The 57,671-nt window shown below is 42.6% G+C and carries 32 protein-coding genes and 3 pseudogenes (1 of these 35 running past the window's edge); 14 read left to right on the top strand and 21 right to left on the bottom strand.

Annotation, left to right across the window (positions count from 1 at the left end; all coding sequences use genetic code 11):
- On the bottom strand, positions 1-1,152 hold the 5' portion of the coding sequence (locus ACM0P2_RS20160) for a radical SAM protein (protein ID WP_173359797.1). Its footprint begins 222 nt before the window's first position; 1,152 of the gene's 1,374 nt are visible here — the first part of the coding sequence; its start codon is at positions 1,150-1,152; its stop codon lies beyond the left edge, outside the window.
- Positions 1,153-1,200: 48 nt separating this feature from the next.
- Between ACM0P2_RS20160 and ACM0P2_RS20155 the strand changes: the two genes are divergently transcribed.
- Positions 1,201-2,202 carry a hypothetical protein gene (locus ACM0P2_RS20155; protein ID WP_159119874.1) on the top strand — a complete coding sequence of 334 codons (1,002 nt, stop codon included), beginning with the start codon at positions 1,201-1,203 and terminating at the stop codon, positions 2,200-2,202.
- 31 nt (positions 2,203-2,233) lie between these two features.
- Positions 2,234-3,178: pseudogene (gene tnpC / locus ACM0P2_RS20150) on the top strand (IS66 family transposase); the annotation flags it as partial.
- A 775-nt stretch (positions 3,179-3,953) separates the two neighbouring features.
- Here tnpC and ACM0P2_RS20145 read toward each other — a convergent pair.
- The 3 genes from ACM0P2_RS20145 to ACM0P2_RS20135 form a co-directional block, all read right to left on the bottom strand.
- Positions 3,954-5,363, bottom strand: a complete 1,410-nt coding sequence (locus ACM0P2_RS20145) for a BNR-4 repeat-containing protein (protein WP_419227768.1) — start codon at positions 5,361-5,363, stop codon at positions 3,954-3,956.
- Positions 5,364-5,478: 115 nt separating this feature from the next.
- On the bottom strand, positions 5,479-9,072 hold the full coding sequence (locus ACM0P2_RS20140; protein ID WP_173359795.1) for a glycosyl hydrolase: 3,594 nt from the start codon (positions 9,070-9,072) through the stop codon (positions 5,479-5,481).
- Positions 9,065-12,268 (bottom strand): glycosyl hydrolase, encoded by a 3,204-nt coding sequence (locus tag ACM0P2_RS20135; protein WP_236547180.1) that lies wholly within the window; start codon positions 12,266-12,268, stop codon positions 9,065-9,067. Before ACM0P2_RS20135 ends, ACM0P2_RS20140 begins: the two co-directional genes overlap by 8 nt.
- Positions 12,269-12,514: 246 nt before the next feature.
- On the opposite strand from ACM0P2_RS20135, the gene ACM0P2_RS20130 reads away from it, so the two are divergent.
- From ACM0P2_RS20130 to ACM0P2_RS20115, 4 genes are all read left to right on the top strand, one after another.
- Positions 12,515-15,052 (top strand): heparin lyase I family protein, encoded by a 2,538-nt coding sequence (locus ACM0P2_RS20130; protein ID WP_419227766.1) that lies wholly within the window; start codon positions 12,515-12,517, stop codon positions 15,050-15,052.
- A gap of 52 nt (positions 15,053-15,104) precedes the next feature.
- Entirely contained in the window at positions 15,105-18,197 is a 3,093-nt protein-coding gene (locus tag ACM0P2_RS20125) for a glycoside hydrolase family 2 TIM barrel-domain containing protein (protein ID WP_236547182.1), read from the top strand.
- 80 nt (positions 18,198-18,277) lie between these two features.
- Positions 18,278-19,744 (top strand): sulfatase, encoded by a 1,467-nt coding sequence (locus ACM0P2_RS20120; protein ID WP_419227765.1) that lies wholly within the window; start codon positions 18,278-18,280, stop codon positions 19,742-19,744.
- 54 nt (positions 19,745-19,798) lie between these two features.
- Positions 19,799-21,340 (top strand): sulfatase-like hydrolase/transferase, encoded by a 1,542-nt coding sequence (locus ACM0P2_RS20115; RefSeq protein WP_173359793.1) that lies wholly within the window; start codon positions 19,799-19,801, stop codon positions 21,338-21,340.
- Positions 21,341-21,680: 340 nt separating this feature from the next.
- Here ACM0P2_RS20115 and ACM0P2_RS20110 read toward each other — a convergent pair whose 3' ends face one another.
- The 4 genes from ACM0P2_RS20110 to ACM0P2_RS20095 form a co-directional block, all read right to left on the bottom strand.
- On the bottom strand, positions 21,681-21,935 hold the full coding sequence (locus tag ACM0P2_RS20110; protein ID WP_419227763.1) for a hypothetical protein: 255 nt from the start codon (positions 21,933-21,935) through the stop codon (positions 21,681-21,683).
- Between the two features lie 906 nt (positions 21,936-22,841).
- Positions 22,842-23,099, bottom strand: coding sequence for a hypothetical protein (locus tag ACM0P2_RS20105; RefSeq protein ID WP_173359792.1), 258 nt, complete (start codon positions 23,097-23,099; stop codon positions 22,842-22,844).
- The gene (locus tag ACM0P2_RS20100) at positions 23,096-23,479 is read right to left on the bottom strand and encodes a hypothetical protein (RefSeq protein ID WP_173359791.1); all 384 of its coding nucleotides are present in this window, start codon (positions 23,477-23,479) and stop codon (positions 23,096-23,098) included. Before ACM0P2_RS20100 ends, ACM0P2_RS20105 begins: the two co-directional genes overlap by 4 nt.
- A 290-nt stretch (positions 23,480-23,769) precedes the next feature.
- Positions 23,770-27,738, bottom strand: a complete 3,969-nt coding sequence (locus tag ACM0P2_RS20095) for a S8 family serine peptidase (protein WP_173359790.1) — start codon at positions 27,736-27,738, stop codon at positions 23,770-23,772.
- Between the two features lie 275 nt (positions 27,739-28,013).
- Between ACM0P2_RS20095 and ACM0P2_RS20090 the strand changes: the two are divergent.
- Positions 28,014-29,336 (top strand): annotated as a pseudogene (locus tag ACM0P2_RS20090) (ISNCY family transposase); the annotation flags it as partial.
- Positions 29,337-29,525: 189 nt separating this feature from the next.
- Positions 29,526-30,329 (top strand): alpha/beta fold hydrolase, encoded by an 804-nt coding sequence (locus tag ACM0P2_RS20085; protein WP_419227762.1) that lies wholly within the window; start codon positions 29,526-29,528, stop codon positions 30,327-30,329.
- A gap of 423 nt (positions 30,330-30,752) precedes the next feature.
- Here the strand turns inward: ACM0P2_RS20085 and ACM0P2_RS20080 are convergent, their stop codons facing one another.
- From ACM0P2_RS20080 to ACM0P2_RS20060, 5 genes are all read right to left on the bottom strand, one after another.
- Positions 30,753-32,213 (bottom strand): tetratricopeptide repeat protein, encoded by a 1,461-nt coding sequence (locus tag ACM0P2_RS20080; RefSeq protein ID WP_419227761.1) that lies wholly within the window; start codon positions 32,211-32,213, stop codon positions 30,753-30,755.
- 49 nt (positions 32,214-32,262) lie between these two features.
- Positions 32,263-33,507 carry an alginate lyase family protein gene (locus tag ACM0P2_RS20075; RefSeq protein ID WP_419227760.1) on the bottom strand — a complete coding sequence of 415 codons (1,245 nt, stop codon included), beginning with the start codon at positions 33,505-33,507 and terminating at the stop codon, positions 32,263-32,265.
- Positions 33,500-36,376 carry a family 78 glycoside hydrolase catalytic domain gene (locus ACM0P2_RS20070; protein ID WP_419227759.1) on the bottom strand — a complete coding sequence of 959 codons (2,877 nt, stop codon included), beginning with the start codon at positions 36,374-36,376 and terminating at the stop codon, positions 33,500-33,502. The genes ACM0P2_RS20075 and ACM0P2_RS20070 overlap by 8 nt, the downstream gene beginning before the upstream one ends.
- A gap of 105 nt (positions 36,377-36,481) precedes the next feature.
- Positions 36,482-37,372, bottom strand: coding sequence for a DUF1961 family protein (locus tag ACM0P2_RS20065; protein ID WP_419227757.1), 891 nt, complete (start codon positions 37,370-37,372; stop codon positions 36,482-36,484).
- Between the two features lie 257 nt (positions 37,373-37,629).
- The gene (locus ACM0P2_RS20060; RefSeq protein ID WP_419227755.1) at positions 37,630-39,216 is read right to left on the bottom strand and encodes a BNR-4 repeat-containing protein; all 1,587 of its coding nucleotides are present in this window, start codon (positions 39,214-39,216) and stop codon (positions 37,630-37,632) included.
- Between the two features lie 184 nt (positions 39,217-39,400).
- Between ACM0P2_RS20060 and ACM0P2_RS20055 the strand changes: the two genes are divergently transcribed.
- From ACM0P2_RS20055 to ACM0P2_RS20035, 5 genes and pseudogenes are all read left to right on the top strand, one after another.
- Positions 39,401-40,885, top strand: a complete 1,485-nt coding sequence (locus ACM0P2_RS20055; RefSeq protein ID WP_419227754.1) for a BNR-4 repeat-containing protein — start codon at positions 39,401-39,403, stop codon at positions 40,883-40,885.
- A gap of 170 nt (positions 40,886-41,055) precedes the next feature.
- Positions 41,056-42,480 carry a cellulase family glycosylhydrolase gene (locus ACM0P2_RS20050; RefSeq protein WP_236547184.1) on the top strand — a complete coding sequence of 475 codons (1,425 nt, stop codon included), beginning with the start codon at positions 41,056-41,058 and terminating at the stop codon, positions 42,478-42,480.
- Positions 42,481-42,992: 512 nt separating this feature from the next.
- Entirely contained in the window at positions 42,993-43,898 is a 906-nt protein-coding gene (locus ACM0P2_RS20045; RefSeq protein ID WP_159119886.1) for a hypothetical protein, read from the top strand.
- A gap of 98 nt (positions 43,899-43,996) precedes the next feature.
- Positions 43,997-45,166: a hypothetical protein gene (locus tag ACM0P2_RS20040; RefSeq protein ID WP_159119887.1), complete on the top strand. Its 1,170-nt coding sequence runs from the start codon at positions 43,997-43,999 to the stop codon at positions 45,164-45,166.
- Positions 45,167-45,305: 139 nt separating this feature from the next.
- Positions 45,306-46,456: pseudogene (locus ACM0P2_RS20035) on the top strand (IS30 family transposase).
- Between the two features lie 603 nt (positions 46,457-47,059).
- On the opposite strand, the gene ACM0P2_RS20030 reads toward ACM0P2_RS20035, so the two are convergent.
- The 6 genes from ACM0P2_RS20030 to ACM0P2_RS20005 form a co-directional block, all read right to left on the bottom strand.
- Positions 47,060-47,353: a hypothetical protein gene (locus ACM0P2_RS20030; protein WP_159119888.1), complete on the bottom strand. Its 294-nt coding sequence runs from the start codon at positions 47,351-47,353 to the stop codon at positions 47,060-47,062.
- A gap of 237 nt (positions 47,354-47,590) precedes the next feature.
- Complete coding sequence (locus tag ACM0P2_RS20025; RefSeq protein ID WP_419227753.1) at positions 47,591-52,222, bottom strand: S8 family serine peptidase; 4,632 nt, start codon at positions 52,220-52,222, stop codon at positions 47,591-47,593.
- A gap of 294 nt (positions 52,223-52,516) precedes the next feature.
- Complete coding sequence (locus tag ACM0P2_RS20020) at positions 52,517-52,765, bottom strand: Lrp/AsnC ligand binding domain-containing protein (RefSeq protein WP_159119890.1); 249 nt, start codon at positions 52,763-52,765, stop codon at positions 52,517-52,519.
- Positions 52,766-52,881: 116 nt separating this feature from the next.
- Positions 52,882-53,331 carry an HlyD family efflux transporter periplasmic adaptor subunit gene (locus tag ACM0P2_RS20015; protein ID WP_159119891.1) on the bottom strand — a complete coding sequence of 150 codons (450 nt, stop codon included), beginning with the start codon at positions 53,329-53,331 and terminating at the stop codon, positions 52,882-52,884.
- A complete protein-coding gene (locus ACM0P2_RS20010; protein WP_236547185.1) occupies positions 53,300-53,842 on the bottom strand; it encodes an efflux RND transporter permease subunit in 543 nt (180 codons plus the stop codon). The genes ACM0P2_RS20015 and ACM0P2_RS20010 overlap by 32 nt, the downstream gene beginning before the upstream one ends.
- 2 nt (positions 53,843-53,844) lie before the next feature.
- On the bottom strand, positions 53,845-54,363 hold the full coding sequence (locus ACM0P2_RS20005) for an efflux RND transporter permease subunit (protein WP_236547186.1): 519 nt from the start codon (positions 54,361-54,363) through the stop codon (positions 53,845-53,847).
- A gap of 398 nt (positions 54,364-54,761) precedes the next feature.
- On the opposite strand from ACM0P2_RS20005, the gene ACM0P2_RS20000 reads away from it, so the two are divergent.
- Complete coding sequence (locus tag ACM0P2_RS20000; RefSeq protein WP_159119892.1) at positions 54,762-55,277, top strand: hypothetical protein; 516 nt, start codon at positions 54,762-54,764, stop codon at positions 55,275-55,277.
- Between the two features lie 176 nt (positions 55,278-55,453).
- Here the strand turns inward: ACM0P2_RS20000 and ACM0P2_RS19995 are convergent, their stop codons facing one another.
- Both ACM0P2_RS19995 and ACM0P2_RS19990 read right to left on the bottom strand, forming a co-directional pair.
- Positions 55,454-55,690, bottom strand: a complete 237-nt coding sequence (locus ACM0P2_RS19995; protein ID WP_159119893.1) for a hypothetical protein — start codon at positions 55,688-55,690, stop codon at positions 55,454-55,456.
- A 721-nt stretch (positions 55,691-56,411) separates the two neighbouring features.
- A complete protein-coding gene (locus ACM0P2_RS19990; protein ID WP_419227752.1) occupies positions 56,412-57,671 on the bottom strand; it encodes a glycoside hydrolase family 88 protein in 1,260 nt (419 codons plus the stop codon).

Below are 57,671 nucleotides of genomic sequence, written 5' to 3'. Positions count from 1 at the left end.
ATTATGCTGACACATTGATACAGGTCCATCTGCGGTCATAACCATAAAAGAACAGGCATCAACGCGTTCCTTAACCAGCCCATTGGCATCCATAAAATTTTGAACAAAAAAAGACAATTTATGCACTTTGCCCGCACTACGTATGAGGCTAGAACGCATTTCAAATAGTTTTTTACACGCAGCTTTTGTCAGGAGACCAATCCACCGCGGTTGCGCCAGCAATGCCTTGGTATAGTCTGCAATGATGCGCCACGTTCCATCCTGTCGAGTCGTTTGAATATGCTTAAAGTCTTCTATAAATTGGGCGAACAATGCAGCATCATCAACCACAGAATACACCGTGTTGTTTGAGACTAACGTGGGCATATAACTATGACAATCACTGTGACCAATGCGTACCTTTTCCCAAGGTAGAGACTTATTAATTGCACTTTCAATTGCGCCTTTAACCGTTAAAGGGTCTACCACATCGTTTCTAGCCCCCCACTCTCCTCGCCCAGTTTCAGCCTGCAACTGAAGTGAAGCAAAACTCACCGTGTCAGCGTGTCTAACGAAGAAGTCCACCAGCATGGGTAATTCTGCAAAGTTGCCGTTGTGAACTGTGGTATTAAAAATGACCATTAAGCCCAACCCTTTCGCGCGGGCAATGTATTCTTCTCTTATGGCATTAAGTGAGCGTTCGTCGTCATACCCCTTTCGCTCTTGCGTGGTGTCGACATGAAATGCAACGTCATTGAGCCCTGCTTTGGCGAGTTTTTTTAACAGCGCTCGAGAGGCTTCAATACCGTTGGTAAATAGCGCCGTATGTAAACCAAGCTTGTTAGCATACGCCACAATATCTATGAGCTCGCTGTGCTTGCGCAACGTAGGGTCGCCACCAGTAATTTGCACACTAGTACCAGGCCCGTAGTGCAAAAGGATATTGTCCAGCCGTTGAAAAACTTCCTGAATGGGAATATCACGAACCGCTTGCGAATGCTCAGACAAATAGCATAAGGTGCAATCTAGATTACACTTTTGTGTGATTTCTACAGCGACGCACCCTATTGTATGTGTGCGCCCAAGTAACTGATTAGGAGTGAAATGTTCACCCATGCGTTGTCTGGTATGAGCCAGTTGTTGTTCTCTTGTTTTAACTGGTGAACACGCCATGACGAAGCGCCTTTAAAAACTGCAACATAATCAAAAAGACCTTTTACTATGAGAAATTCTTTCACTGCTTGGTGTTTTTTTACGCTGCTAATTACGAATTTTCACTGTAGCGCGCTGGAAAATAGCCAGTCTAAAGACGCGCCAGAGCGTTATTATGATCACGTAGTGCGAGAAGTATTTTCAGACCCCTACCCTTTTCCTCCACAGTATGAAGTAAGTCGCGATCTCTTTGACAAAGGCAGAGAAAATATCCTTTTAAAACATGCAAAGCGCACGCTGTCGAGTAACGCTGATTTTGTTGAATTAGAAACCAAACAAAAACTGCTACAAGCCAACGGTATTTGTTTTGCGGGGATTTGGCGTATAGCAAACGATAGTCCTTATTCTGGGCTTTACGCCAGTAGCACCAATATACCGGTTATTGTGCGTGCTTCTGTTAGCTTAAGCGGCACAAAGCAAAAAGATAAAAGAGCCTTTGGCATGGCAATAAAGCTGTTTCCAGGCTCGCATGCAGATGGCATATCGACAGAGAACCTCTTTGTTATGCACTCTCTGGGGGGCACAAAAACAAAGCAAGTTTTGCGTTTAGCCATGACAAATGAACCTGCACTGGGTGAGTTACCGCCATTTAGTCAATTGCTGACAGCTTACCGTTTGGAAAGCGACTTAGAACAAGCCGATCAAGTGTTCAGTAAAGATAGGGCTAACGCGAGGTTTAGACCGGTTTCACACATAGGAAAAGTGGATGTGCGCAATGCACCAGTAAACACTCAAAAGGCTGAAAAGCGCTCTTTTTATGCGCCCCGCTGGCTAAAACTCATCCCCTCACCAGACACGGTGTATGTCGATAAAGACGATTTTCGAGAAGAGCTCAATGTTTTTCATTACCCAAACCATGAAATCAAATGGGAAATACACGCGGCTAATGAAAATGAGGCTGGCGTTGATAGCGCGTTATGGCAGCATATAGGGACGCTTACCGTTACAGCGTCAGTGGTCTCACTCACTTGTGATACTCGTCTGCATTTCAACCACCCAGCAATACCTTAGTGCAAATGAACTAGAACGACGATTTACCGCGCTCTACCGACAAGAAGCGATGTTCAAACAGCACGGTATTGAATTAAGCCGTAAGACGATGGCGGACTGGATAATCCGCTGTGCTGAGTTGTTTAAACCGCTTTACGAGCAGCTTTATCAACACCTATTAAAGCAACCTGTTATAGCGGCGGATGAAACCACGCTAAAAGTGGTTGAGTCTGAAAAAGCGAACAGCTATATGTGGTTGTACGCCAGTGACGCTGATTCACCTAGCGGTAATATCCCCGATACAGCGACATCCAATATCGTGTTGTACGATTATTACAATAGTCGCGCTGGGCAATGCGCAGTAGACTTCCTGCAAGGCTATAGCGGCTACCTACAAGTGGATGGCTATCAAGGCTACGAGCAAACGCAAGCGACCCTTATCGGTTGCTGGGCCCATGCACGTCGTAAGTTTATGGAAGCCAAAAAAGGTGCGGGTAAAAAAGGCAGTGGCGAAGCAGACTGGGCACTCAATCACATCCAAAAACTCTACCGCATCGAAACCCAGCTAAAAGATAAAACGGTGGAGGTGCGCTATCTCACCAGACAAGAAAAGAGCCTACCGTTGCTCAATCAGCTTCACGCATGGCTAATGAAATCAGTTCAAAAAGTGTTACCGAAAACTAAATTAGGTGAAGCGATACAATACTGCTTGAATCAATGGGAAAAGCTAGCGCGTTATACACTCGATGGCCAACTAAATATCGATAATAATCGAGCTGAGCGCGCGATTAAGCCGTTCGTCATAGGCAGAAAGAACTGGCTGTTTAGCCAAACCGCTACAGGTGCAAACGCCAGTGTAATGCTCTACAGCATCATCGAAACGGCAAAGGCCAACGACCTCAATGTGTTCGAGTATGTGATGGCTTGTCTTGATGAACTGAGCAAGCCTAACGTCGGTGTTGAGCAACTGCTACCATGGTTGTTTGCTAAGCGCTAGGTGGGATTACCGGACGCTTACAAAGAACCATAAAAAGCTAAGCTTCTTAATCAGTCAACGCAATATAAAACTAAAAGTGAAACATTTAGATTGATAGTTATTTAGTTTCTGTTGACAGCATTGACTCACACTCAGCAACCTCTAGAGATAAAACAAAAAAGTACTATTCGATGCAAGAGGTATTTTTGCATCCAATGCTCTGTAAACACGCAGTTTTCAACAGCTAGTTTCGGGAAGGAAAGCGGCTGAATCTTTTACGGCTAATTTTGTGAATTCGAGATACTTTCAATCTATCTAATGCGTAATAGATAACCCTAAACGACCGGAATACGCGCGTTTCTGCCGTTTAAATATTAATATTTGAACGGCAGCTATTGGACTTGAGTTCAATCATTTGAATCTGACAGTTCAAGTTGAGGCTGATTCACGTAACAAAACAATCTTTTTAGTTGTTTTGTTACGCTTTTCTACAACTACAGCCACTTTCATTTGCCCAAGATACAAATCGATGTTGCTTGACCTACTATATTGCGCTTAGCGCTCTATATAAAATACATTTCGATTGTATAGATTTTCTATCGATACCAACCTTTCCTCAATACAAGGCTTGTGCGAGCTTTAGGCTGTTTTCGCGTCACGGACACTAGTATTATTTTTACTTAGTTTGGCACTCGAGTTCTCTCATAGACGTTGTTAGTAATTTATATAGCTTACTCTTAACATCTGAGTAATTCGGATCATTCGCAATTTTATTAGCATCATCAGGGGCTTTGTGTTACTGCAGATTTATCACCTGAAGATAGGTGGTGCGTTTATCACCACTTCCCTCGGCGAGAAGATAGTAAAACAACTTACCTTCTGATATATAAACGACGCCTTTTGAAAATTTAGCTGAACGCTTAATACCGCTATACACCCTCGTAAAACCATTCGTTCCGCCTTTAGCCTGTTCAATGAAGGGCTGTCCGTTTTCCAAGCCAATGATGTAAATGTTGTCTCCTGACGTGTAAATATTGTTGGCGCCAACAAAATCTTCAGACGTAATAAATTCTTTAGAACCAACTGGCTTATAATGATGAAGATTGACTACAGTTTTATTTTCTTTGTCTTGAACGCGGCTAATGATGTGAACGTCTCCTTTATCTGTGATGGTCCAATCGAAACCACTCACAATGTGTACGCTGTCTTTTTTCTGTGTTTTAACCCAATCTCCGGTTTCAACAACTAAAGCGGGAGATGCATCAATTAATGGAAGTTGAATGGGTTCGCCTTTGTAATTTTTCCAGTCAGATAAACCCAGTGGATTGTCTGAATACATAAAGTAGACGCCATTTTGATAGCGAAACTTGTCTTCCTTATTATTTAGTCGTCGTTGAAAGGCAAACCCTAACGTATTATTAGCAAACTTCATGTTTCCGTAGTTGCTCCACGTGTAGGGTAATCCATCCTCTTTGACGTTAAGCTTGTTTATGCTCTTAAACGGTGACCAAATACCATTACCTATGTATCGATTGAAAATACCTTTCCCGTCATGCGAAGTCCCCTGCCTGATATAGAAAAACAAGTCACCTTGACCATTTTGAAAAAACTTTGGGTAAGTAAGTTTGGAGAATGCAGCGTGGTCTTCTTCTCCCGTCATCGATATGTGGTTATAGTCACTATCACCTTCACTATGAACACTCGAGTCCTTTACAAATAGGTCAAGACTGAACGCATCGTCTTGCACAGATGCTGCGCCTGGCACACTGTATGAGTATCGAAAATAGTCTTTCTCAAAACTACCGTTACCGCCTGTATCTGAGTGCTTGCTATAAGCATGCACATCAAACACTAAATGAATAGACTCATCTCTAGGACTTATTCCAACAGCAATGGTGTTGTGTGTTTCACCAATCCACCACCGACCGACCAGACCTGTGTGCCTATGAGGAAACTCTATATGCTTGAGTTGACCATTTTTAAGGTTTAGGCGCGATAACATCATGTGCCGGTTGTACTTTCCGCCTTTGTACCACGTCATAAAGACGTAGTGCTTATATGTTTTGATGGCATCGCCATGTGGGGATATCGCCGAGCCATACTGGTAGTTATATCCTCCGTCTCGATTGTTCTCTGTCTCCAAAGATCGGTGCACGTTGCCCATTTTTTTGCCGTCAAAAAATAAGGCGCTATCGGTGATTTTCACTTCTTTTTCTAAAAACACAGTTTGGCTAGGGGCTGATTTATCCTCACGCGTAGAAAGACACCCTTGAAGAAAAAGTAAGATACTTATGATGCATATAAAACTAGCTATTCTCATTTTACAGCTTGACCCTCTTTATTGGTTTTAGCAGCACTGGTCCAATTAACCCTGAGCGCTGAAGCTCTGTTGTCTCGGTTAACCGGGTTTCAAATGTGATTTGGGTATTGAATGCTTTAGGTTTAATTGAGTCAGGGAACGCCTCGGGAAACGTTAAGTCACCTACAAGCCTGTTTAACCAGGTTGTTGCAACCTCGACTTTTATTTCGTTGTCGCCTACACGCAGCGCTTTGGTAATATCGGTGGTGAGAGGCCTACTCCATAGCTCTGCGAAACTTTGGCCATTAACGAACAACCGCGCTATTACCCCTACCTCGCCCAAATCGATAAACCAACGTAAATCTTCATGCAATTGTTCGCTATTCATGGTTATCGTAGTTTGATAGATAACTTCACCAGAATAATGCTGTAGCGCAGTTGGTGAGAGTTCTGTCAGCGAGGTTAAGCGCTCTAGCACTAGCGATGTATCAACATCTCGCTCATCTTCAAAATACACATTCCATGGGCCTTTGACCACTAAAGCAGAGGGTATCGAGCTTATTGACACGTCTTTGACTGAGCCATCTGAAAGTGTTACTTCGTATTTGCCGTTTTTAGGCGATGTAAAAATAAGCGCGCCATCGGCGTCGATAGTGCTGTCTACCCATACAGATGCTGGAACACTGTCATCCATGTCAAAAGAGATTTTTGACTGAACGCTGCTTACATTTTTATTGTTGATACTGCTCTGGCGCTCTGTACTTTTTTCTTTTTCAAAAACGATAAACGCTGAACCTAGCCCCTGAAGGAACAAGGGTACTGTTATTTTATGCTCCCCGGATGTGTACCGTGCAATCTTCACAATTTCACCCGTTATTGGATCCCATAGTTGAGGGGTCACATTTGGGTTATGCAAGCGGAAACTTGGAGAAATCTTTTGTGGCTCGTCCGATTGATTCGCCACAAAGTAAATATCGTGGGTTTTACTACGTCGATGGCTCCAAATCACGGTATCGGGTAAATTCCCCACATCTGGCGGAGAACCTATCTTTGCTAAGATTTGCTTAAATTCAGTCTGCTGAGAATTTTGGTAGAAGACATTACCCAAACCATATTGTCTGTGCGTGATATCTACGCCGTTTATATCCTGCCACAATAGATTTGAATAGTGCTGCACTTCAGTATCAGCATGCGGAAAACTCTCTAGACTTGGTGAACTGCTGGGTTTAGGTCCGTATATGCTGCCTCCAGCTTTAACGAGCTCTGAAATTTTCTTCAACAACTCAGGGCGTATAGTGCTTACGTCAGGAAGTACTAGCAGCTTATAAACACTACCGTTAGGTAACTCGAACTGGCCATTTTCAACGCTGAGCTTGTTTAGAATAATTTCAGCGTTGATGAAATCATAGCTATAACCGGATGGAACTTCTGGCCCAATGGCACCAGTCATTTTCGGTGCATCTTCACCAATAAAATACAGGATATCTGCAACATACTGGCCTTGCTGCAACATATAATTTGAACGTTTAACATAGTCTAGCCAGCTTCCCATGTAGCTAAACCAAGTATTGTTTCGATTAAATTCCGAACCAAACCATGCGTTCACGCCCGGTCTTTTATCCTCGTATGCTTGCTGAATGTAGACATGCAAAAGCGTGTGGTTTACACCTTCGACAAACGACCAATCGCCTCGTTTTTTAAAACTCCATGGGTGGTTTTTAAACGATTCACTTCTTCCAGAGGTAAAGGACTCAGACATGACCGTTCTATGCCCGTAAATGTGAGCGGCTGACGAAGCGGCTTTAAGTTCTATAGCGCCCAGATTGCCAGAAGCCCAAAACTCGCCACTCACAATATCGGCTTGCCCACCGTATTGCAGGAATTCGCCGGGAAAACCCCAGTGTCCATAATTCTCCAGCCATAATTTCAAGCCATGCTCGTGCGCCCGTTCTCTCAAGCCCGCAGCATAAGCATGCGCCACCTTATCAGCAACTAAGCGTCTGACATCCCATAAAAATCTCTCGCTCTGATCAGCGCTGTTAACAATTCTTCCAGTGTAAACAGGTAAAAACGGGGTTGGATCGTAGCCATATTGATGCTTAAACTGATGCTTGAAATCATCTGTCCAGTTTTGCGCCCCTTTTTCGTAACTATCAACCACGACATACTTGAGCGCAATTCGCTTTTCGGGTGGCAAAGCACTTAGTATTTTTCCAACGTAAGCATCGAAATGGTGCTGCGCAAGTTGCTTATTGAGCTTGTCTACTTCAGGGCCTCTTGCTGAATGACTCGAAGGTCCGTTTGTCGCCCCCGTGGGACGCATAAAGTAGTGAACAATTGTCCAATTACCCTCGGGCGCCTCCCAGTTAAGCTTTTTACCGTCAAAGAGCTTTGTAACGTCAATTACGTCACCGGCTTTAATGGTCAATTCTGCATTCTGATTAGGCACCGGCTTTTCCCATACATAGCTATCATGTTTGGGCTGAGGCGTTGGATGAACCTTAGCTAGCTTTTTTTCAACAAAGCGTTCTAACGTATACTGACCGCTTAGCTTTATCTCTTTCAAACCCGGAGACAGCTCAGCAGGGCCTCTTCCGCGCTTTATATTACTAATTAAAATCCGAAACTCTGTTGATTCTACTTCTGCAAAAGAAACAGCTATTGGCGCATCGTGTTCAGGTCCAAGCTCCGGCCTGGATGGTGGTCGCTGCATCGAGAACGTCGAGAGTGTCTCGAATTCGCCGTTTCTATTCATGTACTGTAAGTCAACTTCAGCTGAAAAGGCGTGTTCTGGATAAATTAAAAGCGACGTTACAACCTGACGTTTTTCATGACTTATATCTATTTGCAGTCTGCTGTGCTTGTCTAGCGCATGTTGGGGAAATGACCAGGATGAACTCAAATCATCATCAACAAGCACTGATACATCAGTAGGTATACTTCTCTCTTCTGAAGATAAAGTCGCCGCTGTTGCTAGAAAACCCTTTCCCTTGTGCGACATGAGTTCAGCTTGTGGCGTCTTAAATGCTATTAAACTTACTGTCTGGTGAAACCCTTCAGGAGTAGTTAACTCAAGCGGTTTGTTACTTATGTCACTAAACTGATATTCGTTGCTGTCTAGATAACGCATCGATTTTTCGGGGGCTACCCAAGGCCCTCCAGACTGACTCCAGCCCGGTGAATTAAAGATCCCAACATCAATATTGTACTCAGCGGCTTTTTCGATAGCGAAATAAAGATGCTCCCACCACACATCGCTCAATGCTCTGGTTTTTCCATATTTTCCATTGCTTGGATTTAGATGGATAATGCCGATTAACGCAGTACCAATTCCCGCTTTTTGCATCGCGGCTAAGTCGTTTTCAATACCACTTTTGGTTATGTGATCATTTACCCAATACCAATATACCCATGGCTTAACTGCATCAGGAGGGCTCATAAAATTCTGAGCTAACTCCTTGGCATCAGCATCGTAGAACTCTTCAGGCATGGGCGCATCGGGTATGTGAATCGACTTTGTTTCAGTCTGGGTTTTGTGTGCACAAGCTAGCAGAGGTGTACCCAAAGCTAGAGTTACCAAGAGCAGATTAGCAGACTTAAAAATAAATCTAATCATGCTCTGGTCTACTTGCTTTTTGAATGGTGTAGAGGGTCACAGGGCCTATAAGCCCTGAGGGCTGAAGATTCTTAGGCTGCTTTTCAAAAAAGTTATACCCTGTAAAAGTAACGCGTTCACTAGGCGGAGGGGGAGTATTTTCAGTAATCCACGGAACCGTATCTCCCGTCATTGAATAGCCGCTGGTGTCTGGAAGCGCTTCATCACCTATTAAACGATTAACCCACGTGTTTGTGATGCTCACTTCAAGTTCATTGTGTCCCGCTTTTACATAATCTTGAATATTTAGAACGAAGGGGGGCTTCCACAGCGTGGCGATAGACTTACCGTTTAAAGAAACCTCAGCAATTTGCTGAACGTCTCCAAGGCTAAGGTAGAGGGGCTGCGATTGATTTATAAACGCTTCATCGATAACAAGTGTATTTTTGTACACCGCCTTACCGGAATAATGTTTAATGCCCGATACATCACTCGTCGTCCAATCAATGAGATTTTCGAAACGGACATCACCTGGACCAGCCCATTTCTGATCAAAATGAACTTCCCAAGGGGAGTCAAACTTGCTCAATATGTTATGCTTATTTGCATAAGTATCGACTAGCAGTTGATTCCTTGAACCGTCGTAAGGTGGTTGTTCGTCATCTCTTCTTATCAAAACGAAACGCGATCCAAAAGGTTCCAGTGGGATTGTTGTCACAAGACGCGTTTCATTGCGAACAAAATCTGTTATTTTCTCTATAGTTCCATCATCAGCATGCCAAATTTCTGGTACGCCATCACCTTCTCTAATATCTATTTCAACAGGCTTAAATGATGGTTCGTCATTATAAAAATAATAGAGATCGTTGTTATCTATTCGGCGATGTGCAAATGCATGCGAAGGCTTGCCATCGATAAACAGATCGGGCTCATAACCCAATACTTTTATTGTTTCTTCGAGATCGTAAGTACTTATTGTGCCTTTCCCGTAGTGCAATACCTTACGATCATCTGAAGAAGGCTTGCCCCATAGTTCATCAACAATTGTGTCAAACTCGTGTTTTTCCGGCCACTCACTGAAACCAATGACTTTTTCGGGCCTATCGCCAATAACAGTGGCGCCATCTGACACCAACTCTTTTATTTTACGTAGCGTCTTTAGGTGTAAGTACTGAGTTTTGTAAAGATGTAATGCTCTATATCGCGTGCCCTCCGGTAACACTAAGTGACCATTTTCTACTTGTATTCGGTTAATTAGAACGTCTGTATTGACATAATCGTACCCAAATCCATCTGGTACTGATGTATTGTTTGCGTTACCCACGCGTAGAGGAGCTATATCTCCCAAATGCACAAGAAAATCAGCATCTGGGACACCTTGCTGCAGCAAGTAAGACCCCCTAGCTAAATATTTAAACCATTCAGTACCACCATTACTCCACCACGTTTGTGTTCTATCTATATGGGAGCCAATGGAGTCCATTGTCATGCCTGGTTTTACATGATTATTGGGTTGATGAGCAAAACGGTGAAACATAGTTTCATTAATGCCCCTAGCCCACATTTCATCGCCGTAGTGTTTATAAAAATAGGGATGGCCGTACCAATTGACCGTTCTTATTGAGGTAAAGGATTCTGCTGAAACTACTTTCTTTCCATAGACGTGTGCTGACGAAATAGCCGCCATCACTCTGCCGTTGTACTGTTGATCTCTTACCCAAAACTCTCCCATTAACCGATCTGCCTTTCCACCTGCTGCTAACTCGTCGAAAGGTCCCCAGCCGTAAGGCTCTATATAAGATTCGAGGCCATGTTTATTCGAAAGCTTGGTGAATTCGCCAAAATAGTTTTCTACCATTAAATCAGAAAGATGCTGCCGAAACTCTTGAAGCACAGCACCCGTGTGAGCGGGCGATTCGATAACCCGCCCTGTAAGTAAGGGTAACCATGGAATAAAGTCATACCCAAATTTATCTTTAAAGCTTTTTTCTATTCCTCTTGTCCAGTTCTGGCCTCCGACTTCATAACTGTCTATTTCTGTGGTTTTCAGTGACTTTATGCCTTGCTCATTCACCTTTTTGACCAGCTTACCTACGTAATTATCAAAGTGATGCTCCAGTGCATTAGCGTCGAACTTGTCGATTTCTAATCCCTCGCCCTCAATTGTCGCAGGGACATTAAAGGCACCTGTGCTGGTATAACCAAATCGTAAAATTCGCCAGTCTCCGTCGGGTATTGCTATTCCCTCTGGGGGCATAACTCCACGATGTAGAACTTGAATATCTCTTGATGCGACTATGGCGGCTTCTGCGATAGTCGGCGTCATACTCAGCTTCCCACGCTCCATGGAATTCATGGATAACCAATCATTTATCCTTGGTACTGACCACAGATCAAAACGCTTTATTGTGATAGGTTTGGTAAATGAAATTCTGAAATATTTGGCTGTAAATCCATCTTGGCTTTCATTAACAAGTTGCGGACTAAACGCCCACATTCTCGCACCGGTTCTGGGCCGACGTAGGTTTTCAACCACTGTTTCAAAGTTAATACCGTCATTTGAAATAAGTAGTGCGGCGTCCCCATGCCGGTCTGGTGTTTCTATTTGCAAACTTCTCAACGTAGCAACATCATCAAGCTCAACTTGCACCCAATATTCATCGTTTTCATTTTTCTCGAAAATAAATTCTGTATCCCAGTCTCTGTCTGACAAAACTTCAGCATTTAATGTCGAATCTGATGAGCTTATTCTTCCGGTCGAAAATAAATTGTGACTGGAATACTCATCTTGGGGAATAGCAATTACTGCAATATCTTTATAAAGCCCTTCTGCGAAACCTGGTTTCAAAGGTAAATGTCTATTTCCGCCAGAAACAGACTGCTCAGACCACGTTACCCGCTTCATTGACTGCTCTGGCGTAACCCATGGTCCACCACTTGATGTCCATCCGTCAGCGTTATGAATGCCGAACTCAATATTGTACTTATCTGCCTGTGCCGCGGCGTGGACAAGGTGATCATAAAACTCTTCAGTACCGAATCTAACTGGCCCACGAGAAGAGTAAGGCCAGTTACGTCGATGTACGTGAAAAAATATTGCACCACCGATGCCGGCTTCTTCGAGTGCTTTGAAATCCTCAGAAAAGCCTTCTTTTGTCAAATTACCATTCATGGCGTGCATCCACGTTTTGGGCAGATAATCATTATTAGGTTGCATAAACGCATCAGACGACAGTGTGTCGCCGAATGCACTAATCGAAAAAAAAACGCTGACTAAGAACATGTTCGGGAGAAAAAACCTAGTACACACTAACAATTTATTAATTAAGTTTTGATTCATATTGATTATTTTTGTAACATCATGATTACATATGACTGAATATACACGACATAGATACGGTTTAAAAGAAGGGTAAATTCTTAATCTATTAGCGGCTCTATAAGTAATGAGAATGATGACACGATGAATAACACGGCAGAGTCTTTTTTTAGTAAACAGTTTCAGACACAAGTTAGTCGCGCCCTTTCCATAGTGCTCACAGTGGGTATTCTGGGTTCAGCTTGCAAACCTGATAGTGAAGAAATGGGCATAGCCGAGGGAAGCAATTTTTACTCTCAGCGCGAGATATTGATAGAACGATACTCTCAAACAGATAACGTGTTCGAAGCGCTAGCAGCTCAGGTTGACCCATCAGATCCTGAAAGCGTTGATTACTGGCGCTGGCGCATAGACCAATATATGTATGGTCAATACCCTGACTACCAACCTATCTATGACGATTACAGAGAAGGTAAAGCTTTCGAAGATATTTACTCAATACCAGAAGAAGGGCTGGGCTCTAAGCTTACTGTGCTTAAAAAAGACAATGAGTTGCCCACTGGCTATTTCACTGATAACTTGCAGGGTAATCCCCACCGGGGTTGGCACTATGTTGATGGAGATACCGTATTCATTACATACCAAGGCCATCTTACCGACCCCTATGTTGCCGCCTATAACCTTGAATCGCATCAATGGCAAGGACCAATTAAAGCCGCTGACAGCACACTTTCAAAAGGCGAGAGGAAAATAGACAGTCACGGCCGTCCAACCATAGAAATGGATACGCAAGGGTATCTACACATAGTTTATGGCGGGCATGGCGGAGAGCGAGAGGATGGGCTTAATCCGCTTTCTATCGACACACCTCATGCTGGCGGCAGAATGTTGCATGTTGTATCTAGAAAACCCTATGACATTAGCGAGTTCGAATACGTAGATGATATAACGCCTTTTGCCTCATACACGAAAAGCTACAAAATGGGGAATGGCGATATCTACCTATTTACGCGGGCTGGAACCCATAAGTCCCCGTGGGTGTATTACAAAATGCCAGCAGGCTCAAAGCGATTTGAAGAGCCAGTCATCATTACTTGGCCAACACCGCAATCAGACGACCCTATTAACGTTGATACATTTTACATCAACTCTCTTAAAATCTCAGATACCGAGATAGCCATTAGCTTTCTCTGGCATGAATGTAACTTCTTAGAAGTCCACGATAAGGAAACCTATGCCCGTATCAACGCCTACTACATGCGTTTAGATACAACAAGCGGGCTATTCTATAACGCGCAAGGCGAGAACATTGAGCTTCCGGTCACAATTGACGTGGCGAACGACAAGATGCTGGCGTTCGATTCAACAAATAGAGAGGAAACACCTTTTGGTACTTCTCCCCTTTCACTTAGCAGTGGCGCGCCTGCTGTTGCCTATGAAGCTCGTACAAAAGACTATCGAGAGTGGCGAATGACCGCATTTAAAGAGGGTCAATGGGTACACAGCCTACCAATGCCTGATACCGCAAATCGCACACTTAAAAACCAAGAGGGTGCCCTGGTATCCTCTGTCACAGATTTGGTTCAACTGGCACAACGGAACAATAGTTTTGAGGCAGTGGTCACTTATCGTGATGAAAATAACACCATGAATTTCGCTTCAGTTACCAGTACAGACGGGACTAACTGGACTATTCAACAGGTGTATCTCTCGCTTGAAAACACGCGTATGCAAATGGACCCGATCAAAGACGAAAAGGGCAACCGTCACGGTGTCATTTTGAATTTGAGAAAGGGCGCATCGCAGCGGCTCTATCTATGGCACGATGGTAAATTTCAGGCTCCAAGTGCCGGTGAAAGTAATATGGATATTACCTATGAATCTTTCGAAAATCAGGGTTGGAATGCTACATCACCACGAGGCTTCACTCCTGGGTTAAAGAAGGCAGCACCGCAGAACTTCATGTTTAATCAGCTCCAAAGCGAACGTGCTTTTTCTATTGAGGAAGGCATAGTCAGAAGCGGGAAATATGCCGCTAAACTGTTTTGGGACCATAATAACCCTGCGGCTTTCAATGGAGCTGACACAAAGATTGACAACGTTGATCGCAAGGCGATGTTTCACGGGTTTAAAACACAGAAAGTAGCGGGCGCAGAGGCATGGTATGGCTTTAGTGTTTTTTTTCCTAGCGAAGGAACGCTTGACGAACCTAATCCGTGGCTATTTTTTCAAATACACGGAAGCGCAGATAAGCGTCTGAAGGAACATTCTAGAAATCCACCATTCAGTTTAACGCTAACCCCAGACGGGTTGCGAGGCGCATGGAAATGGGACCCACATGAACTAAGTCCAACTCGAAATGGCCACGGCACAGAGCATTTCGAAGTACCCGGATTAAAATCGGACTATTTAGATCGGTGGGTAGATTTCGTCTTACATGTAAAAGTGGATTATTCAGACAATAAAAACGGTTTTATAGAACTTTGGGTTGATGAAGAAAAGGTACTAGATAAACACAATATTCAATTTGGATATAACGACGACAAAGGAATTTATCCATCGTGGGGCATGTATTTCAACGGCGATCTTAGTGGTATGCAAAATGACCACTACCTGTATTTAGATGAAATACGAATGACTGACTCAGGTGAAGCATCGTACAACGATGTTGCACCCAGATAGCCCAAAAAATAACGTACAAGAACATATTAGATTTCTGCAAGGATTACTCAAGATGTTGCCAATATCACGCCCCACAAAAATGTATAGTTACCTTGTGTTCGCGCTACTTATGTTAGCCGCACTGATGGCCGCCAGCGCTCGTGCTGAAAGTGCGACTAGGCAATATATAAATTTCAATGACGGCTGGAAGTTCACTTTGGGCGACAATGATATTTATAAGAAAACAACGTTCAATGACAGCGGGTGGACTACCGTGGAGGTACCGCACGACTACATCTACGAAGAAGGTGTTAGTGAAGCCGGTTCCCAAGGCCAGTCTGGCGGATATCATGGTGGGGGCACGGCGTGGTACAGAAAGCATTTTGCCTTTGACGATGCATGGAAAGATAAGCAGGTTTGGCTTCAATTTGAAGGCGTTTATATGAACAGCGAGGTGTGGATAAACGGCCATTTTTTAGGTAAACGTCCATACGGCTACATCAGTTTTCAGTATGAATTAAGTAAATATCTGAAAAAAGAAAACAATGTTATAAGCGTCCGCGTTGATAATGAACTGCAGCCTTCCACGCGTTGGTATCACCCAGGGGGTATTTTCGCCCCAGTAAAGCTTGCCATATTGAATTCTACTCACATAAAACACAACTCTCTATTTATCCGCACACCAAAAGTGGGCGAACAGACAAAGGTTGAGGCCCGCTTCCAGTTAAATACGCGTCCTGGCGACAGTGACAATTACGCGATTCAGTATCGAGTTTACGATCAAGAAGGTAAACAGCTTTTATCTCAGAAGACGCCTCTTGAGATAACGGGAGAAAACGCCTCTTATTCGTTTGCTTTTGATTTAGAAAACGCACAGATGTGGATGCCCCATAACGCATATTTATACGATTTAGACTTAAAGCTGGTTAAAGACAACATTGAGATTGATCGAAAGAGCGTGAAATTTGGCGTTCGTGATATCGCATGGAAAACAGATACCGGCTTTTGGATAAACGGCAAAAATGTAAAGATTCAGGGCGTAGCCGAACATTATGAGGGTGGCCCTGTTGGAGGCGCGTGGACAAAACCGCTTCTACGATGGAAACTAAACCTTCTAAAAGAAATGGGCGTTAACGCCATTCGTACCGGGCATAACCCCTATCCCACCATGTTTTATGAGCTTTGTGATGAACTAGGCATAATGGTGATGGATGAAGTATTTGACGGATGGAAACAAAAAGCACGTCACGACTACGGCCGATATCATTTCGATGAGTGGTGGGAGAAAGACTTAACCGAGTGGGTTACACGCAATAGAAATCACCCTTCAATCATTATTTATAGTGTAGGTAATGAGACTCACGGTGAAATTGTCACTGAGCTTGCTGCTGCTGTGAAAAAGCATGACCCAACTCGACTTGTTACCTCTGGCTCTACCAATAAAGAAGGATTAGATGTAATAGGCATTAACGGAGGGTCTGAGAGCAAAAGTTTCTTCGAACGACGGTTTGACCGCCCTTTCGTATCAACGGAAGCCCCTCACACGTGGCAAACTCGTGGATACTATCGTACTCAAACATGGTGGAGAGACGGCCCTAAGGGAGACACGTTCGAGTTACCTAATATCACAGAGAAGGAAATTTTCTTTTACGATTGGAAGGATCCCAAAGACTGGTCGAATCAAAAACAGCACCTTAACTCATCTTACGATAACGCAACAGTTCGGATTAATGCGCGTAAAAACTGGGAGCTTGCACGTGACTTGCCTCACCACGCGGGGCACTTTCGTTGGACCGGATTCGACTACCATGGAGAAGCTGGGTTAGCCCACGGAGGTTGGCCTTACATTGCTTTTATGGGTGGCGCGCTGGATTTGGCAGGCTTTAAGAAAGACCTTTTCCACTTTTATCGAAGCCAATGGCTAGATGAACCTTCACTTCATATTCTCCCTAGTTGGACACATCCAACGATGAAGGAAGGTACGTTGGTGCCAGTATGGGTTTATTCTAATCTCGATGAAGTCGAGCTATTTCTAAATGGTAAATCCCTTGGCCGTGATAAACCGGGAAAACAAGCCGATGAGATGCAAGCAGAATGGTTCGTACCCTGGACGCCGGGTTCAATACGCGCAGTGGGTTATAAGAACGGTAAAAAGGTCTTAGAGAAAGAAATTAAAACCGCTGGCTCACCTGTTGGACTGAGACACAGCATCGACACTTATACCGCTGAGGACGGATTCAATACTGCGAAAGTAATCACTACTGAAACCGTAGATAAGGATAACAACTTTTACCCCTATGGGAGTCATAAGACCTATTATCACTTTAGTGGAGGATTAAAAGTAAAAGCACTTGAAAACGGCTCTCCTTATGAACACACCAATCGTGTTAAATCTAATTACAGACATTTATTTATGGGAAAAAACCGCGCGTTTGTTGAAGTTGCTTATCCTGATGCTCGCGAATTTGTCACTATAGCTGCTATCGTGGGTGACGAAGCGTTAAGGCTCTCGAACAAGGTGGCTATTGATGTCCAAACCATTGCTATCACTGAAATTTCAAATATCGCGTCTCAACAAATTCAAGTTCGCTATAGCGTGAACACCCCCAATGAAGAAGAAATGAAACCTTATCTGACCCCTTTCGCAGTTAACGATGGTGACACAGTATACGCGAATGTGGTTATCAATGGCCGACTTGCCTTTCAAATGAAGCAACAATTCGGACAGGGTGTGGGCCTTTTCTGGGGCGATGAAAACTCAGCCGATATGTGGGTAGGTCGCGGCTTATCATTACAGGGCGAAGACGCAGAATATGGCCAAGGCGCCGCTGCAGTGCGCGGCGCTCATGGAGTCCACGGAGGGGCTTATGGAACATTTAACGACGAAGAAGGCACAATGTATTGGTATCACGAGAACGACGGTGCTGAGGGCGTATACACTGCTGTTTTCCGTTACACGCACAACGACGAGAGCTCAAAACGGCCTATTGCTATCTATGTCAATGATAAGAAAGCGGCCATGGTTGAATTTGAACCTACCGGGAGTTGGGACAGTAAGTGGGACGAACAAGCCGTAAGCTTTACGCTAGTAAAAGGTGCCAACCATATAGAATTTAGGACCGTCGGTGAAAGCGGCCCCAACATCGACCAATTTACACTTGAGTAAATCCGTTAAAACGCTACTTCAAACTAAATTAATTGTACAAGCTTGAAGTAGCCGTTTTTTTGACTCCAAGGTTCTGATTTATGATTAGTAAAACATTCAACGCACTATTAAACGCAGCGGATACCCTAAGTAAACTGTGTTTTATCCTACTTTTTATACCGTGTGCTGCAATCTGTAATGAGAGTCCTCCTAACGTACTTCTTATTGTCGTGGATGATTTAGGGTGGGCGGATGTTGGCTATAACGACCGAAATAATGTTTTTCAAACACCCAACATTGACGCACTTGCATCAAAGAGTATGGTCTTCACGGATGCCTACGCGGGAGCCTCAAACTGCGCCCCTAGCAGAGCGGTGCTAATGAGCGGCCAGTACACACCAAGACACGGCATTTATACCGTATCACCGTCTGATCGTGGTCATCCGAAAACACGTCGACTAATTGCAACAAAAAATACGGATATTTTAGGCGATTCGGTTGTTACGTTAGCTGAACTGTTTAAATCACAAGGCTATACTACTGGCTCTTTTGGAAAATGGCATTTAGGTCAAGACGCTAAAAGCCAGGGCTTCGATCACAATGTAGCAGGCCACTTAAAAGGTCACCCAAAGTCCTACTTCAGCCCCTACAACATGCCTTTTTTAGAAGATGGACCAAAAGGCGAATACCTTCCGAATAGGATAACAACCGAAGCGATAGATTGGATTTCCGAGGTACGAGATCAACCTTTTTTTGCATATGTGCCCTACTACACCGTTCATACCCCACTGGAGACTATTGATACATTTAAGCAAAAGTACTTATCCCACCCAAAGGTAAGAAACGAAAGGCACGCAACCTATGCGGCTATGGTTGAATTGATGGACATAAATATTGGTCGCTTAATTACGTCATTAAAAGAATTCAACATAAGTAACGATACTCTCATTATTTTTACTTCGGACAATGGTGGTATAAGGTCGATCTCTTATCAAGACCCTCTGCGAGGTGGCAAAGGCAGTTACTATGAGGGAGGAACGCGAGTTCCTCTTTTAATCCATTGGCAAAACAAAATTCCTGCTAAAGAAGTAAATATTCCCGTCATAAACGCGGACTTTTTCCCCACTTTAGCTTCTGTACTAGGGAAGGTAGAGTTCAGCTATCCACTTGATGGTATTGATTTGTCGCCGCTTCTTTTGAGCAATTCATCCATTGAGGAGCGCAGTCTCTTTTGGCATTTTCCCATTTATTTGCAGAGCTACAATCCTAGCGCAGATCAATCCCGTGACCCGCTGTTTAGAACGCGTCCAGGCTCTACGATGAGAAAAGGCAAGTGGAAATTACATCATTACTTTGAGGATGACAGCTATGAACTTTACGACTTAGAAAATGATGAGGGTGAACATGTTAATTTAGCTCAATACCTCCCCAAAGTAGTACAAGCGCTTTCTGCAGAACTTCAACATTGGCGAGATTCAATAAACGCCCCGATACCTAAAACTGTAAACACCCAGTTTGACGAAGTCTTTTCTGCTGAGCTAACAGAAAAGCACCTTAGCAAGAAATAACAATTATCTGATTTAAGCTGTTATCCGACCGATTAGTAAAACTGCGGGATCATTATGAAAAACAAAACGTTTAGCTACAGAACTATCAAGACTTTCGCGATGCTTTTAGGCCCTATACTTTTTATAGGATCTAGTAGTTTTTCACAATCACAAGAACGCCAAGAAATTTCAGAAAGGAAGCCAAACGTCATTTACATAATTGTGGACGATATGGGCATTGGCGACATAGAACCTTACGGGCAGAGGAAGATACGTACGCCAAACCTGATGAACCTGGCTAAAAACGGTTTAACCTTTACACAACATTATGCGGGAAACACTGTTTGCGCGCCTTCTCGAGCAGCACTTGTTACAGGGAGGCATTCGGGACACAACCAAATTAGAGGCAATTACGAACTTGGAGATTTCACAGATGAAAAAGAATATGGTCAAATGCCATTGCTTCCAGGGACTACAACGCTCGGCACTGTAATGAAAGATGCCGGGTATCACACTGCACTGATTGGAAAATGGGGGCTGGGCGGCCCCCATTCATACGGAGTACCAACAAAACAAGGCTTTGATTATTTTTTTGGATATTTAGATCAGAAGCAAGCGCATAACCACTATCCCACACATCTCTGGAAGAATGACGAGAAGTTTCCGTTAGAAAATGAGTGGTTGCATCCCCATCAATCGCTACCTGATGGCGTCGACCCAAACGACCCTCAAAGTTACCAAAGCTACATCAGGGAAGATTACGCCCAAAATCGAATTACGAATGAAGCATTAAAGTACATCGAACAACAAAAGCAAGCGCCATTTTTTCTTTATTTAGCGTATGCCGGCCCCCATGCAGCGCTCCAAGCACCCGAGACCGAGATAGATAACTATAAGTTCGAGGAAAGACCTTACGGTGTTGATTCACGCTATCTGCCTCAACGCCGCCCAAGAGCTGCGCGTGCTGCCATGATTACCAATATTGACACAGCCATAGGCAAAATAACAACATTGCTAGCTACCCTTGAATTAGAGAGTGATACGCTAATTATTTTTACAAGTGATAATGGGCCAAGCCTTGAAGGTGGTGCCGACTTGGACTTCTTCGATAGCAATGCGCAATTTAGGGGTCATAAACGCGACCTGTATGAGGGTGGCATTCGAATGCCTACAATAGCAAAATGGCCAGGCAAGATTAAAGCGGGAACCCAGACTAACCATATTTCCGCTTTTTGGGATGTGCTTCCTACCTTAGCAGAACTAAGCGGCTCTGGCGCAAAGCTACAAACAGATGGGATCTCGTTTTTACCTACACTCACTGGCGTGGGGCCACAAGAACAACACGATTATTTGTATTGGGAGTTTCATCGTCCAAACGGAGAGCATACGCAAGCAATTAGGTTTACTGTTGACAACGACCCTAACTGGAAAGCAATTCGCTTTTATTTTAAAAACAAAAAAACGTCACCAAAATTAGAGTTATATCACTTAGGTACTGATGTTTCCGAAAAGAACAACATAGCTCATTTACACCCAGACGTGGTGAAAAGAGCAAAGCAGCTTTTCGAAACCTCTCGCTCCCAATCTGAGTTTGATGCTTGGAATTTTGACTTTTAATGTGTAGATACGACAAAGTCGCTTGGTGTTAACAATTTAATGTGTAGTGGCTCATATCTAATCCGACACTTTGATTTAAAGGTCTCGACTTGCCCTTACAGTCGGCACTAGACGAGGAACGGACCGTCAACAACTCATTAAGAGGCTTTTAATTGTTGGCTGAAATGTAAAGCTAAGCGGAACCTAGCCAACTGTTAAAAGTCCTGCTTGAATTGCTTATTATGCAAGCCCTTCATACGTATCTCTAGCAAAACTTACAGTAGAAATCCGAATTTGGTGTATATCCAAAGCTAAGTTTTGAAAAAAATCAGCGCCTTTTTCTGCCTGATATTGAAGCTTGTTATGTGACCTTTGCTCGGCGTTTAATATAAAGCACTGCTACACCCACACTTATAAGCCAAGCTAAAAATTTTACTAGGTATACCACAGCAAACCATATTGGGGTGTTTGATAAGGAAACCGTGTCGGTAACTCGCAGATTCTGTATTTCTTGTGTCTGGATTGCGCCAAATAATTGATGACCCAGCCAAAACATTAGAAAAAGCGAGATGAGAAACCAGATTAGATTAACAGCACCTAACTTTTCAAGCTTCATCGAATTCCTTTGGGCACATAACAATTTAATATAGCGCAATTTGCGCGTTTTTCTGCCAACCCATCGCTCGCTTTTATACTTTCACTATTAATACCAAACTAGCTATCATATTGCTATATAAAGGAAAGCAGGCAACCTAGATAAACTGCTAAAGAGAAAAAACGATCGATTGGATCGTTTGCCTGAATATGGGAGCGACGCTGATTATCTAGATAAATAAACAGCTTTGCTTGCTAATACGCTAATGTCCCTTGATCCCTCTGAACAGTCTACCTTTTAAAGTAGCAGAGAAGGTACGCTTCAGCCCCACTGAGTCACTGGTTCAAAAAGACAAGAAGCAGATGCTCAAAGCCGTGACACTATTGTTTTTATCCGATTCAAAATCTTTTTTGCGTCCGCGTGCGGATTGGCTGCAACGTTCCTCATCCATGGTTGGCCTTCAATCATAACCGTTGAGGAAACGCCCTTTAGGTCTTGAACTAATTGTTCTGTAACACCAAACACAGGCCTCCAATTGAAAACACCAGTTTGAGGCATACACCACAGCTCAGTCGTTTCAAATTCATCAAGGCCGATAGCAACCTGCTCGGCGACTTTTATGCATTGATGTAACCTTTTGTCTAGGCCAGCTTGCCCCATAGCCAAAAAGGTCGAAAATAAAAAGTCATTTTCGTCCCTATGTGTAAAGGCAAGCAGTTTTCATAGCCGTAGTAATTAAACTGCTAGAAAGTCACAGAGGATTCAAAGATGTCTAACGTATCAACTTAGCCTTTAAATTAATCGCCGGTACAAAATTGGCAACAGAATATGGCTGTAATTATTCATTTGTTGTGACGAAGTAGGTTAGCTTAATGGTTACTTCTCTTGATAGATTGTGGTTATTAAGTTGTTTATAGTCCTTTAAAACTAATCATCTAATCGTAAAGGGGGCTTATCTTGCTCTAAGGCATTTTTTATTGCCGCTTCAATATTTTTTAACTTGGGCTCGAAACGTCGATGAATGAAAGGATACATCTGTACCTTTTCAGGCTCCGCTACCCCTACTAAAACACTACCTTGTATGGACTCGTTAAATTCATTAATGAATAAGTCGCCGGAAATAATAAGATCCAATCTTTCATTGAGCAAGAGTTTGGCCGCGTCAAATTTTGACCACGTTGTCAAAACGTTTTGTATTGCGCGTTTTTCTCAAGCGCCCAAAGTGACATGTCTGTTGATAGTATGGGCACAGGAATTCTAATCAGGTCTTTTGCGATGGGCATATTCTTAAAGCTTTCGATCTTCCCACATAGGCCATCCACAGAGCCTTTTTTCGCTTCAAGCATTGCCCTTGCAAGACCTAAAGGAGCAATTTCAAAATCTATGCCTAATTCAGCAAATGCCGTTCCATATACAGATTTAAAATAGTTCTCGATGTGTTTGGGAAGTTGTGTGCATGCAAATATCACCTTAGAAGTGTCTGGTTTTGTCTCTGCTGCGGCATGCATATCAGTTACTAAACATGAGATTAAAAAACACAGGGTTTTGGTTGTAATTTTTACCATTTTCTGAAGATATACTGCGTAAATTTTTTCAGTGAAATATAGGTAAAACCTCGATATTACAATGAATGCTTTAGTCAAACTAAACGATGTAGTTCGGTTCTTCTTCGATGATTTTGTGTTTTTGACTGGTTTAATCTTTCGGGCGAGGCCACTATCTATGCTCAGATCAGTAGATAAGATAGGACTCGGTAATAAAGTTAAATGTAGTTGATTTCATTTTTTTAAAAAGAAAGGGTTATCAATAATGTGAGGCCGTTCAAGCGGCCCCACACTATATTGTTTTAAAATACTTATAACTTAAATCGTCTGCGTAAGTAGACCGCAGGAGCCAAAAGCAAAGCCAACCAGCTTATGGAACCTCCGCGCTTGTCATTGACGGGAATGGTTACGGTTTCCGTAGTGGTATCTATGCCATCTGTTGCTGTTACGGTAACAGTAATACGGCTTGATTGTTCATGGCTAGGTGCCAATCCACTTAGTGTGGCTGTTTGAGCGCCATTAATGGTAATAGCCACCTCGTCACCGTCTGCGTCGGTTGCAGAGGCAGAAACTGTATAGGCTTCGCCTTCATCAACACTCGAAGGTGCAGATATAGAAATGATAGGCGCATCTTGGACTCCGGACACACTGACTGACACTGTACCTTCACCAATGACATCTCCCATTACAACATCGCCCTCTTCATTGATGGTACCTAATTCGCGAACTGTATAGGTAAAGGTGTCTTGTCCGAAGAAGTCAGGATTAGGCGAATACGTTACCGTACCATTATCGTTAACAATTACTGAACCATTTCCTGGGTCACTAACTACTTCAACTGTTGAGGGATCAAGTTCTGCTTTGTCAATATTGATTGGCGCAAATGTACGGAAGCTGCCTGACAGCGACGACATGGTGAAACTGTTTATAATGCTGTCATCCATCTCGTTCGCTAAGATGTTTGCTGTAATAGATGCATCCTCGTTCACTTGCAGTGAATCATCCATCAATTCACTGGCAGCTAGAATACTACCAGCATATGTTATGGAAACTTGGTCTCCTGTGCGCTGTGAGAGGGTATATTCTTCACTTGAAGCAGGTATCGTTCCTTGGGCAGAGTTAGACGTAAGGGCGGCCAATGTAGTGCCTAATTTACCAGTTGAGTCTTCCGCACCTACGACAGTTGGGGCAACGGGTGCGTCCATTGGTCCATAGACGAAATGAACAGTGCCTGATGCGTACTCAAACCATAATTGGAAATTAAATGATGTACCTGGTTGGTCAAAAAGCTGAGCATTTTCCCATTCTACTACGAAATGCCCAGTTGTTAGTGAAACAGCATACATATTTCCGGTGCCATCACCGCCAGCTAAATCAAAGTCTGTCCAAAATGGCGCAATTACGTTATTTGGCTCTAGCAAATTTGGAAATGCTTCAGCAAACGGTGATGTAGTTTTTCCAGAGCTGGTGCCTAGGGACACGTAGCCATTGGAGGATATCTGCATAGATGTATATTGGTTGCCCAAGTATGTAATGGGTCTAGGTATATCAACGGTAATTGATGCATCGTCACACAAGTCAGAACACACTAGTGGTGATATATTAATAGCTGACATAGGTAGGTATCGAGGTGCGCCTAGTCCCGACAATAGATCCCCAATAGACGTAGATTCAGTCATACTTAGAGATGCGGTATTAACAGCGCCTTCCCATGTGATTTCACGAGTTTCTGCGCTATATTTTACGGATTCTTGGTTACCATTTATTACAGCAGAAATTGTCTTAGGCTCAATATTATATTTGCTATCAATAACGCTAGAAACACTGATTAGTCCTGTGACATTAGTATTGTTAATGGTCGCTTCCGTTACGACTAATTCACCCTCTTCTGCGACACTTGTACTTACGCTACTGCTAAATAAGTCAGGTTCGTCCGACGTAATGGGATAAATGGCAACTGGGATAAAATAATCTGTTGTTGCATCATTATTGTCTGACCAGTTTATTCCCCCAAAAGCCCACACATTAGTATCGGCGGATGAAGCATCAAAAGAAATCAAAACCTCCGCCGATGCACCGGCTGGTAACGTTGCCATTGAGGGCGTTATATTGGCTGTGATAGCTGAATCATCAAACATCGCTGTGGCATCTACAGCCACATCACTGTCGCTAGTATTGGTTACCGTAATTGACATTTCACAGGTCAATAAACAATCTGCTGAAACCAAACTTAAATCGCTGTAGGTAAGCTCAACACTTGTTGCACGTTGGAGGTCTAGTCGACCTGCGCCAATATCAAAATTATCGGCAGGGGTAGCGGCATCTTCTTTTACAATATCGCGAATAGAAGAGGTAACAAGAGCGCTCTTAATTTGCTGTGCAGACCAATCGGGGTGCATTTGTTTAAGCAATGCTGCAGCACCTGCGACATGTGGAGCCGCCATTGAAGTACCGTCTTTAAAGGAGAAGCTCTCGCCTAAATGATCAGGTGCATCGGGCGACTCTCCAGAAAAAATGCGTGTACCGGGTGCTGCGATATTCGGTTTCAGGAATGTTGGGTCACCACCGGGTCCGCGAGAGCTGTTTTCATTCATGATATCTGCAAGGCTGTCAGATACAACTCGAACAATTTCATTGCCAATAGTAATCGTTATTGCCTCTTCCGATGTTAACGTCAGGTCTGCTAGCGCCGCCCCAGGTGTTGAGGGTAGCATGAGAGATGGCACCATTTGTTCAGGTCTTAATCCTGCCATTTGAATGGGAGCTTCTCCGCGCCCTTCTTGGTTATAAACAAGTACCGCTGTTGCGCCGGCCGCTTCAGCGTTAGCAATTTTGTCAGCAAAGCTACAAGTACCGCGGATGATTAGTGCAATAGCATTATCGAATGCATCTTCACTTGCATAGGGCGCACAGCCTTCTATATTGTCTGCATCTATTTCACCAGCAAATATCACTGGGGCTGTAAGAGGGTTATCGAATGCGATGTCAGGGTTCCCTACAGAATAAATTGCAGGGATAGCGCCAATAGAAGTATCACCCGCTATAGTCACTTCATTCGCAAACAGGCGACCAGTTGTCGTGTTGGCAACGGTGAGTACGTTTTCGTCGCAACCTGGGCAACCTATGGTGGTATCACCGGGGCCATCATTACCTGCAGCAAAAACAGTGACAACACCAGCGTCTTCCATTGCCTCGAAAACTCCCGCATAAAAACTGCTAGGCTCACCTCCTGCACCTCCACCCCACGAATTATTTACAATGTCGGCACCGTCTTCCAGTGATGCTTCTAGCATCGACAATAGCATTGAAGATGCTCCGCTAGAGCGAGTTGGTTCAGCTGATGTAGCATATAGCCCTTTATATACCATCAGGTACGCCGCTGGAGCTACACCTGAAATTTCGGCTTCAGCACCACCGCGCTTTGCGAGAACACCATAATTTCCCACTGCGGTACCTGCAACGTGTGTTCCGTGCCCATTAAAGCCAAGTGGACTCTCATATTCGCCATCTGCAAGATCAAAATTTTCAGTTACGGGGGCGGCACGGGCCACTATTAGTTTATTATTACAGAATCCAGGAACTTCAGAACAATAGTCATCTGTAGGTAATGTAGCGGGATCTGGCGCAGTAAAATCAGTGCCACTGAATAGTGCATTCTCGGGTCGAATCCCGCTGTCGATAATCGCAACTTTTACGCCTGCGCCTGCGTTTTCTTTACCACCCAACTGTTCCCACGTTTCTATAGCGCCTATTAAATCTAAACTCGCGTCCATCTGGGCATGGTGAATAACATCAGGATAAACCGCTTTAACATTGGGAAGACTTGCTAGTTTTTCCAATGAACCTTTAGATACAGTGCCTGCGAAACCGTTAAATGCGGTGGTGTAAGAAAAGTCTGAATTGAATGATGAATCAAACGTCTTAATGCGTTGGATAACAGATTGCTGTTGTTCTTGAAGAAACGACTTATACTCCTTTGCCGCATTTGTTTTGAAGTTAACTTTTTGACCTTTGTGCGCTGATGCCGAGCTGAGGCTTGTATTTACACCGCTAAATTGGGCCATGGGTGAATTATTCAACTGAACGATTACACGTACCCTGTCATTACCTGCCTGAATAGCGTTAATCAAAATGCTTTTCTTGTCAAAAGAACCCTCAATAGCGTTTTTTTGTTCAGTGCTTGTTCCTTTGATAGGAAGTGTGTCTGTCACTGCTAAAGCTCCGAAGGTAGAGCCTGCTAGAGCTGTTGCTACTACTGTATTTATTAATTTATTTTTCATAATTATTCTCGTTTGAAAGTTCCCATGAGCGAGTCGATATATTTGGCTTGGGTGAGAGTAGGTCTGAGGCCTTTTATTTATTGATTTTGACGACCCTAATATTTTGTAGCACAAAGATTTTTACGATGTAATGACTTGTGGTAGATGAATTTAAATTCATTTTTTAATAACGTTTATAGTAGTGTTTAGAATTGAAAACAAAGAAAAAACGAATGTTTTCTATAGATGTGAAAGGTTGTTATTTTGACCGAGTATAAGAAATATTAACGCTATGTACGCCTGACAGCCTCAAGCAGCAAGTTCAGTCGCTAATCCGCGAGAAATATTATGACCTGAACTTGTTGCACCTCGCCGAGATGCTTGAGACTCACGAACACATTGTTGTTAAGCGCGAGACACTGCGTAAATGGGCACATGATATCCATCATGTAAAACGGGCTAAGCGCAGGCGTAGCCGTGTTCACAAACGCAGAGAGCGAATGGATGCACCCGGATTAATGCTACAAATGGACGGCAGCACGCATCGTTGGTTCGGCGATAAGAAGTCTTGTTTAATCGCCATGATTGATGATGCCAATAGCGATATTCATGCTGAGTTCTTTCCGTCAGAAACGACTGAAGGCTGTATGAAAGTCATGCGCTCAGTCGTTGAGAAATACGGTGTATTTAAAACCCTATACGTTGATCGTGCTGGAATATTCGGTGGCCCTAAACGCTGCAACTTCTCCCAGATGCAAAGGGCCTGTAAGGAGTTGGGCATTGAAATTATCTTCGCCAGTTCTCCTCAAGGTGAAGGCAGAATTGAACGTGCCTTCGATACCCTGCAAGACAGGTTGATACCGGAGTTACGACTTAACAATATTAGTGATATGACGGGTGCGAATAGTTACCTCCAACACGTCTTCATCCCTCATTTTTGGCGTAAGAGACTGATTGTAAAATCAAGAACATCGGGAACCGAATATACACCTTTACCACTCTACACCAATCTTGATGATATCTGCATTACCAAGGTCTACAGAAAAATACGCAACGACCATACGTTTAGCTACGGCGGAAAACTCTACTTTATCGATTCTCCGCTTAAGCATTAAATCGCAAACCGGAAAATTGAAATTCGTACAGCTAAAAACAAGCAATTCGAAGCTTACTTCGCCGGACGAAAGCTACAGGTAACAGAAGTCACTGAGCCTGAAAAACTGTCCTCGGAAGACAATGAGATCCAGAAGAAGCTTGAGGTATTAGCGTTGGCTGACAGGCTTGGAAATGTAGCAGAAGCATCCCGACTCAGTGGCGTCTCTCGCGATACGATTTATCGCCACCGAAAACTGCTTAAACAAGGTGGAATCCAGTCTCTAAAACGTCTAGAAGCGCCAGATCTTCATCACAAAAACCGTACTGACAGAGCCATTGAGGAAGTCGTTATCAATGTGTCTTTATCTAATCCGCATATGGGCCAACAAAAGGTATCAATGAGAATGAAGGCTGAGTTCGGTATTGATATGAGCGCCAATGGTGTTCGAAACATTTGGCTTCGCAATCAACTTAATACGACTCAGTTAAGGATTGAGAAATCCCAATGTGCATTAACTGTTTGAGTTTGTAGAAGTAATCAAACAAACTGAACACAAATAGAACTTCTTAAACATTTAGATAAAGGGAATTTCCAGATGAGAGTTTTTTTCAAATTTTTTTCGTTCGGTCTAATACTTTTACTGCTGGTTGGGTTTGTATATCAATCATATAAGAGTTACGTCGATTCATCCTCCTTTGAGAAGTCTGGTGAAATGCTTGACGTTGGAGGCTATAGCCTTTACGTCGAGGATAGTGGAAGTGGAAAGGTAAACGTAATCTTCGACTCTGGAATGGGCGATGACTTGTCTGTTTGGAACAAGGTAGCAAACAAAGTCTCAAAGTTTTCGAGAGTCATCACATACGACAGGGCTGGCCTAGGTTGGAGTGAGGAAAGTCCGAAAAAAAGAGACAGTAAAGCCATTATCGAGGAACTTCATTCAATATTAGAGCAAAAGAATTTAACAGGGCCAATTGTTCTAGTTGGTCATTCGTTTGGTGGGGTAAATATGCAGCTTTATGCCCTTACTTACCCCGAAGATATAGCGGCATTGGTTTTGATAGACTCTGCCCATGAAGACCAAATAAATAGAATGCCGAGAACGGGCTTATTTCAAAAGTACGTGTTCAAATTTGGCATGTTGGCAGCCCCTTTCGGACTGCCTAGATTGTATCTATCCAACACTTCTCCAGAAGAGAGAGCCAAAAAAAGTACAACCAAGCATCAATATACCAGCTTAGACGAAGCCAGTTATTTCCCTCAGAGTCTAAATCAATTAGACACACTAAATCCGAACTATGGTGGTTTGCCATTAATGGTTATCGCTCGAAATCAACCGTCCTCTGAAATTCAGAATAAAAATACAAAACATTATATATGGGCGGGTCTGCAAGAAAGTCTTGCTTCTCGTTCTACTGATAGCACATTAATATTTACGGGAGAGCGCCAGCATTCTATCCACAAAGTACAGCCCGAAATCGTTATTGAAGCAATTCAAACGTTAGTAAACGGCTTCTAAGTAACATAAAACATACCCTGTTCAATACCACAGGGTATGTACTGTAACCTTACTGACGAAAAAGTGATATTATGACAAAGTCGCTTGGTACTTATACCGTCAGTTTTCCTTGGTAAACACATAAAATCATAAATAGGATATAAAAACTGTGTACAACAAGCGGTCATAAAACATTGCGCGGATAGTGCTATATTTGAACGACATAACATTTGAGTATAAGAAATATTAACGCTATGTATTACCCACCGTGTCAGATGTATTTAAGGCTAGTTGAACCACTACTGTTGAACCACTAGACATTAAATCCATTTAATGGAGTTGTGAGGCTGTCATTAATATGGTCTGGCAGTTGCTGAACTTAGCGTTAAATTGACCAAAAGTTAAGACTACCAGACAGACAGCGATTATTACTCGATCACCTTTTTAAAAATCAGTTACTGTTATGTTTCCCTCAAGCATTTTAGCCAATAATGCCTGCCACTCTGACGTATCCCAATTGCTCCGCATTCCCATCGAAATCGCTTTTTCTAACAACTCAACAGACTTTTTAAAGTCGCGCTCTGTACGAAGTCTGTAAGAAATAGAAAGCAAGTAGTGGTATTCTGGATTTAGGTTTTGCGAACTAGAGATAGCGTCTAAATGCTCTATTGCGCCAGAAACATCCACTAGCGATTTATCATTAGCGGTAAGTTTTATTTTAGCAACATGCAGGCTGGCTGCCTCATCACCTTTCTCTGCTGCAGACTTAAACCAAAACAGTGCTTTTTTCTCATCGTGAATTATCCAAGGGCTTGTGAGAAGTAGTTTGCCTAAACGATATTCAGCCCTAGAAAGTCCATACTTACTCGCCTGAGTTATCCATTCTATTCCTTTAGGTATATCTCTTTGCTGCATATATAACTGTAAGCCGTACTCATACATAGCGCCCGGATGCCCTTTTTCAGCAAGATCTTTGAGCAAATTTTCTGCCTCGTTATCCTCACTCTCCATCCAAGGGAAAATGACCATCGCTATTGCGAATTGGTAAAGTGATTCAAGTGTCGGATTGTTCTTAGCTTCTCGCAGAACGCGACGGGTTTCTTTATAAAGGCGGGGTAAATTGTCATTCAAATAAAATTGGTCATCTATTGCTGCGCCCATGAAGGCACGATGGATAAATTCGGTCGGCTTTTGACCTAACTCAGGCTGTTTAAGCGGAAACAACTTGTATGCATCAAGAAAGCGTTTAGTGTTTCCGGATTTTTGGATTACACGCACGTATCTCACAGAACCGTCGCTTGCTACATCATTTTCTACTACCAAAAAGCCCGGGTTGTTAACCACTATCGCAACATCGAGTACTTCCCCACCATCCAAATCGTCAAAACCACTATCGAAATTCTGAAGTTCATTATCAAAGTTTTGAAACTCACTTAACTCTTCAAAATACACTCTTTGTTCTAGACTGCTTTCGCCGCTAAACGTTACGTTTTGACTAATAGTATGCTGGTTAATTTCAGGTAGAAACTGCTTTTGAAAACTAGTGTGAGCCTTTCTTTCCTCATCTATTGTCCTCATAAGAAGTGAAAGTTCCGCTTCGTCTAAAGACGATTTCATCTTTTCTACAATAAACTGCGCATTGTGATACCCCTTCTCTGCAGCCAGAGAAAAGTAAATCATGGATGAAACAACACTTGGCTCTACACCTAGTCCTTTCGAGTACATCACACCAAGTTGATACTGCGCATGTGCGTTACCTAATTTAGCGCCTTCTTCATAAAGTGAAAGTGCTTGCGTATGGTTCCCTTTTTTAAACTCTGTATTGGCTTTTAGGACATTTACTCCATGACTACTGTGAGATACCAATGCAACTAGTACTACCGCAAAACATTTCTTGAGGCGCATAACAGTGCTTCCTTTCTAAAGTGAGTGACCTGGTTGATCAGTCTGGTAATTAATAGGGCGCATACGTCATTACATCTGCCGCGGATAGTTTTTCGTATACAGAAATATTGTCGATTAAAGGTTTCTCACCCAGCAATAAGGCCATTTTGTTGATTTTCGGCGCAGCAAGATTCTGAAGCTGCTTTTCAGCGCCGCCGCCAGTAATCTGTTTCCACTTCCACATTTTTTCTCCCAAAATGTACGGCTCCAGAAAACTCATTGCAGCCTCAATGCTTGCACCGTGTTTGCTTTCAATGTCCATTAGATCAACGGGAGTATGGCGACGGCCTAAATCAGTAATTCGCGTTAGAGCCCACAGATTATTAACGCTGTAATTAACCGATTTAGTTCTCGCTAATTCTAACGGCTGACTTCCATCCGGTTCTATTTGCGCTGCTATCCGTGTTGTTTTTACGGCATTCAACTTCTCTATAGCATCACCTTTTTTGCCTAAATAGATCATTAAACCTATCGCTTGATAATCGTAATTTGTTCCGTGGTTGTTTTTTCTTGTTTCTTCTAACTTTCCGAACTCACTTGTTGTCAACCATACGTAGTATTCCTCAAACCATAACCGCATTTTTGATGCTTCTTTCTCTTTCCATAGCCCTGTACGTTTCAACAACTGAGCGACCGTAGCTACTTTGCCGATGTCAGTCCAATCGATGATTGAAAAGTTGGTACCCGCTGACTTACCTGGAATAGCCTTTCCATAGTCGACGTTTGGATTCATTTTTGTTTCATCATTTATGAACCATATTTCGACAATTTCTTTAGCCTTCTCTAGATAAACTAAATCCTCAGAAAAATAGAATGCTAGAGTGAGTACTTCCAACGAATCAAGCATTGCATTTCTTCTTTTCCAATCAGTTTCTGGTCCATTAGAAATAGGATTAAACTGCCCATCTTTATAAATCCAGGGCAAACCGTCTTCCTTGGTTTCATCTGGCCAGTAGTACGAGCCCAACGTATAATAATCATGGATATCGCCACTGGCGGGCAACATCGTTTTGTTAGTGACGGGGTCTACGGTTTCTTGTAGTTCAGTATTAGCAAGGCTGAGTAATTCTTTATAAGCAGATTCATATGACTCATGACCCTCTGAAAGTCTTTGCTTTGATACGAGTAACCTTTCTTCATTTAAGTAAATAAGTGGTTCGTTTGCGTCTTTTCTCTCAGAAGCGATAACAAACCCAAGTAAAGAAAGAGCCAAAAAGAACGCTACATTTTTCAGCAAATAATGCCGATTACTCATTGTTTGTACTCACTCTGATAACGTAATGCCCAGCCGAAAACTCAAGTTTTTTGTTGATTTGCATTTTATTTTTTGAATGAACGTCCAGTGCTGAACCATTTACCGTTATTAATCCATTCAGTTTCTGAGTTTTACTTGTTGTTTCAGAGGTATTGTTAACGTAAGCAACCGACGGCACTGCTACTGTAGCAGTAACATTCGGCGGTATTGTTATTTCCATGCGTAATTCACCTTGGTTCAAAAACCAATAGGATTTGATTTCGCCATGAGGTGATTGATATGTCGCGCCAGCGTGTGACAAATGAGTCGTTACAATAGGGGAAATACGAACTTCTTTATAACCAGCGCTTAAGGGAGTTATACCTGCCAACCGGTCGTACATCCATTGCCCAATAGCGCCATAAGCGTAGTGATTTAACGAGCCCGCCTTTTTCACATAGCCTTTGTCATGCGTATACCCATCCCATCGTTCCCACATTGTGGTAGCCCCCTGAGACACGGGGAAAAGCCACGATGGATAGGACTCTTTGAACAAGAGTTCTAATGCAAAATCTTGTCGGCCAATTTTTTCTAGCACGGGCGCTATTAGAGGTGTTCCTAAGAAGCCCGTTCTTAGGTGCCCGCCGGCAATTTCAAATTGCTTCATGAGGTTAGCTTCGGCAGCTTGCAAAATTTCATCAGAAACTAAGTCAAAGCCTATGGCTAGCAAATAGGAGGTTTGTGTGGGTTGACCTTGTTTGATATTGCCTTGTTGATCGAAGAAGGCTGCTTGAAAGTTCGCTTTAACTTCTTCAAATAAAGAAGCGTAATGCTTTGCGTCATCTGTTCTCTGCAACACCTTAGCTGTGCGAGCAACTATATCGAGGGAGCGGGCATAAAAAGCTGTCGAGATAAGCCCATGATCAGTTTCGCCACGACGCGAATCCTCGCGCGTTGAATAGGGTTGTAACCAGTCCCCCACTGTCCACATTTTGCTTACGCCATTCTCAAGTTGGCTTTGATGATAAAGAATCCAACGTTTCATCATCGTGTAGTTTTCTTTGAGAACGCGTTCGTCTCCCGTACGCCAGTATACGTCCCATGGGATGGTCACTGCGGCGTCTGACCAACCCGCCTGCACAATCTCGCCTACTTCGTTAGGTACCACGACAGGAATACCATGGTTATCAAACTGCTCTTCTCTTATCGACTGTAACCAAGCGCTCCAAAATGCGTGACTATCGGCAATAAATAGTGATGTGGGCGCAAAAGCAAGCGCGTCACCAGTCCACCCCAATCTTTCAGAACGTTGTGGACAATCGGTGGGAATATCCAAAAAGTTACCTTTAAGACCCCATTCTATGTTCGACTGTAGCTGGTTCAATTCGGGATCTGACGAGGTGAAATGACCGGTTAATTCAAAATCTGTGTACTGAACGATACCTTCTATCCAATCAAGTTGGGGCGCTTCTTTTTCATCGAAGCCACTCACTTCAACATATCGGAAACCATGAAATGTGAATTGAGGTTGCCAGTCAACAACACCGCTTTTAGCCGCAACATACGTATCTTCCTGTGCAGCGCTTCCGAGGTTTTTGGTGTATAGGCTACCGTCACTGTTAATACCCTCAGCGAATCGTATTTTGAGTTTCTCCCCTTCAATCATAGGCAGGTTGACGCGCGAGACGCCCACCATGTTCTGCCCCAAATCAAATATAATCTTGCTATCAACTTTATGCAGGGAAACGGGGGCCAACACTTGTTTATTCTTAGAGGTAAAATGACGCTTGGGCTCCAGCAGAACATCGCTATCTATGTTTGAAGATTGTACTGAACGCCATTTTTCAGGAGCGTTTTCTGTTTCATATTGAGGCTCATGCCAATTAGCGTTGTTGTTTTTAAGCGAAAAGTTAGCATCAAACATTTCACCATCGTATAAACTAGAACGCCTTAACGGGCCTTGCTGAGTCGCTTGCCAATTCTTATCCGTCACTACAATTTTGCGCGTACCGTCTGAATATTCAATCTCTAACTGGGCTAACGCTTTTGGGGTGATGTTCCGTTTTTTGTGCCAGTGACGTTTTGGGCCAAAGCGCCCTGCGTACCACCCTTCAGCGAGGGTAATACCAATAGCGTTTTCACCAGAGACGAGCAGTTTGGTTACGTCGTAAGTAAGAGTTTCGATGCGCTTGTGATAAGGGGTATAGCCAGGTGTCAGTACATCGCTTCCAACACGGTTGCCGTTGATAAATGATTCGAATAGCCCTTTTGCAGTAATATACAAGCGTGCCGATTTAATACTCTTATCTGCTGTAAACGTCGTTCGCAAATATTGAGGAATATGGATAGGCGTATCAAATTTATCTAGCACAAGCGGTGTGTGTTGCTCTATCTCAATCCATTTTGCGCTCCAGTCGCTACTAGATAACAACCCGAGTTCAAAAGAAGCTAATGCACTCCAATTAGAGTCGAAACCACGCTCATTCCAATATTTAACCTGCCAGAAAACTCGTTGCCGGGATTTTAACTCATTGCCCTCGTAATGGACGAAATTAGTTGTATCACTATTAATGACGCCGCTGTCCCACAAATCTGGGTTGCCAGGCAAAAGGTCTGGCGATGAGGCAACGACTATCCGATATTGCGATTGCGCTTTTACAGAAGCATCAACGGGGAGTTTCCATGAAAATGAAGGCTGAGCATCATAGAAACCAACTGGCTCTACAAAGCCTTCACTGATCGTCAGTTGCTCCGGTTGCGCTAGTGTTTGAACGTATTTTTCTTTATTAGCACAAGAAAACAATAGCACAGTTGCCAAACATACAAATGAATAAGTTTGCCAGTCACGCAGCAAAGATGTTGAATTTTTAAATAGTGGAAGTTTAAACATAGGGTTAATTCTCAATCGAACATTTTTTACCGCTGTAGCTTTCGTTATTTAACATTAGTTTCGGCTCCAGAGTGACGGCTTATATGATCTGTAAAATGTAGTTTGTTATGAAGACAGAGCCGACACTTGAACGTTTTTATACAAGGCGCTTCGCGTGAACATATGACGTAGCCCTATACGCCCCTTCTTAATATTGGGGTGGCTAGCCGTCGACCACTTATAAAGTTGAGTTTGCTCTTCGTTAGACACTTTCATCCATAGTGTGTCGTCGCGTTTGATAACCGTTATTTGGTGCGGAACTCCAGTCTCAAAGAAGCCCGTGTTGGTGAAATCCCCCTTCAGTGCAGTGCCCATTAGGCGTTTGTTGGCAAGTGGAAGATACCTGCGGGCTCGAATGTAGTCGTCAGGCGCATCGTCTTCACCTAAACCAAATGCTGCATAACTAATATGATAAGTGTCCATATTGTCGAAATAGTGGCGCATGTAGGGTTCGTTGCGGTATTCAGCCCACTCCATAATGTCTGTGGGAAACTCTGGTGTACCTTCCCCAGATGCGAGCAAATACAATACAGTCACGTATAATTCGGCACTGTCGGTGCGGGTGTATTCGAAACTGACTTTTACATCACCTTCAAATGTACGCTTGGTCCATAACACCATGTGGTGCGCATGATTATCTGCCTCAGGTCCAGCCTTGACATGCATACCTTCGGGCAAATTTTCAACGGTTCCAATTAAGCCGTCTTTTATCCAATTTTCTCGCCAGTTTTCCGTTCCTGAATCGAAAAATACCTGTTGCCAATTAAGGCTCCGTAACTCTTCAAACTCTGAACTATCAGAAACAGAGTTATTTAATCCAGCGTCAGGAAAGTACGCAACAGTATCTGCATCGGCCGCGTGATTTTGAGAAGGGTAACTATGCCTATCGCTTACACATCCAGATAAAGCAACAACAATCACTGTAAGCGAAAAAGCACATTTTGAAAGCTTCAACATCGTAGAATCTCTTGCAAAAATACGTTATTTTTGATTGTTAACGTAACATTTATGCAACAATTTGACATATTTTGATTACTATTGAAAGGGAAATATGAGGGCAGACAGTCGAGCAGTGCTTTCTTATATTCTCGCTCTAGCTACGAGAAGTAAATTTGGCTTTTACGCACAACTAAATAACACGCAACCGCAGGGGTAAGAGGGATGGCACCCTCTCACCTAACTTTTGCAGCGTAGTCATAAGCATAGCGCTTAGGTTATATTTGAACACCTAAATCAATGACTTGTAAATAAAGCGGCAGCGCATTTCCAGCGCCTTTTTCCATTAAATAGTAGTACGCTTTGCCGTTTTCAATATGAATGGTTCCATGATCAAACTTAGCCCCAGATGTTTGCTGATAAACTACTTCAAAATCGTTGGTACCACCTTTCGCTTTTTCAACAAACGGGTAACCGTTTTTGAGTCCAATTAAGAAAATACTATCACCTGACGCATAGATAGAATCGGCCCCAGTGAAGTCAGTTGTAATCGTAAAGTCTTCTGCGTTGGCAGGTTTGAAGGCATGTATCGACACTTCTTGGTAGTTACTTCGCTTAGTATCGGTAGAACTAACGTGAGTTATAAAGTGAATATCGTCGTTCTCTGTAACCGTCCAGTCAAAGCCCGTTACAATGTGCACAGAGTTGGGTTTTTGATGATCGATGTAATCGCCAGGCTCAAAAATTTTTATTTCGTCTGAGTCAACTAAAGGCCAAGTCATCGCTTCGCCATTCACATTCTTCCATTCACCTAAACCATCAGGATGATCGGAGTACGCATAGTAAACGCCATTTTGATACTTATAGCGGTCATTATTATTCGCACTTCGTTGCTGAAAGCCTACGCGCAATTTACCGTTTATATACTTCATCTGACCATATAACCCCCAGTTGTATGGGTTACCATGCGTTTTTTGGTCTTTATGATTGAAAGGTGTAAAGCGAGTCCACACTTGTTTTTCGGCATCGTATTTATTGAAATAATAAGCACCATTGTTGTTGCCTCCCCATCGCATGTAATGCAGAAGTTCGCCATCTTCACTTGTGTAGAACTTGGGGTATGTCAGCGCAGAAAAATTCTCTTTGTCTGCCAAGTTACCGGTCATGGTCAAATGTTTGTAGTCATCGGCACCCTGACTCACTTCACTGGTATCTTTTACGAACTGTTCTAATGTAAATTCGTCATCCGGTACATCTGCTGCACCGACCACTGAATAAGAGTAGCGGAAAAAGTCGTTAACAAACCGTCCTTTGAACCTGCCATTTGCATCGTCGTCGACATAGGCATGCATGTCGTAAACCATATGAATTGTGCCATTTAACGGGCTCACAGCTAAACCTATTGTGTTGTGAGACTCTCCTACCAGTGGATCGCCACGAAAACCTGTGTGTCGATGAGGAAACTGGATGGTCTTAACAACGCCAGTTTTGGTGTTAAACCTTGAAAGCATAACATTGCGTTCTTCCTTGCCGCCTTTGTACCAGGTCATAAAAACGTAATGCTTGTAAGGTTTTACGGCATCACCATGAGCCGAGATATTTCTTCCAAAGAAATAATCGTACTCGCGCCCTGACGAAGGGTTTTCAAAGGTTTTATGATTGAGCTTCTTACCATCAAAATGGAGCGCGCCATCCGTTATTTTTGTCTGGCTCTCGAGAAATACCCCACTCTCTTTGTACATACCAGAAGATACATCCACAGTATCGCTCGAGGTGCAGGCTGTTAACATTGAAAGCGCAACCATAGCTTTTACATAAGCGCTAATTTGCTGCGTTGAGCTGCGTATTTTTAGTTTTAATTTCATCGGAATTACTCGCTATACACTTACAAGCAGTGTACATTTAATTAAAACCATTTTCACTCATTAATAACCAAATTCAGTCAACCGAAAACAATAAATGTAATATAGGAAAGACTGAAGGTTATCCATATAACGCAAAACCGTTAAGCTTATTACGCTTACAAGCTTTTGAAGAGAGGGCCGAAATTTGCTAGTACATCACGCAAAAAAGTTTAAAAAATTAGGTGTATTTGTAAAGAACAACCTTACTCCTCTACTTCTTATTAGTTCTATATCTTTCAGTATTAATATCTACGCTTCTGTAAAGTTAGATACTGAATTACTTGTCACTGACAACGCACTCTTTTTCAATGGGAATAAGGTCAAAGGCTCTTATACAGAAAATAACTCAGATGGTTACGATTATATCTTCGGCAATGCATTATCGCCTCACGGTGACTGTATTAAGGTGTACAAACACTTTGTGTTTATGACGTGGTATCAAGGCGGCAAAAACAATCGGCATGTAATGCTTTCACGCCTCAATACGAAAACTGGTGTGCTTAAAACTATTCAGTTTCCCCACCAGCACACAGGATTTAGAGGCAAATGGTGGTTGGGCGAAACACATAACACGATTGCAGTGGGGATAAGCCCCGTAAACGACACCATTCACTTGTTATACGATATGCATCGCAATGGTAGAGTGGAAGCCTTTTCTCAAGATTATCTGCGATACTCTTATTCCCTTGAGGGCGCAGCCTCAGTGCCAGACGACAAGTTTACTTTGAAACAATTCGTCAACTCACCCGCTGGCCACTATAAACATTTAGCCTTCGATGGCATTGACGACATCGATACAACAAAACTTCTTACCTACCCTGCTTTTTTCACAGGAAAGGATGGAGATTTGTTTATGAAAATGCGTTACGGGTTTTCAGCAAATGGAAAAATGCTTTTCGCGCGTTATGACGGTAAAAAATGGCATGGATATTATGATTTCAACCAGGTTTTAGCCTCAGAGCATGGTAGCGAATACAACTGGGGTTTGTATGGTGACTTCAAGTACACCGGCGGTAAATTTCGTATAGCGTTTCAGCGCCGGTCAAAAAACACCTCAGACAAATACCTATATCAAAACGGTATTTACTACGCGTATTCCGAAGACCTCCATGGCGTCTCGGACTGGAAAAATGCATACGCTGAACCGATTAAAATTCCCTTAGCTATTTCTGAAAAAATCCAAATCGAAGAGCCTGGAAATTGGGCGAAAACAAAGAAAAAGAACCAGGTTTCCGTTGTTCACGGGTTTGACTTCATAGTAACAAACAGTGGCGATGAGCACTTCATAAGTAAAGTAGAAGACCTTGAGTTTAACGAAGAGATAAATCTGCATACATTTCGTAAATCTGGGCAAAAAAGCTTTACCACTGTTCGGGTACCCTTTGGTGGTCAACTGTTTAGTAATGGGGACGATGTCTATCTTACTGGATTGAAAAATGGGCATGTTGTGATCGCAAAGGCTGAGGACAACTCAGAAACTTTCACTACTATTTACGAACACAAGCAAGGCCCGACATTTGATAAAGCCGTGGTCTTTTTTAAAGATAATAAGGCCTACTACTACCTGAAAGACGCGGAAGGCTCAGACGACACGCGTAGTTTGTATCTACAAGTGTTTTCATTGAAATAGCGGTGGGCTAGCTCATTTCAAAGTTCGCCCAGCAGATGTGTGAATACTATAGAAACAGATCTTTTGAGACGAGAAGTAAATTTTTTACGGATAGCACCACATAGATGGAGAACAATCTGTTCATTTGTGCTCTGCCATCGTGCAACTAATAGAAACAACAAGAGGTTTTTATGATGAAACAATCCCTTTTGAGAACACTGCTATTTACTTTGCTGCTTCCACTGTTTGCAAATAATGTAGTACTTGCACAAGACATTAAACATGGCCTGCGCGATGAAGCAGGCCGACACATGATCCCGCGCGGCTTTGTAGTAAACACTAACGATGCGGGTGGAGAAGTTAACTTCTCACAAGAAGATTATGTGCGCATGGTACGAATGGGCGCCAATGTACAGGTGGTAAGATTAGAATTAGGTAAATTAAGCACTTTCGGTAATTCAACGTTTCAACCTGAATACTTAGCGCGTTTAAAACGTGCTGTTCGCCTTGGCAGAGAAGCGGGTATTAAAACCGTGTTTAAGTTAACGGTCTATGGCGCCAAAGGTTTTTCATGGCCAGACCTATACTTCAATCAAAATAAAGCGCAAGAAAAGTACATTAACGCATGGCGACATATTTGGGATGCATTTAAAGACAATGATGCAGTTATCGGCTATGACTTGGTAAACGAGCCGAGAAAAAAAGAACTTACACAGTCTTATGACGAGCTAACTAGCGATTATTTAATTCCGCTTTACGAAAAAATTATCGATGCCGCACTGCCCTACAGCGACGAAAAGTTGTTCTTGATTCAAACTATTTTTATGAACAAAGGTGAAGCAATAAACAAAAATCAGTACGCGGAAATTAAGAAAAGAGTAAACAGCAAAAACATTGTTTTTGCTCCACACATATACCAAGAGTATATCGACTACATCGCACCTACCATGGAACGGTTTGATAAAGAAGCAGACCTACTTCAAGCACCAATTTTGGTGGGGGAATGGGGATTTCCCACGTTACTTACCACCGATAAGTCTGTACAAGAACAACTCCACTACATCGAGTTTTATATTCGCACAGCGAAAATTTTTGACCAAATGGGTGTCGGTTCAATAAAAGCTTGGTTTTTAGGTAATCGTAGCTATCAGAATTTTTTGCCTGGAGGTGAATCGACCTGGGCGATTTTTTCGGATAAACAAGCCGACGGAACAGTTGAGCGAAAATATATCACCGATATAATTGCTCGCCCGTATCCGCAGTATATTGCCGGCGATATTAAAAACTTTATGTTTCATTTCGCCACCCGCACACTAGATCTCAATATCAAAACCGATAATAGTAAAGGGGCATCAAGAATATTCGTAGCAGCTGATCGCCACTACCCTGATGGATTCTCTATTCACGTCGGCGACGACATAATTCTAACACACAGTCCGATGAAAACAGGTTTTCGTGTGTATTCGTCTAAAGCCAATACGAAGCCCAGTGATTTTATCTGGGATGCAGACAGGCAGCAGCTGGTTGTGCTCGCCTGGCCCTCAAACGATGAGCTAGTTAATGTAAGAATAGAACCAGGGATTTACAGAGAACCAGATCCGGCTGCAAAGAATTAGACCTCGTAGCAAATACCTGATTATTACAGCCAAGGCGAGTAGGTTACAATTTAAGCTGCCATTAAGATTGATTGGGCTTACAAGGCTTTAAACAACAAAACAATCGAGTGGATAGTAACAATGAAATGCGACGGCCTAATAAACATCATCTAAAAGGTAAGCGATTTAAAAATTGAGTACCTCCTGTTCGACCGCTGCTATTTCTTCATTGCCTAACTAGTGGTGCAACATAAAGATTCAATATCATGCAGCGTGCAGATCGTTATAGATTTGTTAAATTTACGTTGCAAACTCGCTATTAATGATTTATTTTGACACGAATATGATTGATATTGATCGTTTTTAAGTGCGAATAATGATGGTTTTTCTGACGTCACGATAGCCTGTTGTTACTTTTTGATAATAGCTCGGCCATACCCGCTGCTTAAATTAACGCCCTACCAGTATCAAACTAATCGTCAATTAACGTAATTCAGATTTGATCTAGGTTTAGCAAAAAGAGATTAGCATAAATGAAAACACCAAAAATGTTCGGCTATACCACTGCCATATTTACAACGGCAATTTCCTTGTCCCTAACTACACCTGCAGCATTCGCTCAAGAGTCATTTAAAAGCTGGGATCCCAGATGGTCGGTTCTATCATCAGGTATCTCTCGTCCGCAAACCAACGAAGAGAGAAATGCCCTAAAGGAAGCCGTAGAAGACGGCACAATTGATACGCGCGGCACTCGTATTGACGTGAATAATTCAGACGTTGAGCGGACAAGTACTGGAACTCGCTCTCCAATGTCGAATAGCAAACTTCGCTGGCACAATCCTTTTAGTACTGGTTTTGACAACCCGACGAGTAGTCGTTGGTATCAAAAAGATGGAAATACACAGGTATTTCGTGTTTTTCCTGGCGACGAGAATTTGGCTACGTCTCGTGAGGGTGCAGGCCGTAGTGAAGCTTTCGCTCCAAACGACGGTATCCGATTTAACGATAATAAGACTATGACATTCTCTGCACGTTACCGGGTTCACGCCCACAATGGCAGTAAAGACGTCAAAATTTATCAGTCAAAGGCAACCGCAGAGGGGGGGTTTGATCCGGCGTGGGGAGTAGCGCTCTGGGTAGAGGCTGACGGTGACGTGGTGATCGTTAAACGCAGACAAAGAAAGTCAGACTGGGTTAAGATCGATACAGGCAAAAATGTTGGCGATAGCTTCAACTTCCGCGTGACCGATGATGGTCGCAACTACAAGGTGTTTATTGATAACGTTGAAATGGCCGACGACTCGTGGGATCGCGGTAACTTAAAGTCTGTATCACGTTGGGGCGCTTATGTTCAGGGTGGAGAAGACGGCGTACTTGACGGGCTCGTAAGTGACGCCCAAATCATATTCGTTAGTGGAGCAAGGGTGACCGTTAATTAACTCCGACCAGCTTACATTTCACCCTTGTTGTGTCATGCACCAAGGGTGCAATATGTAAACGTTAAGATTGGAATATTAACAACTTACTCAGTCAATATATGAAGTGGTCTCGTGAAAAATTAATGCTTCCTTTACTAATCGCTTGCATTGGTATGGTAGTAATCACTTTATGCTTTATACCTAATAACATTCAGCAAGCGGTAGACCCAGTGCGTCCCGCTGTCTCTCTTGGCCCTGTACATGACTCCAACACTGATTTAGGCAAAGGTATAGGGCCAAAGCACGTTTCATTAACTGCGCAAACAGAACAGTCCGATGACACAACGATATTAGAAAACTTATATCAGCTTATTGAGTCCAATCCTCGACAAGCAGCTGTTCTTTTAGACAGCATGAAATTGACTTCAAAAGGTGCACTTACTTTATCTTTAGTTAAGAATTGGAGTTTAACAGAGCCAGAAAATGCATTTAATTGGTATCAAACCCAAAAGGAGGTTCTGTCAGAGTCAGAATATGAAACTGGCATGAGAGCCTTGCTTCTGCGCTACGCTAAACACTCACCTCAGAAAGTATTTTATGATCTTCAGGAATATATTTCAGCTGAACATCACTCAGAAGTAATTGTTGCTGTGGCTGATGGTTGGGCAAATAACGATCCTGAACAATCAATAGTCTGGCTTAGAGAAATAGCAGCCCTAGGCTCAGTGCCAAAAACCACAATCGATGATGCTTACGCAAAAATCATGTCGCACTATCTCAATCATGCACCTAATTTAGCTTTCATTGTTTTGATGGAGTCGGAAGGAATTTTTAACACTGAACAAATCGTTCCTGAACTCGCAGTCAAACAAGCAGAAGAAGACTTGACTACAACAATTGATTGGCTGGCGGCTACTCAACCTGTGCATGTTCAAAATACTAGTTATATCGCAATGGCAAACGCAAGAGTGGAGAAAGATCCCGAAGGTGCTTTTCGGTTATTGACCGAAGTTAGAGAAGTCATAGCAAACAATGAACAAAGCTTTACAGAAGCGGTAGTCCGTTTAGTAAAGCGCGCTGACCATTGGATATGGAGTAATTTCAGAGAGATTCCGCTACATATGCATTATGCCGCATCTGCGGCACTTGCTGAGAGAGCATTAAGCGGGAAGTTACCTTTGGAAGAGTATCGACTATGGCTTATAAACTCTCCTAGTAAACAGGCCCTAGAAGGTGGTGAAGAAGCAATTAACAATTATCAGGAAACCGAATCTTTAAACGAGCCTTAAGACAAAGTCGATTCGGAGAGTGTAAAATATCTGTGTAAGTAGCATTCATAGCCAGCTAAGTTGGTCATTGTAGACTCAAGTGGTCAATGCAACAGTTATACTAAAATACTGATTTGCATGAGGACTGCTGATGAAGCGAATAAAACGTACGTTCACTCAAGATGAGCGAACACTTGTTTTTGATTTAGGGAAGCAAGGTGCTGGATTCAGTGATATTGGTCGTATCATTGAGGCAAAGCCGGGATCGGTATTCACAATTTTACGTGAAGATGGTGGCATTAAACCTAGACCAAGGCATCGTAATGTTTCCCACCTAACGCTATCAGAACGCGAGGAAATCCGCGTTTCGTTGTCTGCAAAGAAGAGCATTAAAGCGATAGCTAAACAACTAGGTCGCTCTCCTTCGACCATATCACGTGAAATCGCCAGAAATAGAGGGCGTAGATATTACAAAGCAGTTGATGCTGATAACCGTGCGAAACGAATTTCCAAGCGGCCAAAGCCAGGTGTTTTAGAGCAATACCCGGAGCTGAAAAAGTTGGTTATAGAGCTGCTGGAGTTGAAGTGGTCCCCAGAGCAAATATCTGGCTGGCTACGTGTCGAGTATTCTCGGCGTAAGAAAATGCAGGTATCACACGAAACCATTTATAAGTCATTGTACGTTAGGGCGAGGAACATCATTCATCACTCGTTGACTGAGCATTTACGAAGAAAGCGGCCTATGCGGCACAGTCGGTTTCATAGCCGTAAAGGTGATAGAGGCTCTATCAATATAGTTAATGGCATTTCAATTCACGAACGCTCAAAACATATTGATAATCGACGTTCCCTTGGCCACTGGAAAGGCGACTTAGTAACAGGCTCTAAAAACACTCATATTGCCACATTAGTAGACCGGAAATCGCGTTTCACAATCATCTTGAAGTTAGCAGGAAAAGACGCAGATTCAGTGAATTCGGTTTTGTTAGCGATGTTTAAAAAAATGCCCTCTAATTACCGCCAATCGCTTACATGGGATAGGGGTATGGAACTGGCTAAACATAGCGTTTTAACAGCGGAATTTGGCATGCCAGTATACTTCTGCGATCCACGATGTCCATGGCAACGAGGTACGAATGAAAACACTAATAGTCTTATTCGACAATATTTCCCTAAAAAGACGGATCTATCACTGCACTCTCAAGACCGACTCAGTGAAGTCACAACTCAACTAAATGAACGACCAAGAAAACATTGAAATTTAAAACACCGTCACACATGATTGAAAGGAGTGTTGCGGTGTTCACTTGAACTTACAATGGCGAGCTTAGCAATGTTGCTGTACTCGTAATTTCGTTAGCGTTAATTTTCAAAGCATGTAATTCCCAAGCTCGTAGCCCATCCTCGCGAAAGCTGGTGTTAAATTGTTTAATATAAAACCGTTACCTTGATTTTATACTAACACATCGCTTGCCGCTTTATGACAGTAAAACAACTGGAGTACTAAGTCATTTCAATCTTTTATACTCCTTCCGCATCTGTGAATTTTTAAGCAGAGAAGCGCGATGAACAATCCTTCAATAATCATGTGGTAAAACTTCCAACGATTTTGTAAGGTGTGAGGTGGTACGTGGTGCACTGTCTTTCCTAGAATTGGTATTTAATCCCAGCCTGAATAGCTTGTATATCGCCAATGCTGCTGAATGTATTGGCATAGGCCAAAGAAACAATGATCTTATCGCTTGCAAGCAACTCGGCGACTACTTTTACACTAAAATCTAGACCTTCAAGCTCACCTTCTGCCTCGGGACCGCGGTTCAGGAAAGCACTTTTACGTATTTCAGCATTCTAGTTACTCACACCTATCATTGGGATAATGCTGAAGCGTTTTGTGATTGGAAGTGTACGCCCAACTCATGCTTTAAGTTCCACGATCCCATACAAATCTGTTAAACCCAGAGATAAAGCTTGATTACCAGAACCGTTTACATTGCCTTCTATAACAATATTATTCGACCATCTATAAGAAATCGAAGCAGAAGTTGCAGTACCTACGTCACTTATCTCATCAGTAGAAATGTCGTCGATAACGCCATCATCTATTTTGAATTCGCCTACTCCTGTTTCTAAGCCAATAACAAATTTTCCCTCAGCAATTACCGGACTACAGAAAGCACACACAATTACAATTGTCCAAGCTTTAAACATTGTTTTTTCCTTTCAAAGATTATGATTTAAACAAGACATTATACAAATGGAGCTTCTCTCATATGACTACAGACACAAGCAGACACATTTACCCACTATTTTTGAGAGATTCCCGAACCGTAGCTAGATTTTCGTTTGTCGAATGAATAAAAGTATTTACATCAACAAACCTCACAATTTTTCTGACTTCGATAGAGTGCAGATAAACCTGCACCCTATCGATTTATTTACCTTCTGCTAAAAGCTTGGTCTTTGTGTAAAGCTAGGCATTACAACCACCAAGGCCTTTGCTGTACTCGTATTACCTTTTCCATCAGATGCTTCCAGCTGCAATTCAATTCTACTGCCAAACGACGCATTTGACGCGTTGACCGTAAGTATCGGATTAGTATTGTCATCGATCACGATGTCTGGCCCTGCAGTTTGTGTCCACAAATATTCAAGCTCATCGCCATTTGAGTCACTTGCATCACCAGTCAAGGTAATTTCAGTAGTGAAGCTACTAAAGAAAATAGGCTTTCCATTAATGCTTACTTCTGGCGCAGCCTCAATTTCAACAGCGTTATTGGGGATCACCGGCTCAATCAGCGTAAAATCATCATCGATAACCTCAGAAGAAGCTTCAAACGTAAGGCTGTTACCTTCAAAAAACCCAGTCACAGTCAATGTAAAAGGTAGCTCCTTTTCTTCACCTGGTTGTTCCAAATACATGCAAATGAAACGGTCTGCTACGACATCTTTTGTGATGTCACCAATGACACTTTCACCATTAGAATAAGTGAACATCTCACCTTCGGTGCCTGCAAAATTTTCATAGCCAATAACTACTGGCGCTTGGTTGCCTAAGTCATGTTCTACATCTCGATATGCAAATATAATGTTAGGCTCATCTTCAGCTGGTACTTGGTTAAATAATGCTTGAAAGCTAATGGTATCATTGCTTCTTTCAATACCAGCGGCTTCGGATTTAAAGCGCATTTTATCCCACTCAACGACAATTAGTTGAAAATTGGATGTGGTGCCAAAATACATATTGCCTCCGTTTTCACGATCGATTACTAAATCACGCCAAAATGGAGCTATCAGGCCATTAAGTATAAATTGATCTGGCATCGCTCTAGGATTATTCGATAAACCAGAAGTATTGAAAACAACTGACCTAGAAAATTCATCAATCGAAATCAGCCCGTTTTCAAAGATAGACAACACATATGGAATACCCTCTGGTGTTTCTGTTCTGCCCAAAAATGACGGACTAATATCCAATAACTGAACGATACCATCGGATGCCTCGCTGGTTAGTAAGGGAGGTACACCTAATTCAGATAAGGGAATATAACCACCGTTTAGTCCAGCGCTAAGTGGCGTTTGACACATATTATCATTTTCATTGGTTGTAAAACGATAGCTAGGGGCGTTCTTAATAGTTGATAACTGCACTATGTCCCATGACAGTGTATTTTCACTAATTGAGAATGTAGCGTTGTCAGGCAATGAGCGCATGTCAGGCAAAACGCCTTTTGGTAAATCAATAACAACATTGTAACGTCTATCGTTGGGACCTAAGTTAGTCGCCACTTTGACTTTGTAATCAACTTTTTGTCCCTTGTTTATCCTGTCAAACTGCTCAGTTGTTATAGAGATGTCATCTTCTAGTTTCGTTAAGTTAATCGGTACTGCCGCAAATTCATTACCTGCTGTACCCTCGACACCAAAGGTAACTACACCATAATATTTTGATGGATTTTGGTCATCTTCTATGGACCAAACAAAGCGAAGGTTAGACGTTATACCATCTTCACTTAATGTATTTGCTACACTCACTACGTCATCGTTGAAGCTCTCTACATAGGTAAATTCGAGCCCAAAATCATTTGTAGCACCTTCGATAAAGTTGTTTTTATTTTGTAGCACTATCCAATAATCACCTTTGTCGGGTCGAACTAAATCAAGAGCACCGCCACCAAACTCAGAATCGAAAGACTGAATAAGCTCAAATGCTTCCGGTAATCCGTTTTGATTACGATCATGAATAAGGTAAAGACTATACTCTGAAGCTGTCGTTTCAGTTACTTCAAAAACGACTCTTGTTGTTACGTCAAAGGTGGAAATAGGAATAACAAGTGTTCCATCTTCGAGGTTATCAAAAACAGATTCGTTATCACTATCAATAGGAACGGGAATATTAAACGATTGTGGTCGTGCCATACTAGTATTGATAGTAAGGTCTTGAGGATTACCAATAAAAAAGTCACCAAATACTTGTGAATCAGTATTACGTTTCGCATTGATATTCACGACATCAGGAACACTTATACTCGATTGGCTCACTAATATCGGCATATGCAGTTCTGGACTGCTAGTAGACGACAATACTACTTGACCAAACGTCCAATCTTTTCCAACTAAGGTTCTGCTACGAAGCTCAAAATTGATTGTTTGAGACTCACCTTCATCAAGCTCGAATGTCTGTGGCGACGCTACGACAGTTATATCGTTCGATTCAGTTTGTGTATTAACCACCCACGAACCGTCTTGGGTTGCCGTTACCGTTCGAGTCCACGAACAAGATATCAAACAGTTGGAGTCAGTTAAACTTGGCAGGTTAAGTGTCTTCTCATCGCCACCGTCAGCTGGGTTAGCCATGGCATAATTTACATCTAACTCGTCCATAACAAGACCAGCCTTAGCTGCTAAATCAACACGAATACGACCTGAACCCATGACTAATGCGTCGGCGGGTGTACTACCATCTTCCAATGTCACAGTGCGTTCTGCTGTCATTGATAAGGCTGAACGTATATTGTCTGGCGTCCAACTTGGGTGTAACCCTTTTAACAATGCTGCAGCACCAGTAACATGGGGGCTTGCCATAGAAGTACCACTGAGCAATCTGAAGTCGCTCGCGTTAGGACCTGTACCGTCTTTTCCAAATTGTTGATCTGCATTGGCTGCATATATAGATACACCAGGCGCTGCTAGCGTAGGGGATAGTGTATCAATCTCTTGATTGGGACCCCGCGATGAAAAATCGGCAATAGCATCAACTCTATCAGGGTTGAACTGCTCGCCCGCAATTGGAGCAAATATTGTACCTTGGTGCTGCGAACCCGAAGTTAGCCATTGCTTCAGGCTATCACCATCTGACTGCCTCAAATGGATACCTGGAATAGAGAATTCATTGGCTATAAGTGTGTCAGCTGTTTCTGCAGTATTTACAACGATAATCCCAGACGCGCCACCGGCCTCGACATTACGAGATTTTGTGACCATGCCAATATCTCCACGGTCGCAAACAACAATATTATTTTCAAATGTTCCAGCAGGGAACGGTACTAAACATTTTGCCGCAATCTCGTTGGTTTCATTGGGTATTGTAAAATCACCGGCATACACAATACTCCCGGTTGTCATATCACCTATACCTTGACCCGCCATAGGTGATAAATCGAATGCGCCACCACTAAATTGGCCCAGTGTGTTTCCCAAAGTAAACTGTCGTCCATGTTCAGTTGCTGCAACGGATGTATACCAAGGCGCTGATTTATTTGTACCTTGTCGGCCAGAATTTCCTGCCGAAGTGGCAACAAACATACCGGAATTTCGAGCAGCTAAAAATGCGTTCTCTACCGCGTTATTCCAAGGGTTTCCTGGAGGACTCGATATAGAATAGTTCAACACGTCAACGCCATCTTTGATAGCGTCTTCAATAGCCAAGACACTCGCCACTAAACTACACCCACCGTATGTGTCACCAGTGCCACCGGGGCTGCATACTTGATATGAAATAATATTGGCATGTGGCGCAACACCTGAAAGGCGGTCAAGGCTTAAACCCAGTGGAATACCATCACTCTCCTCAACTTTGGAAGTTGCTTGAAGTGGAACATCAAACAATACGTTTCCACCTGCGGTGCTAGCAACGTGACTGCCATGTCCACTATAGTCTTCCCCATTTGCAGGCAGGCCTGGTGGAAACACAGAGGAGTCGCTATAGTTATCTGTAATCAGATTGTAGCTGCGCACACCAATCAATTTATCATTACAAAGCTCTGGAAAACCATTGGCGCAATCCCCAACGTAATTGCCTTTACCTAAAGGGTTTGTGTGCGCATATCCATCGTCGCCTACCGCGGCAAATGAAGGATGGTCAGTATTGATACCACTATCGATAATACCAATCACTATACCTTCGCCCATTTCAGATAAACCGTTGGAAGCGCTGCCGCTCCATACTGCTGGAGCGCCTATTAATGACGGCCCAACATCAGTTTCTATTTCGACTGTTACGTCACGCTCAACGGCTAATACACCATCAAGCCTCGCTATTTTTTCGGCTTCCTCTGGTGTGACCTTTAGCACCACGCCATTCATTGCAAACTGGAGGGAAGCAATAACTTGATTGGCTGGCGCAACATTGTATATGGAATCCATCATACTCTGTTGCTTGCCTTTCAAATAGCGCACATATGATTCAATATGACCTGCATCTTTTACAATTTTTTGGACAGCGCTGTCTGATAAAAAACGATTGTTCATTTTCATCAGTTTCATATGTGGGTTTGTTGCTTCTAAACCTGGTACTGAGCCTTGATAAAGAGGGACGGGTTTGTCTTTAAACCTTACGACGTATTTATAAGGCGTGCCCTCAACTAGTTCATGGTCATAGTGCTCAATCTTAAATGTTCTGTTACCTGTTATTTGCGTGTCTGGGTCGATGATTCGAACTGGTGCGACATTTTCAGGTGACCAAATTTTCCTAGCTTCAATATCATCTGCGGTGTCAGCAGCAGCATAGTTTATCGAAAAGGAGGCCACGATAGACGCGGTCAACGCGACCGTGTTTGCCTTGGAAAGGTGCTTTTTCATAATTTTTCTCTTATTTATATATCCTGCTTGGCAGCAGATAAATGTTTAACGCCAACGCTAAAAAGGCACTATGCCTTTTTAGCGTATATTTCCATGCAGCTTCGCCACAAGGAAACACGCTTAAACCCTCTCTAGAATATCGCGGAAGTTTTGTGGTAGAACATAATGAAACGAAGTTAAAAAAGGCAATTCCCTTAGAAATCCCTTGGCTTTTCGCGATTTTTAATGGAAATAAACGGTGCGAATAAATTGACTTAGCACTGTTACATTTTTTTGATAGTTAGTCGCACTGAGTCAATATTTTTCAACATACTGAGGGATTACATCATCAAAAGGCATACACATGACAAACTTGGTATTGGTGTCACAGTAATCAATAAGTTTTTCAATTAAGCTGTCTAAGGCAGACAAAGAGGTAACACCTACCTTGACAATAAACGTTGTTGGGCCGGTGATATTATAAATTTTAATAATTTCATCTTGCTCAAGAAGCAAAGCCTTAAATGCTCGCTCTTTTGTGCGATGGACCTCACATTCGATCAAAGCCGTAATAGGAATCGCGATTTTTCGAGGTTGATGATGGGCTGATAACCCATAATCACACCTTCTTGTTCTAACCTTCTGACTCTTTCGGAGTATGAAAAAATCAAAACGATGTACTACCCGCTGTGTCGGCTTAATTGAAAGCTACCTATAGCGAAAGTACAAGATTTCAAACCTACTCGTACTTCCATCATACGCGAAGTGCCGTTGCCAATGGGGATAACACCTTTAATGTTTTCTGACAGTGTTTGCTGTTTATTAGATACCTTTACTGTCATTCCAGCTTGTATAAAAGGGATCGCGGTAAGCGGTGCCCTTACACTTACTTCAATGTTATTTGGATTGACCACTCTAAGTAAAGGCATGCCCAACCGCGTATATTCTCCGATAGACTGAAGTTGCTCAACGACTAAGGCGTCAAACGGAGCGGTCAATTGGCTATGTTCAATGTGATAGGCGGTTAATTCGACGGCCAGCTCTGCTTGTGCAAATTCTTGTTGTGCAACTTCTAGTTGAGATGCGATTTCGTCCAAATTATCTTTCGAAATGTTGTTCAGTGTAGTCATAGACAACAAGCGCTGTTGTCGTTTTTTCAATAGCGGCATCAAGCACCATACCAACTGAAAAAGCTAGTCCTGCAAGTGATATAACATTTAGAGAACTTCCGGTAATCAGCAGTATTATTGCAGTGCTTAATAAACAAATGGGAATAGACGTAGCAACAGTGATCGTTGCTCTAATCTGGCGTAAAAACAGCCACAATACTCCCACAGCAAGTAACACACCGATAGCAAGATTGCTGGTGACTAAATTAATCGCTCTGTAAATAAATACCGAGGCATCGAATGATTGTTCCATGATTAAGTTGTTTTTCGCCAATAAGGTACTGTTAAGAGAAGATACTCTTGTTTTTACTGCCTCAAGTGTAGCTAAAGCATTGGCATCATTTTCCTTATTGAAATATACGGCGAAAGCTGGGTTACCGTTTTGTATACTGGTAGAGGACACGTTATTAGGCTGCACTTTGATATCTGCGATATCGCTGAGTAAGATGGGATTACCATTTCGCCATTCCAATACTAACTGCCCAATGTTGTCGGGCGAATCGTATTTTCAAAGTAAGATACATAGCTTTGAATATTCGCGTCACTACTTGGAAGGATTTGCAAAAAGAAAGCGGTAAGATATTGAGAGCTAGTACCTTGACTCGCCAAATTAATAGTCGGTGATAGTGCATCTCTGGGTAAAGGCGGCAAGCGATTCATTCTACTTGTCACATCAACCAAGGTCTTTTGCATATCCGTTTCTAAACTAAAGATAAGATTGATCGTTGCTCTGCCTTGATCAGCCGTGGCATCTAATCTCTGCAAGCCGGGAATGCCACGCAATACCTCTTCTTGAGGCTCTACAAGCTCAGACTCTACTTCTTTTGGCGAAGCAGCGCGCCAACTGGTTTGAATTGATATTTGGGGACTCTCGATATCTGGAAATAGCTGCATGGGTAAATTAGATAGACTGTAAACACCCAATACAGCGGCTATTGCAACGACGATGAATACAACTGAAGAATTTTCTATGGCCTTTTTAATAACTTTCATATTTATTTACAAAGATTGGGAGTTGATGGCGGTTATAAGCCTGGTTCTGTCTTAAGAAAGATAAGTGCTATGCTTGAATTGATTTTTAAGTTGAATTACATCTTAAGAGTAAACAACCTAAAAACAATCACTCACCGCAAGATAGTCGGCCGTATAAAATGTTTCTTTTATCGCTCTATCGTGGAAATATGCAATTGGTAGAGATTCGTTTGTGTTACATTCAAAATGTATGGTTAGGCTTTTTTTAACTTGCATAAGGGCATACGTGCACACCCTGAATTATAAAAATAAAGTGTTTATCACAATAAGATGAACGGTCGTATTTTGATGCTCAACTCGCTTATCTACTCTCGAAATTCATATACATTAAAAGCCAATGTTAAAAATGGTGAAATAAAATGATGAACTCTTTACGGTTGCGCTCTCTGTTTTTCGTAGCGCTAGTTGGCATAAGCGGTGCGCACAGCCTTCCAGTGTTAGCGCAAACTACAGAAAAAGAAGCCTTATCTAAACTGTCCTTTATGATTGGTGACTGGGTTGGAACCTCAATCAGTTATGAAAAAGACGGATCAAGTGAAAGCATTTCAGTTAGGGAAAAAATAGCTTACCAATTGAGCGGTAATCTGATTAATCTTCTAGTAAGTTCCAACGCCTTAGAATTGCAAACTGTTGTTCGCTACAGTGTTGAAGACGGAAAGTACTATTACCACCCCTTTACTAAAAATAGCACAGGAGAATTTGAGGGGATTATGGAAGATGAGAAATTTGTCGTGAAAATTAATGATACCTATCGCCTTACGTTTGAAAAAACAAACACTGGCTTCAGAGAATATGGTACTAGATTAAAAGACGGAAAATGGATTAAAGCGTTTCAAGACGAGTTACACAGTATCAACAACGTACAAGAAGAATAAACGCTGTTTTGCACCCTTTTTTCAGCTGGACTAATGACTTGTTTTGCATACTTCAAATTGAAATTTGGCAATGAAGCGGTGAATTAAACGTTAGCCAAATAGTTGAGCTTGCTGGGCATTGGTATTGCAAACTTGTCTGTGAAACTTGGTGCCTCAACGTCATCAAATGACGGTGATTAGATAGATTCATTTCGTGGTGGCGCTTTGCATGTGTTAGCAGTAATAAAAGAGCCATTCTTATCAAAGTGCTTTAATATCTTCGCGGTGATGTCTGGCTCTGTAATGCAGGCGATTTCTTTGACATTGTTGCTGTAAAACGCATCGCAAGTTGAAATATCAATGTTGAATACTCTTTTTAAGCGCTGAGCCCACGACATACTGCGGGCATGGTATGGTTTATCTGAATCTTTCATATGCTTTGCTAGGACTATTCAATTCTTACCACACCGCGAGGCCGCGACTTCTGCTCGTGCATTGGCATCGGCCGCAAATACCCATTAAAAACGGATAAAATTGAGCCTGGATTGTAGAACAAGGCGGCCAGCCTAATATTAAAGTCAATCGGTGAATAAAATACGCGCATTGTTTCAGCTGTCTATGGCATTTTGAGTTCATACCTGACGTTGCCTGTGGTAGCTAGGCTTAAGCGTTTTCACTCACAGCTGGCCTCGCTATATATCTATACAATCACTCTAGTTTATCTTTTTGGTGGGTATCAGTAAAAACTCTGCATGTAAGCTATATTTGCTAGTTAGTCAAAGTTTTGCGGTCTTTGGCTTGCAATTTTTTCAAGGTGCAATAATTTCTTACCAAGACCCTTCCATACTGCCATGCGATAGTTGACTGATGAGGCCTGTAAGGGCAATAAACTATCTTCGTGATAGATTGGCAAGTTTAGAAAGTTGTTGTCCATGTCACGTTGGATCAGCCAATCTGGCTAGCAAAGTTTGGTCGATTCAACACACTTCAAATGCTGCTTTACGCATTGAGTTCTATTAGTGCATGCCAGCTATGCTTAAGTTCTTATAATCAGTTCTGAAATATCGAGCGAAAGCTCACGCTCACCACTTGATTTTAATTGCATAACCCGTGCCAAAAGCACGGGTTTAGTGACATTCGTTGATGCTCGTAGTATTAGATTGCCTTACAGCGATTTAATGCCTGCAGATAATAGTAATCGCCATAATTTAACGAGGCATTTAACTCATCATTTGCCGGGAAGTTCCCTGTAGCCTGTTTTAACAAGAAGTGGCCGTTTTCGCCTATATCAGCCAAATAAGCAGGTGAAGATAGTGTCCGCAGCATTTTCATAGCGGCATCGTAATAACGCTCTGACTCGGCCCCTTCAACAAACGTCGATAGCTCTAGTAGCGCACTTGCAACCAACGAAGCCGCAGACGAATCTCGGTACAACGTCGTACCTTCATGTTTCGGTGCATCGTAGTCAAAATAAGGTATTAAATCATCGGGCATATTGGGGTGGCTGAGGATGTAGTTTGCGATGCCGCGAGCATGATCTAAGAACTTCTCTTCTTGGCTAAATCGATATGACATGGTGTAACCATATAATCCCCACCCCTGTCCGCGCGACCATGAAGAATCGTCAGCAATACCTTGGAAAGTTTGCTTCCAATTAGGTTTACCCGTATCTCTATTGTAATTCACCAAGTGAAAAGAACTGTAGTCTTCACGGAAGTGATGCTCCATAGTGACAGTCGCATGGCTGATGGCAGCTTTGCGGTAAACTGGGTCACCGGTTATTTCAGATGCACGGTACAACAATTCCAGATTCATCATGTTGTCTATAATGACCGGGAATTCCCATGTTCCCCAACTCCAAGAATACGTTACACCGATTTTGGGGTTATAACGTTCCATTAATGTTTTTGCCGCGTTCACGATTACTGTTTCGTATTTTTTATTGTCTGTTAGGCGAAGGCCGTTTCCGAAACTGTCGTAGATAATAAACCCAATATCATGGGTTTTACGGTTAAATTGATTTTTTTCTAATGCGAGCGTCCACTCGTTTGCCGTATCTAACCAACTTTGATCTTGGCTATGTTCGTATAGATTCCAGAAACTGCCAGCAACAAAACCGGTAGTCCAACCTAGCATGGGTTCTAGCCTTGGCTTACCTTGGCTATAAGACCTAGGAACTTTCTTAGGGTCGGTATATGCTTTTCTGAATCCGTCATACTGAATAGTTGCGTGATCCAATGCTGCCTCGCAAAACTTAGCATTATTTTCCGGCCAATCAATTTTCTTAGAATAAGTGACAGTGTTAGGTACTTTTTCTTTTACTACGGTAGCGCTGGCTTGCTCATCTGTTGCGCTGCACGCATATAAAAGACAAGCAGCCAAAATGGAGGTAATCATTTGCAGTTTTTTGTTCAT

Origin of the sequence: Alteromonas sp. OM2203 (assembly GCF_048517045.1) — a bacterium.
Classification (GTDB): domain Bacteria; phylum Pseudomonadota; class Gammaproteobacteria; order Enterobacterales; family Alteromonadaceae; genus Alteromonas; species Alteromonas gracilis.
This window is presented reverse-complemented; position numbering and strand designations above follow the sequence as displayed.

Bases quoted from the DNA above. Each gene is read 5' to 3' on its own strand.
- ACM0P2_RS20155 (WP_159119874.1), top strand. From the start codon at position 1,201: ATGAGAAATTCTTTCACTGCTTGGTGTTTTTTTACGCTGCTAATTACG.
- ACM0P2_RS20140 (WP_173359795.1), bottom strand. From the start codon at position 9,072: ATGATTAGATTTATTTTTAAGTCTGCTAATCTGCTCTTGGTAACTCTA.
- ACM0P2_RS20135 (WP_236547180.1), bottom strand. From the start codon at position 12,268: ATGCAACCTAATAATGATTATCTGCCCAAAACGTGGATGCACGCCATG.
- ACM0P2_RS20130 (WP_419227766.1), top strand. From the start codon at position 12,515: ATGAATAACACGGCAGAGTCTTTTTTTAGTAAACAGTTTCAGACACAA.
- ACM0P2_RS20125 (WP_236547182.1), top strand. From the start codon at position 15,105: ATGTTGCCAATATCACGCCCCACAAAAATGTATAGTTACCTTGTGTTC.
- ACM0P2_RS20120 (WP_419227765.1), top strand. From the start codon at position 18,278: ATGATTAGTAAAACATTCAACGCACTATTAAACGCAGCGGATACCCTA.
- ACM0P2_RS20115 (WP_173359793.1), top strand. From the start codon at position 19,799: ATGAAAAACAAAACGTTTAGCTACAGAACTATCAAGACTTTCGCGATG.
- ACM0P2_RS20110 (WP_419227763.1), bottom strand. From the start codon at position 21,935: ATGAAGCTTGAAAAGTTAGGTGCTGTTAATCTAATCTGGTTTCTCATC.
- ACM0P2_RS20100 (WP_173359791.1), bottom strand. From the start codon at position 23,479: ATGGTAAAAATTACAACCAAAACCCTGTGTTTTTTAATCTCATGTTTA.
- ACM0P2_RS20095 (WP_173359790.1), bottom strand. From the start codon at position 27,738: ATGAAAAATAAATTAATAAATACAGTAGTAGCAACAGCTCTAGCAGGC.
- ACM0P2_RS20085 (WP_419227762.1), top strand. From the start codon at position 29,526: ATGCTTGACGTTGGAGGCTATAGCCTTTACGTCGAGGATAGTGGAAGT.
- ACM0P2_RS20080 (WP_419227761.1), bottom strand. From the start codon at position 32,213: ATGCGCCTCAAGAAATGTTTTGCGGTAGTACTAGTTGCATTGGTATCT.
- ACM0P2_RS20075 (WP_419227760.1), bottom strand. From the start codon at position 33,507: ATGAGTAATCGGCATTATTTGCTGAAAAATGTAGCGTTCTTTTTGGCT.
- ACM0P2_RS20070 (WP_419227759.1), bottom strand. From the start codon at position 36,376: ATGTTTAAACTTCCACTATTTAAAAATTCAACATCTTTGCTGCGTGAC.
- ACM0P2_RS20065 (WP_419227757.1), bottom strand. From the start codon at position 37,372: ATGTTGAAGCTTTCAAAATGTGCTTTTTCGCTTACAGTGATTGTTGTT.
- ACM0P2_RS20060 (WP_419227755.1), bottom strand. From the start codon at position 39,216: ATGAAATTAAAACTAAAAATACGCAGCTCAACGCAGCAAATTAGCGCT.
- ACM0P2_RS20050 (WP_236547184.1), top strand. From the start codon at position 41,056: ATGATGAAACAATCCCTTTTGAGAACACTGCTATTTACTTTGCTGCTT.
- ACM0P2_RS20045 (WP_159119886.1), top strand. From the start codon at position 42,993: ATGAAAACACCAAAAATGTTCGGCTATACCACTGCCATATTTACAACG.
- ACM0P2_RS20040 (WP_159119887.1), top strand. From the start codon at position 43,997: ATGAAGTGGTCTCGTGAAAAATTAATGCTTCCTTTACTAATCGCTTGC.
- ACM0P2_RS20030 (WP_159119888.1), bottom strand. From the start codon at position 47,353: ATGTTTAAAGCTTGGACAATTGTAATTGTGTGTGCTTTCTGTAGTCCG.
- ACM0P2_RS20025 (WP_419227753.1), bottom strand. From the start codon at position 52,222: ATGAAAAAGCACCTTTCCAAGGCAAACACGGTCGCGTTGACCGCGTCT.
- ACM0P2_RS20015 (WP_159119891.1), bottom strand. From the start codon at position 53,331: ATGACTACACTGAACAACATTTCGAAAGATAATTTGGACGAAATCGCA.
- ACM0P2_RS20005 (WP_236547186.1), bottom strand. From the start codon at position 54,363: ATGAAAGTTATTAAAAAGGCCATAGAAAATTCTTCAGTTGTATTCATC.
- ACM0P2_RS20000 (WP_159119892.1), top strand. From the start codon at position 54,762: ATGATGAACTCTTTACGGTTGCGCTCTCTGTTTTTCGTAGCGCTAGTT.
- ACM0P2_RS19995 (WP_159119893.1), bottom strand. From the start codon at position 55,690: ATGAAAGATTCAGATAAACCATACCATGCCCGCAGTATGTCGTGGGCT.
- ACM0P2_RS19990 (WP_419227752.1), bottom strand. From the start codon at position 57,671: ATGAACAAAAAACTGCAAATGATTACCTCCATTTTGGCTGCTTGTCTT.